Below are 52295 nucleotides of genomic sequence, written 5' to 3'. Positions count from 1 at the left end.
GTTGCGGCGGTTGCGCTCGCGGCGCGGCCGAGGTGCGCCGCGCTCGGTCGTCTGGATGACATTGAGCTTGGCACCGCGCTTCTCGACCATGATCGAGGTCGTGCGGACCGGCTTGGGGGTGAACAGGTTGAGCGAGCCCAGGAACCCCGGAACATAGGGGATGTCCTGGATCGCGGTGGTGAGTTCGATCGCCGAGAAGGCGTCGCCACGGAAGACGTCCATGGTGATCATGGCAATAAGTCCCTTTCTGGAAAATGGGCGAGCCTCCCCGGTCGCGCGGATCGTGGATCCGCGCGTTGCGCCGGTCGGGCGGGCCGGAGGGTTAGCTGCGGAGGATGATGCCCAGCCGCTCGAGGTCGCCGATCGCCTTGTCCTTCTGGGCGGTCGTGATGGCTGCGGGCCAGGTGAGCAGGTTGCCGTTGACCTCGCAGTCGCGGACATGGGCGACGCCGGGTGCGGCGGCCTCGCTGGCGTCGACCCCGGCGTAGAGGATGCCGGCGGCGATCTGGGTCCCGTCGGTCGCCGCCGGGTCCAGCTTCTTGTAGGCGGTGGTGATCTTCGACACGATGACGTCGAAACCGTCGCCGACGGCGAAGGGCGTCGCCCCCTGGGTGAACACGCCCTTCACCTGCTCGCCCAGCGTCACGCTGTTGCCGGTGGTGCCGCCGATCGTGAGATCCGCGATCAGATAGCCGTCGGCATCCTCGATCCGGATGTTGGTGGTCGAGGTGAAGCGCGCCGTGAGCGTGCCGCGCTTCGCGCGCGGCAGGATCGGCGTGGTCGCGTCCAGCACGAACGTGCCGTTGCCGGTGTTGCCGCCAGCCTTCGCGGCGGAAGTTGCGGTGCCGCCGGGGATCGCGCCCAGGACGGTGGTGGCCAGCAGGGCCGCGCTCTCGGCGATAATGATGGCCTCGCGAGACCGGGTGCCCGGCGCCTCGCTGACGATGTGCTCCCCGGTGCGGGGGTTTTCGGTAAGAACACCCATTGGAAATTCCTCTCAGGTTCGAGGGCGTTGAGGTGGTGCCGGGATCAGCGCTGGCGCTGGCCGGCGATCTTGGCGGTGATCTTGCCCCAGCCGCCCTTGGCATTGCCGGAGCCCTGACCGCCGCCGGGGCTCAGGTCGGGGTTGTTGCCCTGCATCTGCTCGAGCATGTCGTCGGCGCCGCCCTTGGCGTTCGCGCCGAGCTTCGGCAGCATGGCGACGATCTTCTCGGCGCTCATGTCGCTGTTCGCGAGCAGCTCGGCTGCGGCGGTCTCGCGCCCGGCGACGTGCTCGGAGGCGAAGACGTCGGCGACGCGCTGCCGCTCCTCGGCACGGATGGCGGCGACGCGGTCGGCGGCGAGGGGGGCGGGCTGATCTTCACGGGCTTCCGAACTCCCTTCCTGGCGGGCCTCCTTCTTCTTCGCCTTGGGCGGCTTGGGCTCATCGTCGTCGTCATCGACGTCGTCGGATCCCTGCTGGCCGACACCAGCCATCGCCAGCGCGGCGGTGGCGCCCGCCGCAGCGGCGAGCGCGAGATCACTCGATTCACTATCCCCGTTTCCGGCACGCGCGCCGGAGCGGAGGCTCGCAAAACGCGAACCAGCCATGGTCATTCTCCTTCGGTGTTGAGCGCTCAGCGCGAGCGCGAGATGGAACGCAGCAGCTTGTCCCAGGCATCTTCCTCGGACATCAGGTCGTCGATCAGACCGAGGCGCTGCGCCTCCCCGGCCTGGAACCAGTCGGCCTCGGTGGCCATGATGCTCTTGAACGTCTGCCGGCGGCCCTGCGCGACCAGGCGCGCGAAGCGCTCGCGGGTGTCGTCGACCCAAGCCTGCAGCTTGGCGAGCGTGGTGTCTTCCAGCGGCTCATAGGCATTGCCGCGCGCCTTCCGCTCGCCGGAGCGGATCATGGTCACCTTGATCCCGGCCTCGTCGAGCGCGGCGGTGAAATCGACATGCATGCAATAGCAGCCGATCGATCCCGCGATCGCATCGACCGGGGCATAGATCTTGTCGCAGACGCTGGCGAGCGCATAGGCGGCGCTGCACGCCTGCTCGTTGACATAGGCCCAGATCGGCTTGCCGCCCTCGCTCTTGGTGTTGAGCGCGATCAGTTCGGCGAGCTGGAAGACCCCGGCGGTCTCGCCGCCGGGCGAATCTATATCGAACCAGATGGCCTTGACGTCGTCGTCCTTCATGGCGGCGCGCAGTTTCTTGGCGATGCCGTCATAGCCGGTCATGCCCGAGATCGGGTCGAGCCAGCCGAACTTGTGGACGAGGGTGCCGTCGACCTCGATGACGGCGACCTGGCCGTCGGTGCGATAGGGTTTCCAGTTGTCGCCCCAACTCCGCCGGGCGTCGCCGGCCAGCGCCTGCATCTCGTTCGCGCCCAGCACCGTCCCGTCGATCCGGCTGACCTGGAAGATGCCGAGCCGCGACTGGAGCGCCGCGGCGATCATCTCCGCCTTGGTCTCCTCGATCATCAGCGGCACGTTGAACACCCGCTGGGCGAGGTGCTCGAAATGGCGCTTCACGCGCGGCTCGATCATGCGTCTTCTCCCGCCCGCTCGCGCTCGTCGCGGCGGTCCTGGTCGTCCGGATTGTCGTCGCCGTTGGCCTGCGCGCCGGCGCCGGGCGGCGTGGGATCGGCGAGCCCCAGCTTCTTCCGCAGCTTCTGCTCGCGGGCGAGCTGGGTGAGGACATCGCGATAGTCGCGGCCCTGCTCGGCGGTTTCGATCGAGAGGTTCGACCGGCCGCCCGCTATCGCGAGGTCGGCGGCCTCCTCCTCCTTCTTCGGATCGATCGTGCCGCGGCCCGGGCCAAGCCAGAGCGCCTCGCAAATCTCGTCCCGCCACTTGTAGAAATTGTACGGGCCGCCGGGAATCTCGACCTCACCGCGGAACACGGCCTCCTCGAGCCAGGCCTCGTACATCAGCGAGCAGACGGTCTGGGTGAACAGGAACCGGTCGACGGTGAAGCCGCGCCAGATCTCGTTCAGCAGCGTGCGGGCGCTGGAATAGTTGATGCCCGACCAGTCCTGGCTGAGCTGCTCGTAGGACAGGCCGAAGGCCGCCGCGATCGAGCGGAGCACGGCGGCCTGGAAGGCCGGATATTGCGGCGCCGGTCGCTCGGCGCCGACCATCTTGAACTCCTCGCCCCCGAAGAGATGGTTCACCTGCACGCCGTTGAGGGTGATCTTGTTGTGCTCGCGGTAGGCGATCCGCGCCTCGTTATAGGCCGAGCCCAGCACGTCCTCGTTCGCCGGCGCGATCGCCGCGGCGACGTCCTCCGGCTGATACGGGCTGGTGATGACCGCCGCCTGGATCGCATTGAGCAGCGCGGCCTCGAGCTCGGCGTCGTCATAGCGGTCCAGCATCTTGAAGCGCTTGAGGACGGAGGCGAGCTTGGAGACGCCGCGCTTCTGCTCCGCGCGGCGCTTGTTGAACATGTGGATCGCGAGCGGCCGTCCGGTCCGGCTTTCGCGCGGCACATAGGTCCATTTGAACTGCTCGCCGGTCGTGCTCGAATCCGACGGGTGCGCGTTGCGGATCCAGTACCCGATCGCCTCGCCGGTTCGCGGGTTGAGCTGCACGCCGGCGCGCAGCGTGTCGTTGTCGTTCTGGCCATGCGGATTGCACAGCCGATCGGTGTCGACGATCTTGAAGCAGGTCCCATAGCGCCCGCCGCGCTTGAGCATATAGGTGACGAGCAGGCATTCGCCGTCCTGCAGATAGGTCTGGTAGGCGAGGCGGACCATGCCGCCGAATTTCAGGTCGCGCTCGACGTCGCACAACTTGCGGTTGCCGTTCGCCCAGCTCCGGAACTTCGCCTCGGTGCGGGTCGCCCAATCGTCGGCGAAATCGGCTTCCCAGTCCATCGCCTCCCAGTTCGGGCGGGCCTCGAGCCGGATGTTCGCGCCGACCACGCCATCGGCGCGGCGGTCGGCGCCGCCGCTCGCCCAGCCGTTGTTGCGATCGAGGTCGCGCGATCGGGCGACCAGCTTGTCGCGGGACGGGTTGATCTCGGCGCTGGCCGACCGCAGGCCAGGGTGCCAGGCGCCGAGTTCGCGCGACGTCGGCGAGGCTCCCTCATAGGGATAGGCGCCGCCGCCCAGCATCGAGCGGCGGGTCAGCGGGACGCCGCTGGTCGACCGCGCGCTCATCAACCCCACCTCACGCCGATCGCGCTGCGGCGCGGCCGACCGCTCGCCTGTCGCTCGGCCGCGGCGATGTCGCGCTGCAGCTCCGCGATATAGCTGGTGAGCGCGGTCAGGTTCTCGCGGCTGAACCGCATGCGCCGATCGCCGCGCTGCACCTCGATCACGGCCCCCGAGGTGGCGATGGCATGGCGCGCGGCTTCGGCTTCGGACAACCAGGTCCGAAGCGTGGTCAGGTCGGTCAAAGGATCAGCCTCCGCTGTTCATCGCCGCCATGCGGGCGGCGAAACTCTTCGATTTGGCGGCAGGGGCTTGCGCCTCCGCCACGGACAGGATCGCCACCGGACGGGCCCAGACGGGCCGCCGGGACGGAACATCCCAATGGATCTCGATGCGGTGCGGCTGGAGCATCAGCCGGGTCGCCTCGTTGTAGCCGAGCAGGTCGAGGCTCTCGTTCGGGCCGCGCCGATCCCACTCGTCGTCAATCAGCACCTCGCCGGCAAACTCGTCGAACGTCGATGCCGGCAGGTCGATCGCGAAGCGGCCATAGCCCGGCCCGTCCTCGGTCACGGCGATCCGCTCGACCGACTGCGTCTTGAGCCGGTGAACACCGAGATCATATTCGAGCACGATCGGCTCGACCTTCTGGCCCTGCTCGTCCTTGCTCACCGTGCGGGGCACGACGGGCAGTTCCGGCGCAGCCGCCGACTTGGCACCCTTGATCAGCCGGACCTTGTGCCAGGGTGCCGCGGCCGACCCCCAATATTGCCCCGCCTTGGCCATGCGCCGCGCGAACTCGCGCGCTTTCCAGGTGACGTTGCCGTCGCCGGTGTCGATCGCCATCGCCGCGACCGGAAGGCGCCGGTTCGGATCGGACTGGAGCGGCAGTTCGCGCTCGAGCACCTGCTCGCGCAGCACGTCCCAATCCTCGATCCGCTCCGAGGGGCGGATGTCGACCATGCGGCCCCGCACCATCCGCTGGCGGATCGTGAAGCGCTCGAGCACCCACCAGCGGCCCTCGAGATCCCAGCCGATGATCATCACGTCGAACTTCGATCCGCCGACATCGACCGCCGACGTGACGAACAGCACGTCATCTGGAACCGTGCCGGCGACGAAGCCCTCGGCCTCGGCCACCGCCTGGGCGCGCTCGCGCAGCAGCTCCGGATTGATCGCCGATCCCGGGCCGCCGGCGCCCTCATAGACCGGGCCCATGGACTTGACGGTCCATTCCTTGAGGCGCTCGGGCTTCTTGGTCCGCTCGAAGTGGACCAGCGCCGCGACATAGCCGCGGGCGAGCTCGGCGTGGCTGACCATCGGCGACATGGTGCCGTGGATCCAGAAGCCCGCGCTCTCGCTCTCGCGCGGGTCACCGATCACCTTGCCGTCCCGGTCGATCACCTGCCCGGCGAACACCCAGTCGCCGGCATCGAGCATCGCCCGCTTGTCGGCCTCGAGGTTGAGCTGCCCGCAATGGGGGCAGCGCATGCCTGCGCTCGCGGAGACGAGGTTGAGCATCTCGTCGTCGCCGAGGCTGTCCTGGCGGTCGTAGATCAGCGGCATATAGAACCCTCGCGCCGCCAGCGGGTGCGGGCTGCTCCAGCCTCCGCACCGCATGCACGGCCAATACCAGAGCCCCCGGGTCGAATCCTTCCACATGCCGGCGATGCCGTTCCAGCCGGCGTCGCAGTGGCTCTCAAGATAGGCCTTGGCCATATTGCCATAGGCGCGCATGCGAACGTGGATCAGGTCCTTCATCGCCGCGCGCAGCTTGTCGCGGTAACCGTCGATCTCGGTCGCGTGGATGAACGGGGCCTGCTTCTGCCGGACGTTGCCGTCATTGGCGGCGAGCAACTGGATCGCGCGGCCGTCGACCCGCTTGAACTTCCGCTTCCGGTCGGTCGATCTCGGCCCCAGCTTCGCAAAGATCTCGGGATGCAGCCTCTCCGAGAAGAAGTCCGCGAACTCCTTGTCGGCGTAGCTGTCAATGTCCCCGCCAGCGGGCAGGAAGCTGATCGCGTCGGTCAGCGGACCGTTGCGCAGCCGCTTGAACAAGTGGTTCTCGCCGCCGATCGACTTGCCGGTCCTGCCCGGGCCGGGGACGATGACGAACCGGTAACGCGGATTATCGAGCGCGTTCTGCGGCGCGATCATATAGGGCGTGAACCCCGGATCGTAGAGCCGCTTGCCGTCGCCCTCCGGGTCCGGGAGGTAGCGGTACTGCCCGGCGCATTCGACCGTCGATATGTTCTCGGGCGGCAGGACCAGCGAGACGAGGCCGCCCGCTATGTCATGTGCGCTGGCGCAATACGCTCCCTGCCCGAGAGCGAGGAACTCGCGCTCGAGGTCGGCCAGAAGCTGGAAGGTCATCGGCGATGAAGGCTCCGAACTTGTCGTGCAGCCGGACCAACAGCCCGCGCATATGGTCCTGCACGGCCGCGCGGACCTCCGCCGGCAGCCGACCAGTGGGGTCGCTCTTCGCCGCGGTGGCTTGCATCTCCGACTGGACCATCGAGAAGAAGCTGGTGAACAGCGTCTGGACCTGAGCCCGTGGCACCCACTCGCCCTGGTCCATCTTGCGCCGCTGCGCGTCCATCTGCAGCAGGTTGATATGCCGAAGATCGGCAATGCTCATGCCGGCGGCGTCTTCGGGCACCGTCACGCCGGCGAGTTCCGCCAGCCGCCGATGCTTCGCGGCGTTGGCTTCGACCTCGGATCGGCAGCGCTTGATCAGGTGATCGAGCACCTTGGCGACCCGGAACTCCCATGCGACGCCCTCGGCGCCGCGGGATTGGATCGGGAAAGCCGGATCCGCGTCGATGATCAGGCGCAGATTGCGCCAAGTCATCTTGAGGATTTTCGCCATATCCTCCGCGTTGGCGACCTCATCGCGCCGGACGATGTCCCGCGCGGCGAGATATACTTTCAAGCGATAGGTCGGATCGGCCGATTTCCGTGCCATTCAGCACCCCCCGGACGGCCGCGATGATAGAAACGAGAAAGGCCCGCCGATCTGGCGAGCCTCGATTGGGTCATCTATCCCCAATTGCACATATATATCCATTCTCGGTTCCCGCGCGTCAACCATGATTTTTCTGCGGGTCGCGGACCGGCAGAAGATGAGCGATCCCGCCATGAAGCAGGAAGGCGCCATGGCGGAACGCCGCGACAGCATTGGCAAATCGGCAACGGGTGGCGCGGGCCGCATCCTTGATGGTCCATTCGCTGAGCACGACGCCATCGAACAGATTGACGATGTCGCCGGGAATGAAGGATCGCGCATAACGGAAATCATGCCGGGCAAGCGCCGCCGCTTCGCTGCGCGGCATGTGTCCGTACACCGGTCCATCGCCGCCCAGCCGCTCGTCGAACGCTGCAGTGGCGGCGGCGACGGCCAAGCCGGCATCCATGAACCGCCGCTGATACCAATGGCAGGCCGCGAAGCAGTCGTCGTCGATCACGCCACGGCGGTTGAGCTGTACGATGCGCGAGACGGTGACGTTCTGCAGGGCCGTGAATTTTCGATCGGTCTGACCCGGCGCCTCGATCTCCACCTCCGCATAAGGGGCCTTGCCCATCTGCTCGGGCGTCGGGCCCAGTCGCGCATCGTCGATATCGGCCTTCCACCATTCGCCTTTCTCGATCGCGTGCACCGCTTCGTCACGATTCCGCTCCGCATCGCGATAGGCCTGGTCGGATTCGAGGAGCTTTGCCTGGCGCTGCCGTTCGCGCTCCACGGTCGTCCAGCCGCGCTCCAGCCGCGCCACCATCTCGTCGGAAATATCCATGTTGCGCGTGCCGCCGTCGGCCGCGCGCTGATCTTTCGAAGCCTTTTCCCCCGTCATCGTCTCACCCTTCCGAGATTTGCAGCAACCGGTCGATCGCGTCGGCTTCCGCGACCAGGCGCCGCATGGGTTCCTCGATCGCAGCGATGACCGTAGGCACGAAGTCGCCGGCGTAGCGGACGCGGCGCCGCGCGTCGGCGATGGCCGTCGCGATCAGGGACCAGGGGAACTGCTCGAGCTCGTCCGCCGCGGCATTCTGCCATTCGTTGATCTGCTCCGGCGTGCGGTTGCCGCCGATCAGCGCAATCGCCCTGGACAGCTCGACCACCAGCAGGTCCGCTTCGTGGTCGCTCGGCGGCGCCAGTTCGCGAGCGATCCCGGCCGCCGCCTCAACCAGGGTTGTGCGAAAGTCGGGGGTGATCAACTCCCGCGCCTCGGCCCGGATATCCTCGTTCTCGGGATTCCGCTCGACGAGCGCGGCGATCGGCGAGGACCGAACGGCTTGCCTGCTCGACAGGGCCGTAGGATCGCCCGCTGTCGGGATCATATTTCTGCGGGCGGCTGCCGGGTCGGTCATCATGGGCTCCTTCGAGGATTTTCAGGAATTCGAGGGGACGGAGGACTTCGTCGATGTCGGTGACATGCGGCTTGGAATAGTTCGGCCCGGGCGGGTTCCGCCCGCAGAGCCAGCCGGATCGGGGGATCGCCTCGAACACCCGCACCCAAACCTCGCGGGGCGAGATACCGAGCTTGGCGCCGGCGCTCGCCGCATCGGCATCGCGGGCATGGATTGTCTTCAACCGGGCTTGGCTCAGCACCGTGATCCCGGGGATCACCGGGACGGCCGCTTTCAGTTCGGCCCAGCGCTCCATGACGAAGTGCTCGATCGGCTGTTCGGGCTCGGGGTCGACGGGATTGCCGAACAGATCGATCATGCCATGGGGGGTGCCCTCCCCGTTAGGGGAGGGTGGGGCTATTTCCTCTTCTTGGTTTCCCTTACTAGGTTCCGTGGTGCGTTTTTGCACCTCTTCACCGTGCAAAATGTCACCCGTTTCCGGGCGTTTTTGCACCTGTTTCGGAAAGGGTGTCGTTTTTGCACCGCTTTTTCTGACAGCCGCTTTAGGGATCGCAGGGATCTCGGGCCGCATATGAAAGAGGTACACCGGGATCTGGTTCGTGGCGCCCTTTCGCTCATCGGTGCGTTCAAGAATGCCAAGCCCGCCATGCTCGATCGGTGTTGCCAGTTCGTCCAAGGCGGCGAGCACCGTGCGCTTCGACAGCCCGGTTGCATCCTGGAGATAGCCGAGGCTGGCGAAGACCTCGCCTGTGACGTGGTTGGCGAGGTCGGCCACGATCATCAGCAAGTTCTTCGTCGAGGATTTTTCGATCCTCGCCCGGATCGCCCAACTCAGCGCTTCGCTGCTCATGCCGGAGATCCTTTCCGGCCTGACCATGCATCCCGGGCGCCCTTGCTCGCATTGCACGGGCCGCACAGTGTTTGGAGGTTATCATCGTGGTCCTCGCCACCGTTCGCGAGGGCCACGATGTGGTCGACCTGCAAATTGGAGCGCGACCCGCATGCCTTGCAGCGATAGCCGTCCCGATCGAATATCTGGAGCGCGCGGGTAACAGTCATCTTTCTCCGGCCCGGTTTCTCGCGCTCTTGGGGCTCGGGCCAGCCGTTATATCCCGGACGCAGCGCCTCACCCGAATGCTTGAAATTGAAGAGGTTGGCCGCCTCATCGGCGCAGTCGATGCAGATCATGATCGGTTGGCGTCCGAGCCTCTCGGACACCAAGCCGAGGTCGGCGATCTCGCACTGAGCAGCGCAATCGTTCCTGCAGCACATCCTGCACGCAACCGGCTGGCCGAACAGACGGAGGTTGATTTTCCGCGCTTCGGCCGCCCAGGCCGCATTCCATACAGCTTCTTTCATCGTCCACCTCCCCAATCGAATGCGAGATCCGCCGGCGGCGTGAACTCGTCGAAGTCGCTGCCGCGCACCGCGGCGTTGGCGCCGAAGAACTTGACCGGCCGGCTCGATGTCTTGCCGTGGCGGTTCTTCCCGCAGATCAGTTCCTGGACCCCGCGCACGGCGCGGAAATCGGTCTCCCAGGCGTCATATTTGCGCTGGTAGTCCTGCGAGCCCTGCTTGGGCTGTTCCTTGATGAGATAGGTCTCCTCGCGGAAAACCAGGATGATCGAATCGGCGTCCTGCTCGAGGTCGCCGGCCTGCTTGAGGTCGCGGACCTCGGGCCGGAAATCCTTGCGGTCCTCGGCGCCGCGGCTGAGCTGCGACAGGGCGAACACCGGCACGCCATGCTTCTGGGCTATATCGAGAAGGCCTTTCGACACGGCGGCAACGCGCGGCGTGTCCTCGGTGATCTCGCGCCCGTTGCGGCTGGCGCCGAGGAGCTGGACATAGTCGACGAAGACCGGGCCGAGCTTCTTGCCCTTGGCCGCCCAGCGAGCCTTCGCGCGCGCCACCATCGATTCGATCCGGCGGATGTCGCAGCGGCCGGTCGCGGTATAGTTCACCGGCAGGCTGGCGGCGACGGCCTCGGCGCGTTCGAGCGCCTGGAGCTGCACCGAGGTGAGGTTGCCCTTCCGGATCGCCTCGTGGGCGACGGGGTTGCCCAAGGCGTGGCAGAGGTCGGCGGCGACATAGATCGCCTGCTGCTCCTCGGTCATCTCGGCATGGAAGAACTCGACCGGGATGCCGTTCATGGCGTAGCCGAGCGCCATCGACCGGGCGAGGGTGGTCTTGCCCTGGCCCGGCCGCCCGCCGATGATATTGTAGGTTCCGGGCTCAACCTCGCCGATCAGGCGGTCGACGTCCTTCACCAGCTTGCACGAATAGCCGTCGACCGTGCCGGCGGTGACGATGCGCTGGTTGCGTTCGATCACCTTGCGGATCATCGACGTGGCGCTGTTCGCAGCGACCGCCGGGCGCGCCGATACGGCCGACCAGAGATCAGCCTCGATCCGGTCGACGATCTCCTCGACGCTGTCCTCGATCGCGGTCGGCAGCAACGTCCTGTGGCGGCCGAGGGCATCATCGACATCCCGCAACGCTGCCAGGTCGGCGAGCATGCGGGCCATGTCCAGGATGCCGATCAGTACTGCGCCCTGACCACCCGATTGGGCGAGGTAGGGGCCGATCGGCTGGTTCGGCAGCAGCTCCGCTACCTCCGGATCGAACTCGAAGAAGGGGCGCAGCGTCACGGCGTTGGCGGCCTGGCCGCGCTCGGTCAGCTTGAGGATGGCGCGGAAGATCTTCCGATGGATGCCATAATAGAACTGGTCCTCGCGCAGGATCTCGGCGACCGCCGGCACCAGCCGGTTGTCGAGCATCATCCCCCCGAGCAGGAAATATTCGGCTTCTTCGTTGACGAGGGCGACAGGCTGGTCCTGGCCGGCGGGGCGAAGCGGCTCTGTCATGCTGCCACCTGCAGCGGATCGATCGAGGCGAACGATCGGCCGAAGATCGGCCCGCAGGCCGGCCCATAGATCCGCCGATGCGAGATCTCGGCATATTCGGGGTTGAGCTCGATCAGGATGGATCGCAGCCCCATCTCGCGCGCGACCAGGCCGACGGTGCCGGCGCCACCGAACGGATCGAGCACGAGGCCGGGGACGCGCTCGAACTGCTCGCAGATCGGCCCGCAGCCCTCAGGCGCGCCGCAGCAGCCGCAGACGGTGGCGGGAGTGCCGGCGGCGATGCAGCGGCGGGCGAGCTCGGGCGGGAAGGTCGCGAAATGCGCCTCGCGGAACGCCTTGGGCGCGATGGTCCAGACGTTGCGAGCATTGCGGGTTTCGCTGACGATGTCGGCAACTGCTGCTGAAAAGCTCTCGTTGTTGCGGATACCGCTGCCCGCTGCGGCCGTCTTCGACGAGCGGCGCCCATTGCGGTGAACATTGCCATGCGTACCGGGATCGGTGTCCCAGCCTGCGGGAACAGGGTTCCTCTTGCTGCTGACAATGCGATCACGCCCGCGATCCCCCTCCTTCGGGTTCACGCGATCCTGATGCCCCCAGCCAACTCCGGTCGATTTCTTCGAGACTGGGACGCGGTCGACGTTCTGACGGCTATTCGGGCCGGGCCGGCGCGCATGCGCACCACCGGCCACCGGCTCCCGGATCGCTTCGTCGTTGTAGAAATAGTCCTCGCTCTTGGTGAGGAGCCAGACCTTCTCATGCGCCGTCGTCGGCCGGTCGTAGACCGATTCCGGCATCGGGTTGGGCTTGTGCCAGATGATTTCGGAACGGACGTACCAGCCGTCGTCCTGCAGGGCGATCGCCAGTCGGTTCGGTATCATGCAGAGGTCCTTGGGCTTGAGATATCCGCCTGGGCGGACGGTGAAGCCGCTGTCCGCGCGATAGGCTTCCTTTGCGCCGTCGCGCTGAGGGCCACGCGCATCCGGTTGAAGGATAGGCCCGGCCTTGGCACGCATATGGTCGTGGAAATCGCGGTCGACGCCGCGGGATCCGCGTTCCGCGCCATAATAGGTCCGGCCCTGGATCGGCCCGACCGTCGAGAATGGCTTGTCGCGAAACGTGCGGTCGTCGGTCCCGTCGGCCTTATAGGCGGCGGCCGATTTCCCGTTGGGCGCCGCGGCGTAGCAATCGCCGTAGTTCAGCCACATGGTGCCGTGGACCTTGAGCACGCGGCGGAGCTCGCGGCAGACGCGGACCATCACGTCGAGATGCTCACCGAGCGTCGGCTCGAGACCGATCTGCCCGGCCACGCCATAATCGCGCAGACCCCAATAAGGCGGCGAGAAAACGATGCAGTCGACCGAATTGGACGGCAGCTTCGCGAGCTGCTCGAACACGTCGCCGAGGCGGATGTCGACGAGATCATCCACGGAGATGCGCCCCCATGAAATTGCGGTCGCGCCAGGGCCGGGGATGGCCGGGGACCAGGGTCAGGAAATAGTCGAGGATGCCGCAGGCCTCGGCGGCGTCGTGCGTCTCGGGATACCAGCCGAACTCGGCGCATTGGCGCAGCGCGAGCTCCTTGGGATTGTCGTTGCCGAAGCCCGACCCTCGACCGAGGAAATGCTTCCGCCATTCCGAGATATGCGCCTTGTAGATCTTGATGCCCTTGTCGTGGGCGAACAGCTCGGTGACGCCGGCGAGCCCGAGCAGCATCTGGATCACGTTCATGTCGATCTTCGACGAGACGTGCTGCGCCTCGAACACGAGATGGGTGAAGCGGTGCATCCGGTGCTGATCGCGCAGGAACTCGCGCAGCCGGTGCGCGCGCCAACCGATGTCGCCGGGTTTCCCTGGCAACTTCAATTGACCGAAGAATGGGCGCTCCATTTCAGGCTTGTGGAGCGCCCACCCCAGGTTCGTCGCGATGTCGAGTGCGAGAACGGAGGCCATGGTCAGTGCGGGCGCGCCTCGCCACCGCCGAGATGCCCGCGGGCGCGCTCTATCGCGGTCGGCGCTTGCTGTGCGGCTGCCTGCTCGGCGTCACCGGATGCCTCGCCGTCATCGTCATCGTCGTCTTCATCGTCGTCGCCGGTCACCGCGCGAGCGTCGGCACCGAGACGCATCTGCAGAACCTTGCCCTCGGCGCTGTCGACCAGGTCGACGACGACGTCCGGCCAATCGGCATGCTGCGCCAGGCCGTTGAACGAGCGCATGAACGACTGCCGCTCCGGCTCTTCCATCTTCTCGAGCTTGGCGAAGAGCTTCGCGGCGGCGCGATCGACGCCATAGCCCTCCACCTTGCCCCACATCTCGCCGATGTCCTTGTCGATGCGGGCCTTGCGCGACTTCTTGTCCTCGAAATCCTTGCGGATCAGGGCGATGGCGCCCTTGAAGTTCGGTTCGCGCAAGTCGGACGCGACCCGTTCCTTCGATGCTTTCTCGGCCATGCTCATCTCCTCGGCTGGCCAGGTGGACACCACGGATCGGCCGCGGCGACAGGGGCGGGGCGCCCATGTTCGTGATGCGCGGGGATCGACGGGCGCGCCCGGATCCGCCGGCGCGGGATCAATCGGTGCGGCGGCGGTCGATCTCGGCCAGCCGGAGGCGCCAGCGATCGAAGGCGGCGCCGCCGGCCTCGACGAAGGCGCGGTCCTCCACCAGTTCCTCGTCGCTGATCTCGTCGTCGTCCTCGAGATTCTCGGACATGGCGGCCTGCGCGCGCATGATGATCGTGAGCGCGCGGCGATCGGCCACGGCACCCTCTGCGGGGGTGTCGATCTCGACCATCTTGAGGCCCATCAACGCCAGGACCGGGTTGGCCAGCCGCCCGCGCCATTTCTGGCAGGCGCGCAGGAAGGTGGTCATCGGCATCTCGGCCGTCGACCGGCAATATTTGCCGGCCTGGTCCGGATGCCGGCCCAGCTCCTGGCCGAGGTCGACATAGGAGAAGTCGTCTTCGCGGCGGATATCTTCCAGGCGGTCGCCGACCGTCTGGAGCAGCTTTGAAGCCGGAACGACCGCGCGGCGGCCGTCGATCGTCGGCCTGCTCATCGGGTAATCCCGCCGCTATGGTAGATACGAGACGAGATATTCCGCGCGTGATGGCCGCAGCCGATGCCCCGATCGGGCTCGCACCGGGCGCCGCAGCGCGGACAGGCGTACCGGTCGATCCGGTCCATGCCGTCGATGTCGACGTTGCGCACCACGGTGCCGCCGACATGGTCACGCCGCATCGAGGAGACGAAGTTCAGGCGCGCCGCCATCAGAAGCGCCCTCGGGGGGCGGGTGAGACTCCCGCTGCCCGCCCCCGTCGGCTACGGTTGGAATGGCAGACACCAACCGAAGGGAAATCCGAATGGACGACGGATCGAAAGCGATCCTGCTCTGGAACCAGGAGTTGCTCGCGACGCTCATCAAGCGAATGGCTGGGGCAGGCGTTCTCAACGAGCATGGCGCTGACGCCCTCGCCGAAGAAGTTCGCCAATACGCGACATCCAAGCACCCGGAGTTCGAAAGGCAGTTCCTGGCCCACGCCGCCTATCTGCAGACCGGCATCCGCGAAGAGTGCGATCGCTCGCGGGCGAAGAGGGGCTGACGCTGGTCCCGGCTGGAGCGCCGTAGGTCGGCCTCAGGTCGAGGATGTTCCCGTCCGAGTAAGCGCCGAGCGCCTCGAATTCGAACCGGAAAGCGGAGCCGCCCGGTCGGCCAAAGAAGTCGAGCAGATCGTCCGCGATCTGGGGGCCAGCCCGCCGTGCCGCGCTCGCCGACTGGAACGGCGCGCGCTTCGCGAACCGCGGCCTGGGGTTTGGATGGAACATCAGCGCTCCCCTCTGGGGGCAGGACGAAGGTTCGGCGTCCTGCCCCCTTCGTTCACGACTGGCTCAGGGGTAGCGGCCGAGCCGGTCGGAACTGGAATTGCGATCGCGCGCCAGGCGAAGAGGTGCACGAACATTCAGGCTGCGGCGCCCTGCGGGGACGGGCACTGTTGCAGAGCGCGGACGATCGGTGCCCAGGTGCCATCCACGCGCGGATCTACCTCGCCCTTCTCGATGCGCATGATCGTCGTCTCATGAACATTCGAGATGGCAGACAACTCAGCGCGAGAGAGCTTCGCATCCTTGCGAGCCTGCTCCAGCGATCGGGGATTTAGAGGGTCGATCATGCAGACCATCGTAACTGCACATGTGCAGCAACGCAAGATGCACATGTGTCCCATGCGAAAGGTGCTCGCCAGCAGCTATTCTGCGCCGGTGGAGAAAGAGAAGATTACGACCGCCAAGCGTGCTGCGATCCGGGCGATCAGCAGATGGCGGGATCGTGTCCTCGCGTCGCCAGATTCCAAGTTCGACAATGCGGCGGCCTGGGCGAAGGCTGCGTCGATCAGTCCGACGACAATTACGCGCGGGATGAGTTCCGATGCCAAGTCAACGGTGAAGATCGAGAACCTCCACCTCCTTGCCGAGGCGGTCGGCACGCGGTCCGTGGTGGATTTTCTTGAAGGCGACGCGCTAAGGATTTCACCCCTTCTTCCTGGCGATGCTACCCTGGCGATAATGTTGAAAGCCTTTGCGCCCGCCTTATCGGCTGCCCATGGCACAGAAGCAGCTCTTCAAGACGCTGCTCGAAGGTTCGGCGTAGCGCTGCGTGCTGTCGCAACGAGTCCCGATCTGGAGCAGAACACGGATCGTCTGCTCGGTTTGATCGAAGGATTGCTTCTCGAAAGCGGGCGTTCGCTGCTCGACAAATCTCTATCTGGATAGAGCACTCGGTAACGCACGGTAGACATTTTCTCGGGCAATCTTTCATGGCCTCCCCTCGTCTTGTAGGGGAACGTCAGGCCAAGCCATTAAAGAGCGGATAATATTCTAGGCTAAGCGGTGCGGGGCTTAGGTCCATTTTGAATGTTGTCTGAATCCGATGGACAGCGTTGAGGGGATACGAAGATGGGGCGTCATCTAAGAGCCTGATCCGAAATTAAGTTGAGTGGTATCAGCAAGTTAGCTTGACGCTAGCGCCAGTCGTTGATTCAGGGGTTTTGCAACAAACTTCCGGAGATCGACGATGTGGACCGATACCACTCGGGCGCAATATGCCCGTACAGAACTGGCTTTGCCAAGCGATTTGACCGATGCCGAATGGGCGGTGCTGGAGCCCTTCTTTCCGCCGCCCTCGTCGGTGGGACGTCCGCGCAAGTGGCCGCTCAGGCGCATTATCGAGGCGATTTTGTATTTGCTGCGCGGCGGGCTGCCGTGGCGGATGCTGCCGCCGTGCTTTCCGCCCGTCTCGACGGTGCGGCGCTGGTTTTATCTGTGGCGCGACAACGGCCTGTGGCTGTCGCTCAATCATGCCCTGCTGTTGATCGGGCGGGAAGCTGTAGGCCGCGAGGCTTCGCCGAGCGCCGGGGTGATCGACAGCCAGAGTGTGAAGACCTCGGAAAGCGGCGGGCCTCGCGGCTATGACGCGGGGAAGAGGATCAAGGGGCGCAAGCGCCACATCCTGACCGACACCGACGGCAATCTGGTCCATGCCGTGATCCATACTGCCGATATCCAGGATCGCGATGGCGCGCCGTTGGTGCTGGCCGAGATCGTCCGTCGCTTCCCGTGGCTGCGCCATGTCTTTGCCGACGGTGGCTATGCGGGCGAAAAGCTCAGGGATGCCCTGCGCCGCATCGGCAAATGGACCGTCGAGATCGTCAAGCGATCGGATACGGCAAAAGGCTTCGTCGTGCTGCCCAGGCGCTGGGTCGTCGAGCGAACGCTGGCTTGGCTCAATCGAAACCGGCGCCTCGCCAAGGACTTCGAACAAACCATCGCTTCCGCAACCGCATGGCTCTTCATCGCTTCAATCCAGCTCTTCACACGAAGAATCGCAAAGCTAGGAAATTACGCCCGATAATTTTGAATCAGGCTCTAAGGGCATGTGCGTTGGCAGTTGCGGCGATCGCGCTCGCTGGTGCGGGCAAGCCGTGGACGCAGGAGCGGTTTTCACAATGCCTGAGTCGCGTCGGAGCAAGTGCGCTTGATCCCGATGAGGGCATCTCCAGCATCAATTGTAGGGAGCGAGATTCTATCAGCAACGATGCCACATCCGTGGCAGACCTGATGATCGATCGCTATGTATTTGTAGGCTGGAACAAGAAGCAGCCACATACCCGGCTGGCTAGTTATATGCTCATTATCGACTATAATCGTATGCAGACAATCTTGGGAGGAGATGCGGCTGCAGGTATCGTCGGCTTCAACAGACTGAGTATTTTATGGCCAGATGGCCTACAAGAATATTATCTAAAAATCGATGACTTTAGAGTAAAGGGCTGCTCAACGATTGGGAGTGGAGTTCTGCGCACATCATCGTGTAGCTATCAGGAGCGCTCATACATGCCCATTTCAGCCGAGGCGCTCGATAAATTTAAGAAAATTGCTCAAGCGAGTACGGAAATTAAGCTTCCCATTAAGCTATTTTCTAAATCTGGTGAAGCCGTTGAAGCTTATATTTGTGTTGATGAGGTTGTAGCTACAGCCGCTGCTGCCGGGATCTAATCCGCGCCGCGAACTGCCGCGAGAAGAGTTAACCGGCCGGCAGTCCCCAATCTAACCGATTCGCATGTCTTAACGCGTGGATGCACATATGCATTTTTAGGGCTTGACCTTAAAACTGCATATGTGCATTTGTAACGGGGTCAGCTCTGGCGGTTTCCCCCTGTTACGCCGGAGCTCTCCGGAGCCGCGCGGCTGGATTGCCCCCCCATAGGTCGCGCGGCTCCACTTGGAAGGAGTCGCACCGTTGCAGCAGCATTGGCCATATGAAGGGGAGCCGCATCCGCGCGGGCCATCGCTCGCCAGCCGGACGGCTTCGATTTTCGGCTCGATCGCCTGGGCGGTGCTGGTCATCCTGGTCGTCGGCCTGATCGATCTCTACCTCCACCTCGGCCTCGATTTCGTCGCGGGTGTCCTCTCGACGATCGCCATCTATCGCTCGCTTGCCCGCGATCGCCGGCGGGGGCGCCTGTGATGCGCCTCGCTCGCGCCGCCTATGCCGCGTTCGCGCGCAGCTTCCGCAACCCGGTCGCCGACGCGGCGCTGCCGCTGGCCCTGTTCCTCGCCGCAGTCCCACCCGTCTGCCTGGTCATCGCGATGGTGACGGCATGAGGCCGGCCGACCGCATCTTCCTCGACGCTGCCGTGGCGATCGACGGTCTGCTCAAGGAGCGGGTCCTGTCGCAGCACGGGCACCTCACCGCCTCCGAGGTCTTCGGCATCTACGAGCGGCTGGCCGTCACCATGGCCTTCAACACGATCGGCATCGCAATGGCCGTCGCCTCCACCGAAGAGGGCGCGCGCCGGGCGATCGACATGTTCCAGACCGCGCTGCCGCACCGGATCAGCGAGGGCCTCGACCGGGCGATCGCCGTCGGTCTCGAAGCCCGCGCCGCCAACCCCAACCTCACGTCGCACTGAAAGGACCGGCATGGCTTCGCCCACGCGCCCCTATCTCGTCACCTTCCTCGGCAAGGAACATCTCGTCCAGGCCATCAGCAAGGAGCAGGCGGTTTCCCTCGTCGTCGCGCCCCACGTCACTGGCGTGAAGGCCGCGTCGGCAGCCGAGGTGATGTCCTTCTACCAGCGCCAGCAGGAGAAGGACGTCACCTCGGTGAACGAAGGCGACCGCGCGTTCGTCATCGACCGCCCGAATGTGATGCTGCTCCAAGCCGGCGGCGTGCAGGGCGCCGATCGCGGCCAGACCGGCGAGGATCTGCTGGACTGATGCTGGTCCAGTTCCCCTATTCGCGCCAGCAGCCCGGCGTCGACGCGGTCGAGGAGGGATATTACCTCCTCCGCCGCGAGGGCCGGGTCGACGTGCCGATCCGCATCTGGTTCGGCTGGCCACTCGACCCCGAGACCAACGAGCTGCTCGACCGCAGTCCCCGCTGGCAGATCGAGATCAACGGCATCCTCGCCGGTGATCCCGATGAGCCCGCCTATATCGATGGACGGCCGGTCCTCACGCTGGAAGGCATCTGGCCCGATTGTCGCAAGCATCCGATCGTCCCGGGCCTCGACGGTCTGGACGAGCACGAGAGGCGCGACCGCGAACGCCGCGAATATGAGTTCCGCGTCGCGCGCGCCGAGCATGCGCGCACCTGGGACGCCAACGATCCATTCGCCACCGCCGGCCGCATCGATCCGATGACGGCCCCGCTTCCCGGAGTCTGACCGTGCCCGACGTCACTGGAATGCGGGTGATCAGCCCGTCGAAGCTCGGCCCTTGGGACGGCGGATATGACGAGGGCGAGCGGTTCAGCCGCCCCCAGCTCTATCGGATGGGCCTGATGGGCATCGACCCCGAGACGGTCGAGACCGTGATGGTCAAGGTGGGCGTCGAAGAGTTCCTCTGCCCGATCGTGCAGCGAGGGCACGTCCTGCCGCGCCTCAAGATCATCGCCACCGGCGGCGAGCGCATGTGGATCGACGCGTGATGGGGATCGAGGTCTCCCCCCTGATCGGCGACAACCGCCACAGCCCGGCCGACGACGCGCGCGCGGCTATGCTCGACGTGATCAGACAGCGGCAGCCGCGGATCGACGAGTTCGTCGCCAACCTGGCGCAGCGGACCGTCATGCGAGACCGGATCGATGCCGCCGCCGCGACCGACGTCATCGGCCTCGCCCAGAAGGTGATGGCCGCGATCGGCGAACAGCGGAAGGCGATCTCGTCGCCCTACGATGCCGCCGCCGGCGCGCCGATCATCGTGATGCGCAATGCCTTGGCCCCGCTCGACGCTGAGATCGCGCGTGTCCTCGCGCTGATCGAGGCGTTCGACGAGGCCGAGAAGACGCGCATCGCCGACCAGAGGGCGGAGCAGGCCGCCGAGGAGCAGCGCCTGCGCGATGCCGCGCGGCAAGCGGAGGCCGGGCAGGGGCGGGCGGAGATCGTCTACGCGCAGGGCGGTCCCGTGCCCGACCCTGCACCGGCCGCGCCCGCCGCCGGCCCCGCGCCGATCCGCGGCGACTACGGCTTCTCCTATCGCAAGCGAGCGAAGATCGAGGTCACCGTCGAGGACGTCACCCTGATCCCGCCCGACATCCTGGAAGAGGACATCGTCCAGGCCGCGATCGCAGCGGCGATCAAGGCGCGCGCCACCAAGAACAGCCGGCTCACCGTCGCCGGCGCGACCATCCACCGCGGCACGCGCGGCAGCGTCAACTAGGAGAATGAGTTTGTCCCAGCAGCAGGCGCGCCAGCAGAACCGGGGCGGTGGCAACTACCAGCGCCGCGACCAGGCGCCGGCACCGCGGACCGAGAACCAGCAGCTCAGCGATCAGGCGCGCTATGCCCAGCGCCTCGGCTGGCTGATGGGCGAGATCGAGCAGCTCAAGCCCGAGATCACCGCCGTGCTGCCAGTCGCGGTCAGCTTCGATCGCTTCCGGGTCATCGTTATGATGGCCGTCCGGACCAAGCCGGAGATCCTTGATTGCCACGGCCCATCGGTCGTCACCGCCTGTCTCAAGGCGGCCTATGACGGTCTGATGCCGGACGGCCGTCAGGCCGCGATCATCCCGTCGAACAACAAGGTGACCGAGGGCGGCCGGACTTTCTGGCGGAAGGAGGCCAGATACGGATCGATGGTCGCGGGCCTCCGGATGCAGATCATCAAGGGCGGCAAGGTCGATGATGTGAAGACCGAGATCGTCTATGCGAACGAGGTCACCTCCGGGCGTTTCAAATACCGCCCCGCCGCTGCCGAGCCGATTGTCCACGACGCGATCGTGATCGATTCCGAGCGTGGTCCCGCGGTCGGCGCATATTCCGTCGCCTTTCTGTCGAACGGCCGGGTGACGGCTGAATACATGACCGAGCAGCAGATCCTCGACGTCAGGGATGAAGCGCAGAGCGGGCCGGTCTGGAAAGGCAAGTTCGACAAGGAGATGTGGCGCAAGACAGTGCTGCGTCGCCACCGGAAGGCTCTGCCGGGCTGCAACGACATCATCGACATGGAAGCGCGCGAGATGTTCCCGCAGTTCGCCCAGGCGGTCCTGCCGGCTCCGTCGGCAGCGCCCACCCGGCCGGACCGGCGTGCGTTCCAGCAGATCGACCATGTCCCCGACCTCGCGATCAACGATTTCGGCCGTCCCGGCTTCGGCGGCGGCGAGATGAGCGACGAGGAGATGGAGATCGAGGAGGCGGCTGTGCGCGGAGAGCAACCTGCCCAGCAGCAGATGCGCGCTGCCGACCCGCCCGGCGAGGACGGGCTCAGCAACCAGCAGCCGATGCCCGAGACGCCAGCGGCCTGGGAGCAGTGGGCCGACCGCGTGAAGACGACGGTGCTCGGCTTCAAGGATCTCGATCAGGTCAACGCGTTTCGGCAGCAGCAGCAGCGCTTCATCGACGCATGCCCCGCGCCGCTGTCGGAGGAGGTGAGCGACGGCTTCTTCGACGCGATCGCGAACCTCACCCAGCCGGGCACGACCGAGCAAGGGGAGCGTCGCTGATGTCCGCCACCGCCTATCCGCTGACCTGGCCAGACGGCCTGCCGCGCACGACCAACAAGGCGTCGTCGCAGTTCCGTACCTCGCTGCCATCGGCGCTCAAGAATGTCCGCGCCTCGATCGAGGCATTCGCCCGCGATAGCGGGAGGCGGGTCGAGGGCATCATCCTATCGTCCAACGTCACCCTCGGATCCGAGAAGCCCGCCGATACCGGCGTGGCGGCCTGGTTCGCCTGGGATGGCGCGACCCGATGCATCGCCGTCGACCGCTATCCCAAGGTCGAGGACAACCTGCAGGCGATCCACCACATTCTCGAGGCGCGCCGAACGGAAATGCGGCACGGTGGCCTGCACATCGTGCGGCAGACCTTCAAGGGTTTCATCGCGCTGCCGGCCCCGGAGGGATGGTGGCAGGTGCTCGGTCTCCCGCAGACGGCGACCGCTGCCGACGTGGACAATGCCTATCGTCGGCTCGCGCGCCAAGCCCATCCGGACCAGGGCGGCAGCGATGACGCCATGGCCCGGCTGAACGCGGCGCGCGACGCTGGGAGGGCAGCTCGTGGCTAGACCCGGCCCATACACCTTCCAGGTCTGGAAGTTCCCGCTGGAAATCCGGGATGGCCGGCAGTCGGTCAGCTTGCCGGGCGGTAGCCGGCCCCTCTCGGTGGCAAACCAGCACGGAAGGCTGGTGCTGTGGGCTGCGGTGCGCATGGCGAGCGCCACAGGCGGCGTCTTTCAGAAGAACCCCTTCTACGAAGAGCGCTTCTTTCATGTCGTTCGGACGGGCGTCGACCTGCCGGAGGAATGTGTCCGACCCGACGAGTTCGCCAGCGGCCCGGTGCGGATCAAGTTCCTCGGCACCGCCATGTTCGCCGAGGGTCGGGCCGTTTTCCATGTTTTCGAGGAGGCTGAGCCCGATGGCTGGTGAGGACGACTTCGAGCTCCGCTACCCGCGCCAGCCGATCGACACCGCCCCGCGCGACGGTTCCGAGGTGATCGGCATCCTAGCCGACGACACAGAGATCTTCATGCTCTGGGTCGCGAACACCGGCTGGTTCCGGTCCCTCGGTGCCGGCGAGATCGGCACGGCCGTCCACCCCGTTTCATGGAGGAAGTGCTGATGAAGATCACCGTTGTCCGGTATCGCCGGCTGCAGTCGCACAAGCACGGCTACGGTCATGATGCGTTCGAAGCCGAGGCGCAGGTCGACGACGGCGAGACCGCCGAGGAGGCCGTCGCGGCGCTGCGCGAGTGGGTCGACGGTCAGCTCGCCGCAGCCGCCAAGGTGCTCGACCTGCGCGATACGGTCGAACTGCTGACCCATGAGGTCGAAGTCCAGACACGGACCCGCGATCGCCTCAAGTCCGAGGCGGAGGAGTACCGCAAGATCACGAAGGCCGGCACGGATCTCTATAATCTGGCGGTCCAGGCCGGGCGAAGCGACCTGGTCGATCTGTTCGCCGACGAGATCCCGTTCTGATGACCGCGCTCCTCGCCATCAGCGCCTATCTGGCGGTTGGCGCCTCCATCATGGGCTGGTTCCTTTATGGCGCGGGCCACCGGGATGCGGTCGACTATCTGCCGGCGCTGGCGGCGTGGCGCGTCGTCGCGCTGGTCTGGGCCGTCATCATTCTGTGGCTGCCGGCGGGCATGACCTGGGTCTGCTTCCACGCCGCACATCGCAACGGGCGCCGGCGCCGTGGCTGAGCTTCGCCCCGTCCCCATTTCCCTCTGCGCGCCGGTCGACCGGTACGCCGCCTGGCTTCGCTGGGCCGCGTCCGAACTGGTCTCCCGCGCGCGCCGCTATTCGGAGATTTCCTTTGGCTGAGCAGCATATCATCGAAGAAGCATGGCGTGGCTTCGTCAAGAAGGTCTACGACGCCGAGCTCCCGCGAGAGCAGCACGACGAAATGCGCCGCGTCTGGTTCGCTGGTGCATTCGCGCTCTGGACGAGCCTGATGTCCAATCTCGACGAAGGCGATGATGCCACCGAGTTCGATCTCGGCCGGATGCAGGCTATCGAGAACGAGTTTGAGCGCTTCCAACTGGAAGCCGAGGCCTTGGCCGCTCGATCCGCGGGCACGGAGGCCAGCCTCAAGCCGACCTGCGGCCGAACCGGCTGCGATCGGGCGCCGACCCACTATCTGGTGCTCAAGATCCCGCCGCACGGCGGATCGATGGCTCAGGCGCTCAAAGCAGCCGTCGGCGTCGTGCTCTGTCGCGATCATGCCGAGGAGGCGACGGCCGTCGAGATACTGGCGAACGGCACCGACCGGATCCGCGACGCCGTCACCGCGACCGGCAAGCTCGCCCCTGATTTCGAGCGCGCCGAGATCGAGGTTCGCCGCGTCGGCGATGCTTTCTGGAACGACGTACAGGCGCGGGTGGCGATATCGCAGGGCGGAGGGCGGGCCTGATGGCTGACCTCGCCACCCTCTCGCTCGCCTGGCTGGAGTCCCCGGCCTATGTCGAGCTCACCACCCGGCAGACCGCGATCCTCGCGATCGTGTGCGACTGGCCGGGCGATCATACCGTTCGCAGCCTCGCCCAACGCCTCGGCGTGTCGAAGCCGGTGGTCACCCGCGCGCTGAACAGCTTCGGCCGGCTCGGCCTGGTCAAGCGCGTCGGCGATCCGGATGATCGGCGCGTCATCTTCGCGGTGCCGACCGACGCCGGTCGCGCCGCGCGCCAGGCGATGCGGGAGCTGGCCCATGGCTGAAAACACCAAGATCGAATGGGCGGACAACACCTGGAATCCCTGGATCGGGTGCATGGAGGTCTCGCCGGCCTGCAATCATTGCTTCGCGCGCGTGCTGATGCAGGATCGCCACCACCGCGCGACCTGGGGCCCCGGTGAAGATCGCGTTCGGACGTCGGAGGCCAACTGGCATCTCCCTCTGCGGTGGCAACGCCGACTGGAGAAGACCGGCGGGATCGAGACGGTCTTCTGCCTGAGCCTGGGCGATATCTGGGACAAGGAGGTCGATCCCTTCTGGCGCCGCGAGGTGTTCACCATCATCGACCACACGCCGAACCTGCTCTGGCTGCTGCTGTCGAAGCGCATCGGCAATGCCGTGCGGATGGTCCAGGAGGGCATGAACCGGCACCGGCTGCCGACGAATGTCATGCTCGGCGCCACCGTCGTGAACCAGGAGGAATGGGACCGCGACGTTCCCAAGCTCGAGGTTGCCGCGCTCGAGCTGAGCGACCCGCGGGATCCGATCAAATCCTTCGTCTCCATGGAGCCGCTGCTCGACGATGTCATCATGCGTGGCAACAGCATCCCCGACTGGATCATCGTCGGTGGCGAGAGCGGGCACGGCTGGCGCGACATGCCGTTCGATCGCGCCCGGAGCATCCGCGACCAGACGCACGCCCATGGCCGGAAGTTCTTCTTCAAGCAGGCCGCCGGCAAGCGCGCGATCCCCGAGGATCTGCTGATCAGGGAGTTCGTCCACAAATGACCGACCGTCCCGCAATATTCTCTCCGGCCATGGTGCAATCTCTGCTTCTGGGCTGGAAGCTGCAGACCCGCCGGTTGGAGGATTCTCCGCTCAGGAATGCCGAGCCCGGCGATCGTCTCTGGGTGCGCGAGAATTTCCATACCGAAGCCTGGTGGGACGCGCTCCGCAAGGAGCACCGCCACGAGCTCGCGCTGAGCGGCCATTGGCCCGGAGCAGTCTGGTATCCTGCCGGCGAACTGTTCCAGTTGGCTGGACAGAAGACTATCACCCACATCAGCGGGCTCGACCTCGACGCACAATGGACCAAGGGCAAGCAGTGGCCCTCGATCCACATGCCCCGCTGGGCCTCCCGCATTACGCTCCTCGTCGAGGCCAAGCGGTTCGAGCCGCTGCAGGATATCAGCGAGGCCGATGCCATTGCGGAGGGGATTGAGCCTGTCGACATCGCCGGCCAACGGGCATGGAAGAGCTACGAGACCTTTCCCGATGGCACCCCTCATCCGCACGCCGTTGTGTCCAACCGCTCGGCGGTCACCAGCTATCGCGAGCTCTGGGACAGCCTCCATCGGAAAGAGGGCGAGCGCTGGGCGGACAACCCCCGTGTCCTCGCGCTGACCTTCCGCGTCATCCACGAGAATATCGATCGGATCGCGGCATGAAGAAGGAGCGCTGGTCTTATTCCTGCGAGGAAATCGCGCTGCTGCGGGAGCTTTGCAGCTCGAAGATCCCGCTGTCGTGGAAGGAGATCGCCGTCCGTTTCCCGGGGCGGTCGATCCACGGTTTGCGCGACAAGGCGAAGCACCTCGGCTTCACCCGTTCAAACGGCCAGGTGGGGCGCCCTCGCAAGCTCGTCACCAACCTCGACGCGGTCGTTGACCGGGACGATGATGCCTGGGCGAGCAAGGCGGAGGTCGCGAGCGTCCGCCTCGGCGTAGCGATCGATGCGATGCTGGCGCGCACCGGCATGAGGCTGGCGGCATGAGCGATCTCAGCCTCCGCGAGATGGTCGAGTTGACCCGCGACGCGCTGATGGCGCGCGAGGAGGTCACCGACATGCACACCGGGCCCCGTTCGAACGAGCTCTGGTTCCACCATCGCGATGGCCGCGAGATCCGCGTCGCCATCCAGGTGTTCGAGAAGCACCCATGAACGGCACCCAGCCCCGGCGCGCGCCGCTGCGCGACGCGAAAAACCCGCTCCTGCAATGGCCGGCGGCCGATGCGCGGCAGCGGATACACATCGAGCCGGTCGGTGCTCGCGTCGCCTGGTCGTTCGGCCCGCGGGATATGAAACGACAAGCGGATACCGCGGGCCAGGCGCTCGACGCCGCGCTCGAGCGCATCGGCCATGAGGATGCGGTCATCATCTACGGTGGGCGGCCGTGACGGCCCCCGCGCGCATCACCCAGGCCGATATGGAACGGGCGACCAAGGCCGTGAAGGCGGCCGGGATCGAGCGCGCGCGGATCGTCATGGATTTGTCGAACGGCCGGATCGAAGTCATCCTCGGCGCACCCGAATCGGTGAGCGCGGAGACGAAGGACGATGGCTGGGACGACGATGAATAGGCCGCTGCCTCCCAATGTGAACGCCGTGCCCGATCGGCATGGCAAGATCCGCTACCGCTACAGGCGCAGCGGCGTGACGGGCGGCTATCTTCCCGGCGCGCCGTGGTCGGTCGAGTGGCTGGAGAAGCTGGCCGAGTTTCAGGGACAGGAGGCTGCGCCGAAAATCCGCGCTGTCAGCCCGGCCAAAAAGCTCGTGCCCTATTCGATGGATCAGCTCGCCTCGCTTCTGCGCGGTACGCTCAGATGGAAGAGCCAGGCGGCGGACACCCAGCGCGTTTATGGCCGGATGATCGACCGCCTGCTGGATGAGACCAACCATAAGGGCATCCGCTTTGGCGCGCGCGACGCGCGGCAGATTACCGTGGCCAGCCTCGAGAAGCTGCTAGCGCGCTATGCCGATCGGCCGGGCGCCGCGAAAAAGATGCGCGACGTTCTGAAAAGGCTGTTCAAGACGGCCGTGAAGCATAGCTGGCGGCGGGATAATCCGGCCGCCGAGACCGACGCGATCCCGCAGAGAGGTGATGGCCACCACACCTGGACCGATGCCGAGATCGAGCAGTATCGGGCCAAGCACGCCTACGGCACGACGGCGCGGCTCGTTCTCGAGCTCGCTCTGAACACGGCTGCTCGTCGCTGCAACCTCGCCACGCTTGAAAGGTCGGCGATCATTGACGGTCACATCGCAGTCGATCACGTGAAGGACGGTGAGCCGACCCTAGTCGAACTAACGGCGGAAGCGCGGCTCGCACTGGAAAAGCGGCCCTCGACGCATATCCGCTACCTGATCGCCAATGCCTATGGGAAACCTTACACAAAGAACGGGTTCGGCAATCGGATGAAGGAATGGGCTGACGCTGCTGGACTTCCTGCGGGGCGCACACTTCATGGATTGCGCAAGGCGAGATCGCGCCAACTCGCCGAAGCGGGCGCCACCAATGCCGAGGGCCGGGCGATCACAGGCCACAAGACTGATGCAATGTTCAATCATTATGCCGCGAAAGCCAATCGGACCCGTCTCGCCGGTCAAGCGATGGCGAAATTGCGTGGTGATATTTCGGGAGGTGCGGAATGATCCTGCCGGCCGGCGTCAACGCGGTTAAGGATCGCCATGGGAAAACCCGCTATCGCTTTCGCCGCGTTCGAATGCCGTCGAGATACCTGCCTGGTGAGCCCGGATCAGACGTGTTCATGGCAGCATACGATGAATGCCTTTCCGCCATCGAACGACCGAAGCCGCCAAGACCGCCGAGGCGGAAGCCGAAAGTCTTATCCGGTCAACCCTATGTGTATTTCATTGGAGAGCGTCGCGGACCGGTGAAGATTGGAACGTCCAACGACGTCATGCGCAGGCTATGCGACATGCAGGTGAGTTACCCTCGACGCCTCTCTGTGCTGGCCGTCACTCCCGGCGGAGCGGACATCGAGCGGATGTATCATCAGCACTTCGCCGGCGATCGGATGAGCGGAGAATGGTTCCGCCGGACCCCGGCACTGATGGCTGAAATGAAGCGCCTGCGAGACGCGAACTTGTCCAACCGAAAAAGCGGATCGAAATGATCGCCTTGTCCAACCTCAATAAGGAATTGAAAATGCGTGATTCTCGGCGCGACGTGGTGGAGCTGAGGGGAATCGAACCCCTGACCTCTGCAGTGCGATTGCAGCGCTCTCCCATCTGAGCTACAGCCCCGCACGTCGGGCGCTCCCTCTAGCGGCACGTCGCCCGCGATGCAACAGCCCAAAATCATGCGGCGGCGGAAAGTGTCGCGAAGCGTTTCGGTCGCGACGAACCGTCCGTCGCCAAACCCCGCCCATTGGCCCCACCGGATGGGAACGGCGCCTCAGCGCAAGGCGTTTCCGCACCATTCCGAACCGACGCCGCCACCGCCGACGACGCCGGCCTTTCTTGGTCTGAGCAGGAGGATGCCATGGGTTATGAACGCAGCACCGGTCGCTATTATCGCGACGAGGGCGACCGGCGATACGGCCTGCCCGATCGCGGCGACGATCGCGATCGGGCGTATCGCGACTATCGGGCGCGGTCCTGGGACCACGGCCAGCCGCGCGACTATGACGAGGATCGCGGCTTCCTCGATCGGGCCGGCGACGAACTGCGCTCCTGGTTCGGCGACGAGGAGGCCGAGCGCCGTCGCCGCTGGGACGAACGGCTCCGCCAGCGCGACCATGATCGCCGCTATGGCGACGCCGACGCCTATGACGGTGGCCGTTACGCCGGCGCCCGGGCGGGCGACCTGCGCGGCCCCGACGCGGGCGGGGGCTTCTACAATCCCTCGGGCGCCGACTATGGCGTCGGCCGAGGCGCGGGCGCGACCAGCACCTGGGGCCTGGGCGGCGGCGCGGCGCACGACGGCTGGGGCCTCGATCCCAATTATCGCGCCTGGCGCCGCCGCCAGCTTGCCGAGCTCGATCGCGACTATGAGGATTATCGCCGCGAGAACGAGGCCCGCTTCCACAATGACTTCGGAAGCTGGCGCAGCAATCGCCAGTCGCAGCGCGCCTCGCTCGGCCATGTCCAGGAGCATCAGGAGGTGGTCGGCGCCGATGGCGCCCATATCGGCACGGTCGATCATGTCCGCGGCGACCGCATCCTGCTGACCAAGGGCGACCGCGACGCCGGCGGCCATCATCATTCGGTGCCCTGCGCTTGGATCGCCGAGGTCAGCGACAAGGTGACGCTCAACCGCACCGCCGCCCAGGCCCAGGCGGCCTGGAAGGACGAGGAGCGCAGCGAGGGCCCGCATTATCTCAACCGGGCCTTCCCGGGCACCTACTGACCGTCTCCTCGCTGGAGGGAAGGGCCGGTCCTCGCAAGAGGATCGGCCCTTTTTCTTCGCGCCTCCGGAGTCGCGCCCTTGATGCGGTGCAGCATGACGCCCAATATGGGGGGCATGGCAGACGCCGAACCCAGCAAGCGCGCCGCCGCCCGGCAACGCCGGGCGGGCCTGCCGTTGCCGGATCAGGTCGCCCTGGTGCTGCAGGGCGGCGGCGCGCTCGGCGCCTATCAGCTCGGCGTGTTCGAGGCGCTCGACGCGGCGCGGATCGAGATCGACTGGGTCGCCGGCATCTCGATCGGCGCGATCAACGCCGCGATCATCGCCGGCAACCCCTGCGAGCGGCGGCTCGAACGGCTCCACGCCTTCTGGGACAAGGTCACCGAGGCGCTTCCCGCGCTCGCCTTGTTCGACGGCGACTATGGCCGCGAGGCGCTGCACCAGGGCGCGGCGGCGCTGGTCGCGACCTTCGGGGTGCCCGGCTTCTTCCGGCCCCGCCTGCTCCCCCCGTTCGTCGCGCCGCCGGGCAGCGCCTCGGCGCTCAGCTTCTACGACAGCGCCCCGCTCGCCGACACGCTCGACGAACTGATCGACTGGGACCTGCTCAACGACGGGCCGATGCGGCTGTCGGTCGGCGCGGTCGAGCTGGAGAGCGGCAATTTCCGCTTCTTCGACAACCGCACCGACCGGATCGACGCGCGCCACGTCATGGCGTCGGGGGCGCTGCCGCCGGGCCTGCCGCCGGTCGAGATCGACGGCAAGCTGTGGTGGGACGGCGGCCTCGTCTCGAACACCCCGCTCAGCCATGTCGTCGAGCATCAGGACGGCGACCTGCTCGTCTTCCAGGTCGATCTCTTCCCCTCGACGGCGGAGCGGCCGCGCACGATGCTCGACGTCCTCGCGCGGGAGAAGGAGATCCGCTATTCGAGCCGCACCCGCCAGATATCCGACCAGCTGATCCGCATGCGCCGCGACCAGGAACAGGTCGCCCGCCTGCTCGACAAGCTGCCGCCGGGCATGGCCGACGATCCCGACGTCCAGGCGCTGCGCGCCCGTACGCGCGCATCGAGCCTCAGCCTCGTCCAGCTTATCTATCGCGCCAATGCCTGGGAGGGCGGGTCGCGCGACTATGAATTCTCGCAGCGGTCGATGCGCGACCATATCGCCGCCGGCCGCGCCGCGATCGCCGAGACCATGACCCGGTCCGAGCTGATCGCCCGCAACATCTATGACGGCCGCACCGCCGCCTTCGACCTGACCCACCGCTAGACGATACGGAGATTTCCCCCATGTTCCTGAAGGGCAAGACCGCGCTGATCACCGGCTCCACCTCCGGCATCGGCCTCGCTTATGCCAAGGCGCTCGCCGCCGAGGGCGCCAATGTCGTGATCAACGGCTTCGGCGACGCCGACGCGATCGAGGCCGAGCGCAAGGCGCTCGAGGCGGCGAGCGGCGCGCGCGCCCTCTACAGCGGCCACGACCTGACGAAGGTCGATCAGATCGAGGCGATGATGGCGGAGGCCGCCGCCGCGTTCGGCGGGGTCGACATCCTGATCAACAATGCCGGCGTCCAGCATGTCGCCCCGGTCGAGGAATTCCCGGTCGACAAGTGGAACCTGATCATCGCGCTCAACCTCACCAGCGCCTTCCACACCACCCGGCTGGCGCTGCCGGGCATGAAGGCGAAGCGCTGGGGCCGGATCATCCAGACCGCCTCCGCCCATTCGCTCGTCGCCTCGCCGTTCAAGGCGGCCTATGTCACCGCCAAGCACGGCCTCGCCGGCTTCACCAAGACGGTCGCGCTCGAGGCGGCGACCTTCGGCGTCACCGCCAACTGCATCAGCCCCGGCTATGTCTGGACCCCGCTGGTCGAGAACCAGATCCCCGACACGATGAAGGCGCGCGGCATGACCCGCGAGCAGGTGATGAACGACGTGCTGCTCGCCGGCCAGCCGACCAAGCAGTTCGTCACGGTCGAGCAGGTCGCGGCGATGGCGCTCTACCTCTGCCGCGACGAGGCCTCCGCGATCACAGGCGCCAACATGTCGATCGACGGCGGCTGGACCGCGCAATGATGCCGTCGTGCCCGGTCTTCGACCGGTCACGAGCGGGCGCCGCTCAAGCGCCGCGCGGGCTTTGCCGGGGAAGGGCGGGCCGGGCTCGCCCTTCCCCGGCATAAGCGGCGGAAATCGTTCGACTTGCCAAGCAGGGGCGGGCCGGGCAGGCTGGGCTTTTCGAAGGGCGAGAGGAGACGATCGCTTTGCCGCATGTCCGAATCGGCCTCGCCGGTGCCCTGCTGCTGACGGTGGCGGCCTGCGGATCGAAGTCGATCGATCGCGAGGCGCCCAGGCCGCGCCCGAACGACTGGCGGCAGATCGTCACCGCGCCCGATCGCGACCGGCTGGCGCGCTGGCGCGCCGCCTGGATCGCCGGGCTCGACAAGGCGACGGCGGCGGGCAACGCGGCGCAGGTCGCGGCGCAGGGGCCGCTGCTCAAGCCCGACGCCGCGCTCGACGATCCGCTGCCGCCGCAGGGCGACTATAGCTGCCGGGTGATCAAGATGGGGGCCCAGACCAAGGGCCTGATGGACTATGTCGCCTATCCCTATTTCAACTGCCGGATATCGATGCTCGACGGGCGGCTGCACCTCGCCAAGCTCAACGGGTCGCAGCGCCCGGTCGGCGACATCTTCCCCGACGAGGGGCGGCGGATGATCTTCCTGGGCGCGATGACGCTGGGCGACGAGGCGCGGCCGCTGCCCTATGGCCGCGACGGCGAGCGCGACATGGTCGGCGTGGTCGAGCGGGTCGCGCCGCAGCGCTGGCGGATCGCCTTTCCCTATCCGCGCTGGGAATCCACGATCGACATCTTCGAACTGATACCGAAGGGGTGAGAATGAAAAAGCTGACGTCCCTCCTGGCCCTCTCCGCGGCCTGCATCGCGGCGCCGTCGCAGGCCGATCCGCTCCAGGATGCGGTGAAGGCCGACCTGCCCAGCCTCACCGCCATCTATCGCGACCTGCACGCCCATCCGGAGCTCAGCTTCAAGGAAGGGCGCAGCGCCGGGATCATGGCGGCCGAGGCGAAGAAGGCCGGGTTCGAGGTGACGACCGGCGTCGGCGGCACCGGCGTCGTCGCGGTGCTGCGGAACGGGCCGGGCCCGGTGCTGCTGCTGCGCGCCGACATGGACGCGCTGCCGGTCGCCGAGCAGACCGGGCTGCCCTATGCCAGCCAGACCCCCGGGGTGATGCACGCCTGCGGCCACGACACGCACATGGCGAGCTGGATCGGCACCGCGCGGCGGATGGCGGCGATGAAGGGCGACTGGTCGGGCACGCTGGTGATGATCGGCCAGCCCGCCGAGGAGATTGGATCGGGCGCGCGGGCGATGCTCAAGGACGGGCTCTACATCCGCTTCCCCAAGCCCTCGACGGTGATCGCCTTCCATGATTCGGCGGCGCTTCCCGCCGGGACGATCGGCATCGTCGACGGCTATGCGATGGCCAATGTCGATTCGGTCGACATCGTCGTGAAGGGGGAGGGCGGCCACGGCGCCTATCCGCACCTCGCCAAGGACCCGATCGTCATCGCCTCGCGGATCGTCTCGACCCTGCAGACGCTGATCTCGCGCGAGATCGATCCGCTCGAATCGGGGGTGGTCACGGTCGGCAGCTTCCAGGCCGGCACCAAGCACAACATCATCCCGCCCGAGGCGCACCTCCAGATCACCGTGCGCTCCTACAAGCCGGAGGTGCGCCAGCACCTGCTCGACGGTATCGCGCGGATCGCGAAGGGGGAGGCGATCGCGGGCGGCATGCCCGACGACAAGCTGCCGGTCGTCACCCTCGCCGACCAGCGCACCCCCGCCACCTTCAACACCCATGAGATCACCGCGCGGATGACCGACGTCTTCACCGCGCGCTTCGGCAAGGACCGGGTCGTGCCGGCGCGCGCGCAGATGGGCGGCGAGGACTTCAGCGAATATTATCTCGCCGACACCTCGGCCCAGGCGCTGCTGCTCTGGGTCGGCGGCGTCCGCAAGGACAAGTGGGACGCCGCCGGGGGCGACATCACCAGGCTGCCGTCGATCCACAGCCCCTTCTGGGCCCCCGACGCCGACGCCGTCATCTCGACCGCGGTCGAGGCGATGACCACCGCGGCGCTGACCGTGCTGAAGAAATAGGTTCGATCCCTCTTTTCCGTCATCCCGGCGAAAGCCGGGATCTCCCTGCCTTTCCACGCTGCGGCAGGAGAAACGAAGAGAAGGGGGATCCTGGCTTTCGCCAGGATGACGGTTTCCGGACCTCAGTCCGACAGCGTCTGCGCGATCACCGTGGCGAGCTGCTCGATCCGGTAGGGCTTGGAGATCACCGGCGCGTCGGCGAAGCCGCTGTCGGCGGGCAGCCCGTCATAGCCGGTCGCGAAGATGAAGCGCTTGCCGGCGTCGCGCAGGTGCTGCGCGACCGGCAGGCTGTTCTCGTCCTTCAGGTTGAGGTCGAGCAGCGCGATGTCGAAATCGGTGTCGGCCGCGCGGGCCAGCGCCTCGGCGACCGAGACGGCGATCGCCGCCGTCTTGCAACCACATTCGTCGAGCATGTCTTCGGCGGTCATCGCGATGATCGTATCGTCTTCGACGATCAGGACCCTCGTCCCCACGGGGGGCTGGCTCACAGTCACATATCCTCGTCAACGCCCCAGGACGGCCTTGATGGCGGATATTTGCGGGGGACGCAATTGCCGTTCGCTGACGCCGTGTCTTTACGGATACAATTTACGGGTACAGCCGCGCCGCCCTGAAAGGATGACGCCCGCCGGACGCTGGTGGATCGTATCCAACAAAAGCGATCGCTTTTGTTGGAGGTCCGATCCACCTAGCCTAAGCTGGTGGTCTGTTTTTCCGAAACGGATGCGGATGCATCCGTTTCGGACAGACCACCGCGTCCGGCGGGCGTTTCTCTTCCTCCCCAGGAAAAGAGCGGGGCGCCGTGCTTACAAGCTGGAGGCCTTGCCAAGCCCGGCGCTGTTCGAATCTCCTCCATTCTCCTGCCCGATCGATCGGCCGGCCGCCATCGCGACGACGACGATTTTGATGTCCGGATGTCGCCCGAACTGCTAATCGGAGTGTAATCTTGTAAGAACCTTACTCATTCCTTCGCGGAGGGCGATCGGCATGGCCAAGCAGGGCATATTGGCGGGGCCGCGGATCAAGCGGCTGCGGCGCGACCATGGCCATACCCAGCAGGCGATGGCCGAGATGCTCGGCATCTCCGACAGCTATCTCGCGCTGATCGAGGGCAATCGCCGGCCGCTGACCGCCGGGCTGATCCTCAAGCTCGCCGAGCTGTTCGACTTCGACATCCGCAGCCTCAGCCAGGAGGAGCCGGGCGGCGGATCGGCGGCGATGCGGCGGCGGCTGTCCGATCCGCTGTTCGCCGACCTGTCGATCGACCGCGCTGAGCTGGAGGCGTGGATCGACAACGCGCCCGGCGGGATCGAGGCCTTCGCCCGGCTGTTCGACCGCTGGCGGGAGGGCGGCGGCGCCGGCATGGCGGGCGAGGGGCCCAATCCGGTGATGGCGGCGCGGCGCGAGATCGAGCGGTGGCGCAACCATTTCGCCGATCTCGACGCCCAGGCCGAGGAACTGGCCGACGAGCTGCGCATCGGCGCGGGCGACCTCTACGGCGCGATCGCCGAACGGCTGCGGGTCAAGCATCAGCTCACCATCCGCATCCTGCCGTTCGACGTGATGCCCGACCGGTTGCGCCGGCTCGACCTCCACGCCCGCCAGCTCCAGCTCTCCGAGCTGCTCGACCCCGCCGCGCGCACCTTCCAGGCGGCGTTCCAGCTCGCCCAGATCGAGGCGCGGGCGGGGATCGACGCGCTGGTCGCCGGCGCGGCGTTCGGCGATCGCCCGGCCGAGCGGCTCTACCGCCGCCACGTCACCTCCTATTTCGCCGCCGCGCTGATGATGCCCTATGGCCGCTTCCTGCGCGCCTGCGAGACGACCGGCTACGACATCCAGCTCCTCCAGCGCCGCTTCGGCGCGGGGTTCGAGCAGGTCGCGCACCGGCTGACCACCTTGCAGCGGGTCGGCGCGCGCGGGCTGCCCTTCTTCATGCTGCGGATCGACCGGGCGGGGCAATTGTCGAAGGGCTATGCCGGGGCCAGCGGCTCGGCGCTGATCGATGCGGTCCACCGCTGCCCGCTCTGGGCGATCCACCAGGCTTTCGACCAGCCGGGCCGGCTGATCCGCCAGCTTGCCGAACTCGAGGACGGATCGCGCTGGTTCACCGTCGCGCGCAGCGTCCGCCACCATGGCGGCGCGGCGGGGGTGCCGGCGGCCGAGCATGTCGTCGCGCTCGGCCTCGCCGCCGACCATGCGGCGGCGCTGGCGATCGCGCGCGGGATCGATCTCGGCGGCCCGGCCGATCCGATCGGCCTCGGCTGCACCCATTGCCAGCGCGCCGATTGCGTCCAGCGCGCCGCCCCCCCGCTCGGCCGCGCGCTCACCATCAACGAACGCGAACGCGGGCTGGCGCCCTTCTCCTTCGTCGGGGATTGAGGGGCCTCCTTTCGGTCATCCCGGCGGAGGCCGGGATCTCAGGCGTCTCCTGCCTCGACCTTTTCTCCTCTCTCCCGAGATCCCGGCCTCCGCCGGGATGACGGTGGGGGAATCACACCGCCGTCGCCGCAGCAGCATCGAGCGCCGCCTTCTGCCCGCCCGACAGCGTCAGCGTCAGCGCCGGTAGCAGGCTCTCGACCTGCGCGACGCTGGTCGCGCTGGCGATCGGCGCGGTGATGCCGGGGGTGGCGAGGATCCAGGCGATCGCGACCTGCGCCACGGTCGCGCCGGTCTCGGCCGCCACCTGGTCGAGCGCGGCGAGCACGGCGTCGCCGCGCGGGCTGAAATAGTCGCCCAGCCACTGCGCGCGGGCGCCGCCCTTCATGTCCTCGGGCTTGCGATATTTGCCGGTCAGGAAACCGCCGGCCAGCGCATAATAGGACAGCACGCCGATCCCCCGGTCGAGGCAGAATTGCCGATAGGCGGCGGGGAAGCGGTCGGCGGTCATCAGGTTGAAATTGGGCTGGATCGCGCCATAGCCGACGAAGCCCTCTCGCGCGGCGACGTCGAGCGCGGAGGCGAGCCGCTCCTGCGGGAAGTTCGATGCGCCGATCGCGCGGACCTTGCCCGCCTTCACCAGCCGGTCGAACGCCTCGGCGACCGCTTCCTGCGGCACCGTCTCATCGTCGACATGGGCATATTCGAGGTCGATATAGTCGGTCTGCAGCCGGCGCAGCGACGCCTCCACCCCGGCCGCGATCACCGCCGGGTCGAGCCCCTTCCTGCCGTCGATCGGCAGCAGCCCGACCTTGGTCGCGACCTGGATGCGGTCGCGGTTGCCGCGCGCCTTCATCCAGGCGCCGATCACCGTCTCGGACTCGCCGCCCGCCTTGCCGGCGAAGGCGGAATAGACGTCGGCGGTGTCGATCGTGGTGATGCCCGCCGCCGCGAAGGCGTCGAGGATCGCGAAGCTCGTCGCCTCGTCGGCGGTCCATCCGAACACATTGCCGCCGACGACCAGCGGCGACACCGACAGGCCGGTGGCGCCCAGCGCGCGTTTCTCGATCATGATGGGCTTCTCCTCACGGTTCGGGACATTTCCGGATTCGATCGAATCCTACCGTTTTCCGTCATTCCCGCGAAAGCGGGAATCCACGGTCACGGAGCATTCGATCTCTCGCGGGCCGCCGTCCATGGATTCCCGCTTTCGCGGGAATGACGGAGGGGGCTGGAGAAACCCGACCGCGGTCAGAAGGGGGCGTCGAGCGTCTCGTGCCCCCTGGCCTTGAGCGCCTCGACGATCGTCTTGACCTCCTGGCTGCTGCCGCGCGGCAGGATCATCACCGCGTCGCGCGTCGCCACCACGATCAGGTCGTGGATGCCGGCGGTGGTGACGACCGGCCCTTCGCTGCGGATCAGGCAGCCGCTGGTGTCGAGCGCCACGACGTCGCCCTGGACGACGTTGCCCTGCTCGTCGGGAAGGCCGAGCAGGTGCAGCGCGTCCCAGCTCCCGACGTCGGACCAGCCCATCTCGACCGGCACCACGGCGACCCGGTCGGCCTTCTCCATCACCGCATAGTCGATCGATTCGGACCGCACCGACAGGAAGGCCTCGGCGGCCGGGATGACCATGCTGCCGTCGCGCGCGGCGCCGTCGAGCGAGGCGCGCACCGCCGCCAGCATCTCCGGCTCGAACCGGTCGAGCGCGGCGAGATAGGCGTCGGCGCGGAACAGGAAGATGCCGCCGTTCCAGCTGTAGTTGCCCTCGGCCAGATAGGCGCGGGCGCGGTCGAGGTCGGGCTTCTCGACGAAGGCGTCGACCTTCTGCACGCCCGGCGCGATGTCCGCGCCGCGGCGGATATAGCCATAGCCGGTCTCGGGCGTGTCGGGGGTGATGCCGAAGGTGACCAGCCATCCGTCGCGGACCAGCGGCATCGCCGCCGCGATCGCGGCGTGGAAGGCGGCGACGTCGTCGATCACATGGTCGCTCGGCATCACCAGCAGCGGCGCGTCGGGCGCCGATTCGAGCGCGGCCAGCGCGATCGCGGGGGCGGTGTTGCGCCCCGCCGGCTCCAGGATGATCGCCGCCGGCCGGTCGTGCTGGAGCTGGGTCGCGATCTCGGCGGCGTGAAGCGCGTTGGTGACGATGATCGACGGGCCGAAGCGCGCCCGGTCGGCGCAGCGCCCGGCGGTCATCTGCAACATCGTCCGTTCGCCGGTCAGCGCCAGCAGCTGCTTCGGCCGGCGCGACCGCGACAGCGGCCACAATCGGGTTCCGGACCCGCCCGACAGGATGACGGGGGTTATCAAGGTGGTGGAAATGGCGGGCTCCATGGTCCAGAAGGGGCGGGCCGTTATCGGATAGCAACCGGTCGAGCGGCAAGGGGGTTTCATGACGTGGGGGATGGAACCGGTGGCGCGGTTTAGGCGATGCTGAGGATCTTCAAACATTATATCGCCTATCCGGTGCTGCTTCTCTGCGTGGTCGACTTCGCGGTGCTGCTGCTCGTCGCCGAGGCGGGCTGGGTGCTGCGCCTGCGGCAGATCGGTGCCGATCCGGGATCGGTGTGGGGCCGGCTGCCCCAGCTGCTGACCTTCGCGCTGGCGATCCAGGCGCCGATGATCGGCGTCGGCGTCTATGCCGCGGAATCGATGCAGACCTTCCGCTTCGCGGCGGCGCGGCTGCTGGTCGCGATCTCGCTCGGCGTCATCCTGATCTCGGTGCTGCACTTCGTCTCGCCCGGCATCACCCTGTGGCGGTCCAACTCGCTCTACTCGATGGTGCTCGCGGTCGTGCTGCTGCTGATGGTGCGCGTCCTGCTCGGCGGCTTCGTCAGCGGCGACAGGTTCAAGCGCCGCATCCTGCTGCTCGGCGCCGGCCAGCGCGCCAGGCGGGTGGCCAATCTCGAGAATCGGGTCGGCTCCAGCTTCCTGATCGCCGGCTGCGTCGACATGAAGGACGCGCCGCCGCAGATCGAGACGGCGATCTCGCGGACCGAGGTCGAAAGCCTGTCCGAGCTGGTCGAGACGACCCAGGCGAACGAGGTCGTCCTCGCGCTCGACGAACGCCGCAACACCGTGCCGGTCGACGCGCTGCTCCGGCTCAAGACCACCGGCGTCCACGTCACCGACATCTCCGACTTCCTCGAACGCGAGACCGGGCGGATCGACCTCGACACGGTGCGGCCGTCCTCGCTGATCTTCTCCGACGGCTTCTCCTCGGGCCGCGAGCTGTCGATGGTGCTCAAGCGCGGCTTCGATCTGCTGCTCAGCGCCTTCCTGCTGATCCTCGCTGCGCCGATCATCCTCGTCACCGCGCTGCTGGTGAAGCTCGACAGCCCCGGCCCGGCCTTCTACCGGCAGGTCCGCGTCGGCCGCTTCGGCGCGACCTTCGAGATCCTCAAGCTCCGCTCGATGCGGCAGGATGCGGAGGCCGGCGGCGCCGCGATCTGGGCGCAGCAGGGCGACCCGCGCGTCACCCGCATCGGCAAGATCATCCGCCTGATCCGGGTCGACGAGCTGCCCCAGCTCTGGACCGTGCTGAAAGGGCAGATGAGCTTCGTCGGGCCGCGCCCCGAACGCCCCGAATTCGTCGCCGAGCTCGAACGGCAGATCCCCTTCTATGCCGAGCGGCACATGGTGAAGCCCGGCATCACCGGCTGGGCGCAGATCAACTATCCCTATGGCGCCAGCCTCGACGATGCGCGGCACAAGCTCGAATATGACCTCTACTACACCAAGAACTACAGCCCCTTCCTCGACCTGCTGATCATCCTCCAGACGATGCGCGTCCTGCTCTGGGCCGAAGGCGCCCGGTAAGACCGATGGCGCGGGGGCTGGAAGCCGCGATGCTGGCGCAGCAGACGGAGCTTCCGCCCGTCTACGCCGCCACCTTGCCCGAGCCGGTGATCCTCGCCGCGACCCAATGGGGGCACGGCCTCGCCGCCTTCATGTTCGCGGCGCTGGTCTGCTGGCAGGCGACGGTGCGCAGCGGCGGGCCGCGCCGGATCGCGCTGACCCTCGCCTGCGCGCTGACCGCGCTCTGGTGCATGCTCGTCGCGCGCTACGGCGCGGGCGGCATATCGTCGAGCGTGGCGAAGAGCCTCGCCGACATCGCCTGGCTCGGCTTCCTCTTCGCGCTCCAGCCGCCGGTCGCGGCCGGGCGGCGGCGGCCGGCGATCATCGCCATCTACGCGCTGCTCGGGGCGCTGCTGCTGGCGGCGATCGTCATCAAGCTGCTGCCGCTCGCCTTCACCGGCAGCCCGCGCATCCAGGCCGGCCTGTTCCTGACCGGCCAGTCGCTGCGCGTCGCCAGCGCGATCGGCGGCCTCTGCCTGCTCCACAATCTCTATACCGCCGCCTCGCCGGAGGCGCGCTTCGGGCTCGGCTCGCCGATGCTGGCGCTGGCGGTGATGTGGACCTTCGATCTCAACCTCGCGACCGTCGCCTATCTGATCAACGGCTGGCCGACCGGGCTGTTCGGGCTGCGCGGGGTGGTGATGGTGCTGATCGCGCCGCTGCTGGTGACGGTCAGCCGCCTCGCCACGCTCGATCGGATGCGGGTGTCGCGCGCCACCGGCTTCCAGACGCTGACGCTGGTGCTGAGCGGCGCCTATCTGGCGGCGATGGTGCTTACCGCGCGGCTGCTCGCGGTGGTCGGCAACCTCGCTTTGCTGCCGCGGCTCACCGTCGCCGCCTTCTTCGTCGCCTTCGCGCTCTCGCTCTTCCCGTCGACCCGCTATCGCCAGCGGCTCAAGAAGACGCTCGGCCGCCAGCTCTTCCAGCATCGCTACGACTATCGCCTCGAATGGCGCCGCTTCACCGAGACGGTCGGCCAGCCCGGCGAGGATGCGCCGCCGCTCGCCGAACGGACGGTGAAGGCGATCGCAGACATCTTCGATTGCCCGGGCGGCCTGCTGATGCTGTGCGGCCCCGACGGCGGGCTGGAGGCGTCGGCGCGCTGGAACTGGCCGTCGCTCGATCCGCCGCTCGCCGCCGCCGGCACCGGCCTCGCCCAGCATCTCCAGGCCGATGGCGTCGTCGAGGTCGAGCGGCTGCGCCGGGGCGAGGAACCCGAGGCGGCGGCGCTGGTTCCCGCCTGGATGGTCGAGGAGGAGGAGGCCTGGGCGCTGGTGCCGCTGATCCATTTCGACCGGCTGGTCGGCGCGGTGCTGCTCGAACGCCCGCGCGAGCCGCGCCTGCTCGACGACGAGGACCACGACCTGCTCCGCGTGGCGGGGCGGCAGGTCGCCAGCTACCTCGCCGAGGCGCGCGGGCAGGAGGCGCTGTCCGACGCGCGCCGCTTCGACGAGTTCAACCGGCGCTTCGCCTTCATCATGCACGACATCAAGAATCTGGTGAGCCAGCTCAGCCTGCTCGCCCGCAACGCCGAACGCCACGCCGACAAGCCCGAGTTCCGCGCCGACATGATCGACACGCTGCAGAATTCGGTCGGCAAGATGAACGACCTGCTCGCGCGCCTGTCGCAGCATCATCGCGCCCGGCCCGACGAGCCCGCGCCCCATTCGCTGCGCACGCTGGTCGAGGAGGTGGTGCGCGATCGCTCGGGCGGCCATGGCATCCGCATCGTTGGCCGCGACGACGTGATGGCGACGGTCGATCCCGACCGCTTCCAGCAGGCGCTCGGCCACCTCGTCCAGAACGCGATCGACGCGAGCGATCCGGCCGCGCCGGTCGAGGTCGCGATCGGCCGGCGCGGGCTGGAGGCGGTGGTCGAGGTCGTCGATCGCGGCTGCGGCATGTCGGCCGAGTTCGTCCGCACCCGCCTGTTCCATCCCTTCTCCTCGACCAAGGACGGCGGCTTCGGCATCGGCGCCTATGAGGCGCGCGCGCTCGTCACCGGCATGGGCGGCCGGCTGGAGGTGCAGAGCCGTCCCGGGGAGGGAAGCCGTTTCACCATCGTCCTGCCGCTGACCGCGCTGCTCGGCGGCGACCTGTCGAAGGGAGCCGCATGAGCACCGCCAAGCCCCGCCTGCTGATCGTCGAGGACGACGAGGGGCTGCAGAAGCAGCTCCGCTGGGCCTATGAGGATTATGAGGTGGTCTCCGCCACCAACCGCCAGGCGGCGATCGACGCGCTGCGCCATTACGAGCCGGCGGTCGTCACCCTCGATCTCGGCCTGCCGCCCGATCCCGACGGCACGAGCGAGGGCTTCGCCACGCTCGACGCGATCCTGTCGCTCAAGCCGGACACCAAGGTGATCGTCGCCTCGGGCCATGGCGCGCGCGAAGGCGCCCTCCGGGCCGTCGCGGCGGGCGCCTACGACTATTACCACAAGCCCGTCGACATCGACGAGCTCGGCCTGATCGTCGCCCGCGCCTTCCACCTCCACGGGCTGGAGCAGGAGAATGCCCGGCTCCAGGCGCAGGGCGACGGCGATGCCGAGGACGGCCTGCTCACCAACGACCCCGCGATGCTCAAGGTCGTCCGCACGATCGAGCGCGTCGCCAACACCGACGTCTCGGTGATGCTGCTGGGGGCGAGCGGCACCGGCAAGGAGGTGCTCGCCCGGCTGCTCCACAAGGCGAGCAAGCGGAGCGGCGGCGCCTTCGTCGCGATCAACTGCGCCGCCATTCCCGAGAATCTGCTCGAGGCCGAGCTGTTCGGCTATGAGAAGGGCGCCTTCACCGGCGCGATCAAGACCACCGAGGGCAAGATCGAGCAGGCGCAGGGCGGCACCCTGTTCCTCGACGAGGTCGGCGACATCCCGCTGCCGCTCCAGGTCAAGCTGCTGCGCTTCCTCCAGGAACGGGTGATCGAGCGGATCGGCAGCCGCAAGCCGATCGCGGTCGACACGCGGATCGTCTGCGCGACCCATCAGGACCTCGACGCGATGATCGCCGAGGCGCGCTTCCGCGAGGACCTCTATTACCGCCTCGCCGAGATCGTCGTCCGCATCCCGCCGCTCGCGCAGCGGCCCGGCGACGCGCTGCTGATCGCCCGCGCGCTGCTCAGGAAGCTGGCGCGCGAGATGGACTCGCCGGTCAAGGGCTTCGCCCCCGACGCGCTCGCCGCGATCGACGGCTGGCGCTGGCCCGGCAACGTCCGCGAGCTGGAGAACAAGCTCAAGCGCGCGGTGATCATGGCCGACGGCAAGCTGGTGACCGCCGACGACCTCGACCTCACCCCGGATCGGGAGGACGGCGGCTACCTCAACCTGAAGGCCGTCCGCGAAACCGCCGACCGCGCCGCCATCACCCGCGCCCTCGCCCGCAGCGAAGGCAATATCTCCAGCGCCGCCAAGATGCTCGGCATCAGCCGGCCGACCCTCTACGACCTGCTGCGCCAATACGGGATCGAAGCCTAGCCCCCACAAACGTCACCCCAGCGAAGGCTGGGGTCCATGTCTCTCACCAGCCAGATGCCCTCCGGGGAGACAACAGACATGGATGCCAGCCTCCGCTGGCATGACGGCGGTTGTTGTTCTATCCCCCGCCGCCATGACCGACCCCGCCATCCTCGCCCGCATCGCCGACGCCCTTGAGCGGATCGCGCCGCCGCCCGCGCCGCATGCCGATCCGGCGGCGCATCCCGCCTATGTCTGGCGCGACCATGGCCTTGCCGCGGCCCGCGTCTTTTCGCCGCTGCCGCTCGACCTGCTGACCGGGGTCGACACGCAGAAGGCGGCGCTGCTCGACAATGCCCGGCGGTTGGCGACCGGCGCCGCCGCGCACGACGTGCTGCTGTGGGGCGCGCGCGGCGCGGGCAAGTCGGCGCTGGTCAAGGCGACCGTCGGCGAGCTGCGCGGGCAGGGCCATGACGTCGCGCTGATCGAGATCGCCGGCGAGCGGATCGAGGAGCTGCCGCGCCTGTTCGCGCTGATCGCCGACGTGCCGCGCGCCTTCGTCCTGTTCCTCGACGATCTCGGCTTTGACGAAGGCGCTTCCGGGGCCGCGGGCGGACAGGGCCCGCGCCTGCTGCGCTCGATGCTCGAAGGCGGGGCCGAGGCGCGCCCGGCCAATGCCCGGCTCCACGTCACCGCCAACCGCCGCCACATCGTCTCGCGCGACCTGCGCGAGCAGGACAGCCCGATCAACCCGCGCGACGTGGTCGACGACAAGCTCGCGCTCGCCGACCGCTTCGGCCTGTCGCTCGGCTTCCACGTCTGCGACCAGGACACCTATGTCGCGATGGTGCAGGGCTATGCCGACCGCTACGGCCTCGCCTTCGAACCGCTCGACGCGATCGCCTGGGCCACCCAGCGCGGCAGCCGCTCGGGCCGCGTCGCCTGGCAATATGTCGTCGAACTGGCGGGGCGGGCCGGTAAAAGAATCTAAAAAATAAGCCCCTCCCTGCAAGGGAGGGGGAAGGGGTGGGTGGCGAGCGTAGCGAGCCTGCTTCGTCGGTCCCGCAGAACTCCGTAGAGGGGCATCGAGCCCCTCTACTCCGTACCCCACCCTTACATCCCTCCCCTGAAGGGGAGGGAGATTCCTTCTTTCTAAACAGCCGCCGGCAACCGCACCCGAATCTGCAATCCCCCCAGGTCCTCGCTCTCCTCCAGCGCGATCGTGCCGCCATAGATGCCGATCACGTCGCGGACGATGGCGAGGCCGAGGCCGGTGCCGGGCTTGCCCGTGTCGAGCCGCGCGCCGCGTTCGAACAGCTTGCCGCGCTCGGCCTCGGGGATGCCGGGGCCGTCGTCCTCGATCAGCAGCTCGACCCAGTCGGCCTTGCGCCCGTTGGGCAGGTCGGTCGCGACCCGCGAGACGGTGACGAAGACGCGGCCCTGGCCATATTTGGCGGCGTTCTCGATCAGGTTGCCGAGAATCTCGTCGAGGTCCTGCCGCTCGACATGGGCGACCGCCTTCTGGTCGCCGGCCAGGTCGACGGTGACGTGGCGGTGCATCCGCGCCATCGCCCGCTCGACCGCCTTGAGCGACGGCCAGATCTCGGAGCGCGCCTGGGCGTTGGCGCGCCGGCCGACGGCGCGGGCGCGGGCGAGGTGATGGTCGACCTGGCGGCGCATCGTCATCGTCGTCCGCACCACCGTCTCGGCCAGCTCGGGGCTGTTCGCGGTCGCCTCGTTCATCAGCACGGTCAGCGGGGTCTTGAGCGCATGGGCGAGGTTGCCGGCGTGGCGGCGCGCCTCCTCGGCCTGCCGCTCGTTATGGGCGAGCAGCTCGTTGAGCTCCTCGACGAGCGGGCGGACCTCGTTGGGGAATTTCGCGTCGATCCGCGCGCTGATGCCGGAGCTTACCGCCGACACCGCCCGGCGCAGCGTCCTGAGCGGCCACAGCCCGTAGGTCGCCTGGAGCGCGGCGAGGATCAGCAGGCCGAGGCCGAGGATCGCGAAGGACCGCACCAGCGTCCGCCGCAGCACCGCGATCTGGTCGTTGAGCCCGGCGCGGCTGGCGGCGACCTGGAAGCGCCATTCGGTCGCCGATCCCGGCAGCCGCACCTCGCGGTCGAGCACGCGCAGCGGCTCGCCGTCGAACTCGTCGCTGTCGGCGACGTGGAGGGTGCGGCCATGGTGCGGATCGCCCTGGCGCAGCGCCCGGTCCCACAGCGATCGCGATCGGAACGGCTCATGGGCATGGCCCGACACCTGCCAGTAGAGCCCCGAATAGGGTTCGAGGAAGCGCTGGTCGCCGAGCGGCCGGTTGAAGCGGACCTCGCCGTCGGGCCCGATCTCGGCCGAGGCGATCATCGCGTTGAGCACATATTCGAGCTGCGCGTCGAAATTGCGGGTGATCGCCTCGCTCAGCACCCGGTCGAGCGCGAAGCCGCCGCCGACCAGCAGCACGCCGATCCACAGCGCCGCGATCGAGATCATGCGCCGGGTCAGCGATCCGGTCGAGGCCCTGCTTTCGAGGGCCCGAGCCCGCGCTGCCGCGAAGATGCGTCTTGGACCTTTAAGGATGGGATCGAGTCTCACCGATGTCTCTATCCTGCCGTCATTCCCGCGAAAGCGGGAATCCATGGACGGCGGCCCGCAAGAGATCGGACGTTCCGTGACCGTGGATTCCCGCTTTCGCGGGAATGACGGGAGAGGCCGGCGCGGCGCGCAGGCCGGCATGGGCCGACTGTCGGCACGCCCTAAGCAGGGTCATCCAGCGAATAGCCGAGACCGCGGATTGTGGTGATGACGTCCTGGCCCAGCTTCTTGCGGATGCGGGTCACGAACACCTCGATCGTGTTCGAATCGCGATCGAAATCCTGGTCGTAGATATGCTCGATCAGCTCGGTGCGGCTGACCACCTTGCCCTTGTGGTGGAGCAGGTAGCTGAGCAGCTTGTACTCCTGCGCGGTCAGCTTCACCGGCTCGCCGGCCAGCGTCACCTTGCCGCTGCGGGTGTCGAGCCGGACGTCGCCGGCGATCAGCTCGGACGAGGCGTTGCCCGAGGCGCGGCGGATCAGCGCGCGCAGCCGGGCGATCAGCTCCTCGGTCTGGAACGGCTTGGCGAGATAGTCGTCGGCGCCCGCGTCGAGCCCGGCGACCTTGTCCGACCAGCTGTCGCGCGCGGTCAGCACCAGCACCGGCGTGTCCTTGCCCTCGCGCCGCCAGCGGTCGAGCACGGTCAGCCCGTCGACCTCGGGCAGGCCCAGGTCGAGGATGATCGCGTCGTAGCTCTCGGTCGATCCGAGGAAATGGCCGTCCTCGCCGTCGGTGGCCAGGTCGACCGCATAGCCGGCGCCTTCGAGCGTGGCGCGGAGCTGGCGGCCAAGATTGGGTTCATCCTCGACGATCAGGACGCGCATGCATTTCCCTCTTCCGGCCCCTGTGCGGGGGGTTATTGTCCGACGCGGCCCAGTTCACGCCCGGTGCGGCCGTCCATGTCCATCCATATCACCGAACCGCCACGCTGAAACTTGAATCGATAGCGTCCGGTTCCCGGATCGAATTCCGATCCGATCATCTGGCCGTCGACCCGGCCCTGCGCGCGGGCGCGCATTTCCTGATAGGGAAGATATTGGCCGGACCGGACGCCGGCGCGCAGCGCGTCCTGCTCGGGCACGCGATTCCGGTCCGCCGTGGCGGGGGAAGCGGCAACGACGAGCAACGCCAGCGACAGGGCGGCAAGAGGTTTACGCATTGACATGGGCTATTGGCATAGGGTCAGGGGCTTGAATAGGGCATGAATGTTCGTGTCTCCACGGAATCTCCACACCTGTTGCATTGCGAAGACACATGTCCGCTCCGATCCTCAGCTATCAGAACCTCGGTCTCGTCCAGGGCAGCGGCTGGCTGTTCCGCGGCCTCGACATCAATATCGCCCCCCGCGACCGGCTGGCGCTGATCGGCCGCAACGGCGCGGGCAAGACGACGCTGCTCAAGCTGCTCGCCGGCCGGATCGATTCGGACGAGGGGCTGCGCACCATCGTCCCCGGCACCCGCGTCGTCCTGCTCGAACAGGAGCCGTCGATGGCGGGCCACGCCACGCTGCGCGATTTCGCGCTGGCCGGGTCGGACGCCCCGCCCGCGCATGAAGTGGAGGCGATCGCCAGCCAGATCGGCATCGACCTGTCGCGCGACGCGGCGAGCGCGAGCGGCGGCGAGCGGCGCCGCGCCGCGATCGCCCGCGCGCTGGCGATGGAGCCCGAGGTGCTGCTGCTCGACGAGCCGACCAACCATCTCGACCTCGCCGCGATCGAGTGGCTCGAATCCTGGCTCGGCCGCTATGCCGGCGCCTTCATCGCGATCAGCCACGACCGCACCTTCCTGACCCGGCTGACCCGGCAGACGCTGTGGCTCGACCGGGGCGGCATCCGCCGGGCCGAGGTCGGCTTCGGCGGGTTCGAGGCCTGGACCGAGAAGGTCCATGAGGAGGAGGCCCGCAACGCCGAGCGGCTCGACGCGAAGCTGAAGATCGAGGAGCACTGGATGCTGCGCGGCGTCACCGCGCGGCGGCGGCGCAACCAGGGCCGCCTCGCCAAGCTCCACGAGATGCGGGCGCAGCGCAAGGCGATGCTCGGGCCGCAGGGCACCGCCCGGCTCGCCGTCGCCGCCGACGACGTCAAGACCAAGGTGGTGATCGACGCCGAGCACGTCACCAAGGCGTTCGGGGCCGGAGAGACCTCGCGCACCATCATCCGGGACTTCACCTTCCGGGTGACGCGCGGCGACCGGATCGGCGTGGTCGGCGCCAACGGCGCGGGCAAGTCGACCCTGCTCAAGCTGCTGACCGGCGAGATCGCGCCCGATTCGGGCAGGGTCAAGCTGGCCAAGACCCTCGACGGCATCGTCATCGACCAGCAGCGCAAGCTGATGGCGCCCGAGAAGCGGGTGCGCGACGTGCTCGCCGACGGCGGCGACTGGATCGAGGTGCAGGGCGTCAAGAAGCATGTCCACGGCTATCTCAAGGAGTTCCTGTTCGAGCCGGCGATCGCCGACGCCCGGATCGGAACGCTGTCGGGTGGCGAGCGGTCCCGCGTCCTGCTGGCGCGCGAGTTCGCCCGGCCCTCGAACCTGCTGGTGCTCGACGAGCCGACCAACGACCTCGACCTCGAGACGCTCGACCTCTTGCAGGAGGTGATCGCCGACTATGAGGGCACCGTCCTGATCGTCAGCCACGACCGCGACTTCCTCGACCGCACCGTGACGGTGACGCTCGGCCTCGACGGGTCGGGCAAGGTCGACATCGTCGCGGGCGGCTATGAGGATTGGGAAAGGCAGCGCACCGTCCGCGTCGAGACGAAGCGACCCGCCGCGCCCAGGGCCGAACCTGCCGCCGCGCCCAAGGCCAGGACCAAGCTCAGCTACAAGGACCAGCGCGACCTCGACCTGCTCCCGGTCGAGATCGAGAAGCTCGAAGCCGCGATCGCCCGTGACGAGGCGGCGCTGGCCGACCCCGACCTCTATGCCCGCGACCCGAAGCGGTTCGACGCGCTGATGAAGGGCATCGAGGCGGCGAAGGCGAAGAAGGAGGAAGCCGAGCTGCGCTGGCTCGAACTCGCCGAAATGGCCGAAAGCCTCTCTTAATTCCTCCCCGGCGAAGCCGGGGAGGGGGACCATCCGAAGGATGGTGGAGGGGTAGGGGTCGCAGACCCCTCCACCGCCTTCGGCGGTCCCCCTCCCCATGCGGTGCATGGGGAGGAATGAAGTGACGCATCCCGACGCCGAGCTGATCGCCGGAGCCCGTCAGGGCTCCGCAAGCGCGCACGCGCGCCCGAGCTTATGCGAGGATAGCCAAGCGGGCGGATGCCCGCGCCGGCGCCTGAGGCCAAACAAAATCAACCATCAGCGCCGGCACGGCGATGATGGTGGATGACTTCGTCAATAACGAAGCGCAGGAATTTCTCGGAGAAGTCGGGATCGAGATTCGCGCTCTTCGCCAGCGAGCGGAGGCGGTCGATCTGGATCTGCTCGCGGCCCGGATCGGCGGGGGGCAGGCCGGTGGCGGCCTTGTGCTCGCCCACCGCCTGGGTGATCTTGAAGCGCTCCGCCAGCATGAAGATCAGCGCGGCATCGATATTGTCGATGCTCTCGCGGTAGCGGCTCAGGATCTCATCGGCCATGCGGCGGCGTTCCCTTCTTTCTTGGCGGCATCGCCTATCGGGGATCGACTCCGCGCTTGGCAAGCGCCGAGTACGCCCGAAGCGGCAGCTTCCGGTCTTGCCTTTCGCGGCGGTGCGGCCCATGGGCTCGCCCATGACAGCGACCGTCACCCCGATCCGCCGCGAGGCGCAGCCTTCGCTCGATCCGATCATGGCGCTCGTCGCCGCCGACATGAATGCGGTCAACAGCGTGATCCTGGCGCGGATGCAGTCGGACGTGCCGCTGATTCCCGAGCTGGCCGGCCATCTGATCGCCGGCGGCGGCAAGCGGATGCGGCCGATGCTGACGCTCGCCTGCGCCAAGCTGCTCGACTATGCCGGGGAACGGCACCACAAGCTTGCCGCCACGGTCGAGTTCATCCACACCGCGACGCTGCTCCACGACGACGTCGTCGACCAGTCGGGCCTGCGTCGCGGCCGCAGCACCGCCAACATGATCTGGGGCAATGCCGCCAGCGTGCTGGTCGGCGATTTCCTGTTCAGCCGCTCGTTCGAGCTGATGGTCGAGGACGGCTCGCTGCGGGTGCTACGCATCCTGTCGAACGCCTCGGCGGTGATCGCGGAGGGCGAGGTCAACCAGCTCACCGCGCAGCGCCGGATCGAGACCAGCGAGGAACGCTATCTGGAGATCATCGCCGCCAAGACGGCGGTGCTGTTCGCCGCCGCCTGCCGCATCGCCGCCGTCGTCGCCGAGCGCGAGCCGGCGGTCGAGGAGGCGCTCGACCAATATGGCCGCTATCTCGGCATCGCCTTCCAGCTCGTCGACGATGTGATCGACTATGTCTCGGACGGCGCGACGATGGGCAAGGACGCGGGCGACGACTTCCGCGACGGCAAGGTCACCCTGCCGGTGATCCTGGCCTATGCCCGCGCCGAAGCCGCCGACCGCGATTTCCTGCGCGAGGCGATCGAGGGACTGCGCAACGAGGACGAGGACCTCGTCCGTGCGACCGGCATCCTGCGCGGCACCGGCGCCCTCGCCGACACCGCCGCCCGCGCCCGCCACTACGCCCAGCGCGCGATCGACGCGCTCGCCAGCTTCCCGGCCGGCCAGGCCAGGTCCGCCCTGATCGAAGCCGCCCAGTTCGCGGTGTCCCGGGCCTATTGACCGCCTTCCCCCCTCCCTTTCAAGGGAGGGGCCGGGGGTGGGTGCGAGCGTAGCGAGCTTGCGCCGATCGTCGCGTAGAACTCCGCCAAGGGGCGTCGAGCCCCTCGGCTCCGTTACCCACCCCTACGCCCCTCCCTTGAAAGGGAGGGGGAGATAAGGGCAAACCCTTCCCCATGCTGCCGATCGACGCCGTCCTGCCCGACCTGATCGCCGCGCTTCGCGACGGGCCGAACGCCGTGCTCGTCGCCCCGCCGGGCGCGGGCAAGACGACGGCGGTGGCGCCGGCGCTGCTCGGGCAAGAGTGGTGCGAGGGACAAATCCTGTTGCTCTCCCCCCGCCGCCTCGCCGCCCGCGCCGCGGCCGAGCGGATGGCCGAGCTGGCCGGCGAGCCGGTCGGCCGGACGATCGGCTATGCCACCCGGCTCGACGCCAGGCAGTCGGCCGCCACCCGCATCCTCGTCGTCACCGAGGGCATCTTCGTCAACCGCATCCAGGCCGATCCCGACCTGCCCGGCGTCTCGGCCGTGCTGTTCGACGAGGTCCATGAGCGCAGCCTCGACAGCGATTTCGGCCTTGCCCTCGCGCTCGACGCGCAGGCGGCGCTGCGGCCCGACCTGCGCCTCGTCGCGATGTCGGCGACGCTCGACGGCGGGCGCTTCGCAGCTCTCATGGGCGCCGCGCCGCTGGTCGAAAGCGAGGGGCGCAGCCACCCGATCGAGATCCGCCATGCCCCGCGATCGGCCGAGAAGCGGATCGAGGACGACATGGCCGCGACGATCCGCCGCGCGCTGGCGGAGGAGAGCGGCAGCCTGCTCGCCTTCCTCCCCGGCGTCGCCGAGATCGAGCGCACCGCCGAGCGGCTCGAAGCGGGGTTGCCCGGCGACGTCGTCCTCCACCGGCTGCACGGCTCGCTCGAACCCGCCGAGCAGCGCGCCGCGATCGCGCCCGCGCCGCCGGGCAAGCGCAAGCTGGTGCTCGCCACGTCGATCGCGGAGACCAGCATCACCATCGACGGGCTGCGCATCGTCGTCGATTCGGGGCTCGCCCGCCGGCCGCGCTACGACCGCGCGGCGGGGATGACCCGGCTCGTCACCGAACGGGCCAGCCAGGCGGCGGCCACCCAGCGCGCCGGCCGCGCCGGGCGCCAGCAGCCGGGCGTGGTCTATCGCCTGTGGGAGGCGGCGGCGACCGCCGGCCTGCCCAAATATGACCCGCCCGAGATATTGGAGACCGACCTGTCGGCGCTGACGCTCGACTGCGCGCTGTGGGGCGTCGCCGATCCGGGCACGCTGCGCTGGCTCGATCCCCCGCCCGAGGCCGCGATCGGCGAGGCGCGCCAGCGGCTGGCGCGGCTGGAGGCGATCGACGAGGACGGCCGCCCGACCGCGCATGGCCGGGCGATCGCCGCGCTGCCGCTGCCGCCGCGCCTCGGCCATATGC

Annotated in this window: 66 protein-coding genes, 1 tRNA gene and 1 pseudogene (2 of these 68 cut by a window edge); 41 read left to right on the top strand and 27 right to left on the bottom strand. The window is 67.5% G+C overall.

The window, feature by feature from the left end:
* The 18 genes from HRJ34_RS14875 to HRJ34_RS14790 form a co-directional block, all read right to left on the bottom strand.
* Positions 1-222: the start of a major capsid protein gene (locus HRJ34_RS14875; protein ID WP_208631638.1), read on the bottom strand. The gene continues 789 nt to the left of window position 1, outside the view; only the first 222 of its 1011 coding nucleotides appear in the window; it begins with the start codon at positions 220-222; the stop codon falls past the left edge of the window.
* Between the two features lie 100 nt (positions 223-322).
* Positions 323-985 carry a head decoration protein gene (locus tag HRJ34_RS14870; RefSeq protein ID WP_208631637.1) on the bottom strand — a complete coding sequence of 221 codons (663 nt, stop codon included), beginning with the start codon at positions 983-985 and terminating at the stop codon, positions 323-325.
* Between the two features lie 44 nt (positions 986-1029).
* The gene (locus tag HRJ34_RS14865) at positions 1030-1590 is read right to left on the bottom strand and encodes a hypothetical protein (RefSeq protein ID WP_208631636.1); all 561 of its coding nucleotides are present in this window, start codon (positions 1588-1590) and stop codon (positions 1030-1032) included.
* A 26-nt stretch (positions 1591-1616) separates the two neighbouring features.
* Entirely contained in the window at positions 1617-2531 is a 915-nt protein-coding gene (locus tag HRJ34_RS14860; RefSeq protein WP_208631635.1) for a S49 family peptidase, read from the bottom strand.
* Positions 2528-4144 carry a phage portal protein gene (locus HRJ34_RS14855; RefSeq protein WP_208631634.1) on the bottom strand — a complete coding sequence of 539 codons (1617 nt, stop codon included), beginning with the start codon at positions 4142-4144 and terminating at the stop codon, positions 2528-2530. The genes HRJ34_RS14860 and HRJ34_RS14855 overlap by 4 nt, the downstream gene beginning before the upstream one ends.
* On the bottom strand, positions 4144-4383 hold the full coding sequence (gene gpW, locus HRJ34_RS14850) for a gpW family head-tail joining protein (RefSeq protein WP_208631633.1): 240 nt from the start codon (positions 4381-4383) through the stop codon (positions 4144-4146). Before gpW ends, HRJ34_RS14855 begins: the two co-directional genes overlap by 1 nt.
* A 4-nt stretch (positions 4384-4387) precedes the next feature.
* Positions 4388-6508 (bottom strand): terminase gpA endonuclease subunit, encoded by a 2121-nt coding sequence (locus HRJ34_RS14845; protein ID WP_208631632.1) that lies wholly within the window; start codon positions 6506-6508, stop codon positions 4388-4390.
* Complete coding sequence (locus HRJ34_RS14840) at positions 6429-7100, bottom strand: hypothetical protein (protein WP_208631631.1); 672 nt, start codon at positions 7098-7100, stop codon at positions 6429-6431. The genes HRJ34_RS14845 and HRJ34_RS14840 overlap by 80 nt, the downstream gene beginning before the upstream one ends.
* Before the next feature lie 118 nt (positions 7101-7218).
* Complete coding sequence (locus tag HRJ34_RS14835) at positions 7219-7983, bottom strand: hypothetical protein (RefSeq protein ID WP_208631630.1); 765 nt, start codon at positions 7981-7983, stop codon at positions 7219-7221.
* 4 nt (positions 7984-7987) lie between these two features.
* Complete coding sequence (locus HRJ34_RS14830) at positions 7988-8347, bottom strand: hypothetical protein (protein ID WP_208631629.1); 360 nt, start codon at positions 8345-8347, stop codon at positions 7988-7990.
* Complete coding sequence (locus HRJ34_RS14825; RefSeq protein ID WP_208631628.1) at positions 8313-9350, bottom strand: helix-turn-helix domain-containing protein; 1038 nt, start codon at positions 9348-9350, stop codon at positions 8313-8315. Before HRJ34_RS14825 ends, HRJ34_RS14830 begins: the two co-directional genes overlap by 35 nt.
* On the bottom strand, positions 9347-9859 hold the full coding sequence (locus HRJ34_RS14820) for an HNH endonuclease (RefSeq protein ID WP_208631627.1): 513 nt from the start codon (positions 9857-9859) through the stop codon (positions 9347-9349). The genes HRJ34_RS14825 and HRJ34_RS14820 overlap by 4 nt, the downstream gene beginning before the upstream one ends.
* Positions 9856-11364, bottom strand: coding sequence for a DnaB-like helicase C-terminal domain-containing protein (locus HRJ34_RS14815; protein WP_208631626.1), 1509 nt, complete (start codon positions 11362-11364; stop codon positions 9856-9858). The genes HRJ34_RS14820 and HRJ34_RS14815 overlap by 4 nt, the downstream gene beginning before the upstream one ends.
* A complete protein-coding gene (locus HRJ34_RS14810) occupies positions 11361-12791 on the bottom strand; it encodes a DNA-methyltransferase (protein WP_226948797.1) in 1431 nt (476 codons plus the stop codon). The genes HRJ34_RS14815 and HRJ34_RS14810 overlap by 4 nt, the downstream gene beginning before the upstream one ends.
* Positions 12784-13221 (bottom strand): hypothetical protein, encoded by a 438-nt coding sequence (locus tag HRJ34_RS14805; protein WP_208631625.1) that lies wholly within the window; start codon positions 13219-13221, stop codon positions 12784-12786. The genes HRJ34_RS14810 and HRJ34_RS14805 overlap by 8 nt, the downstream gene beginning before the upstream one ends.
* A 95-nt stretch (positions 13222-13316) precedes the next feature.
* Positions 13317-13811 (bottom strand): hypothetical protein, encoded by a 495-nt coding sequence (locus HRJ34_RS14800; RefSeq protein WP_208631624.1) that lies wholly within the window; start codon positions 13809-13811, stop codon positions 13317-13319.
* 118 nt (positions 13812-13929) lie between these two features.
* Complete coding sequence (locus HRJ34_RS14795) at positions 13930-14415, bottom strand: hypothetical protein (protein ID WP_208631623.1); 486 nt, start codon at positions 14413-14415, stop codon at positions 13930-13932.
* Positions 14412-14627, bottom strand: coding sequence for a hypothetical protein (locus HRJ34_RS14790; RefSeq protein ID WP_208631622.1), 216 nt, complete (start codon positions 14625-14627; stop codon positions 14412-14414). The genes HRJ34_RS14795 and HRJ34_RS14790 overlap by 4 nt, the downstream gene beginning before the upstream one ends.
* Before the next feature lie 92 nt (positions 14628-14719).
* Here HRJ34_RS14790 and HRJ34_RS14785 point away from each other — a divergent pair, with 92 nt between their 5' ends.
* Positions 14720-14959 (top strand): hypothetical protein, encoded by a 240-nt coding sequence (locus tag HRJ34_RS14785; RefSeq protein WP_208631621.1) that lies wholly within the window; start codon positions 14720-14722, stop codon positions 14957-14959.
* 357 nt (positions 14960-15316) lie between these two features.
* Here HRJ34_RS14785 and HRJ34_RS14780 read toward each other — a convergent pair whose 3' ends face one another.
* Positions 15317-15526 (bottom strand): helix-turn-helix transcriptional regulator, encoded by a 210-nt coding sequence (locus HRJ34_RS14780; RefSeq protein WP_208631620.1) that lies wholly within the window; start codon positions 15524-15526, stop codon positions 15317-15319.
* Here HRJ34_RS14780 and HRJ34_RS14775 point away from each other — a divergent pair.
* The 27 genes from HRJ34_RS14775 to HRJ34_RS14650 all read left to right on the top strand — a co-directional run bounded on the left by HRJ34_RS14775 (position 15525) and on the right by HRJ34_RS14650 (position 28439).
* The gene (locus HRJ34_RS14775; protein ID WP_208631619.1) at positions 15525-16124 is read left to right on the top strand and encodes a hypothetical protein; all 600 of its coding nucleotides are present in this window, start codon (positions 15525-15527) and stop codon (positions 16122-16124) included. The genes HRJ34_RS14780 and HRJ34_RS14775 overlap by 2 nt on opposite strands.
* 301 nt (positions 16125-16425) lie before the next feature.
* On the top strand, positions 16426-17262 hold the full coding sequence (locus HRJ34_RS14770; RefSeq protein ID WP_208631555.1) for an IS5 family transposase: 837 nt from the start codon (positions 16426-16428) through the stop codon (positions 17260-17262).
* A 29-nt stretch (positions 17263-17291) separates the two neighbouring features.
* Complete coding sequence (locus HRJ34_RS14765) at positions 17292-17906, top strand: hypothetical protein (protein ID WP_208631618.1); 615 nt, start codon at positions 17292-17294, stop codon at positions 17904-17906.
* A 244-nt stretch (positions 17907-18150) separates the two neighbouring features.
* Complete coding sequence (locus HRJ34_RS14760) at positions 18151-18378, top strand: hypothetical protein (protein WP_208631617.1); 228 nt, start codon at positions 18151-18153, stop codon at positions 18376-18378.
* Entirely contained in the window at positions 18378-18515 is a 138-nt protein-coding gene (locus HRJ34_RS14755; protein ID WP_208631616.1) for a hypothetical protein, read from the top strand. The genes HRJ34_RS14760 and HRJ34_RS14755 overlap by 1 nt, the downstream gene beginning before the upstream one ends.
* On the top strand, positions 18512-18823 hold the full coding sequence (locus HRJ34_RS14750; RefSeq protein ID WP_208631615.1) for a hypothetical protein: 312 nt from the start codon (positions 18512-18514) through the stop codon (positions 18821-18823). Before HRJ34_RS14755 ends, HRJ34_RS14750 begins: the two co-directional genes overlap by 4 nt.
* Before the next feature lie 10 nt (positions 18824-18833).
* Positions 18834-19130, top strand: coding sequence for a hypothetical protein (locus tag HRJ34_RS14745; RefSeq protein WP_208631614.1), 297 nt, complete (start codon positions 18834-18836; stop codon positions 19128-19130).
* Positions 19130-19579, top strand: a complete 450-nt coding sequence (locus HRJ34_RS14740; RefSeq protein WP_208631613.1) for a hypothetical protein — start codon at positions 19130-19132, stop codon at positions 19577-19579. Before HRJ34_RS14745 ends, HRJ34_RS14740 begins: the two co-directional genes overlap by 1 nt.
* Positions 19580-19581: 2 nt before the next feature.
* A complete protein-coding gene (locus HRJ34_RS14735) occupies positions 19582-19842 on the top strand; it encodes a hypothetical protein (RefSeq protein WP_208631612.1) in 261 nt (86 codons plus the stop codon).
* Complete coding sequence (locus HRJ34_RS14730) at positions 19839-20573, top strand: hypothetical protein (RefSeq protein WP_208631611.1); 735 nt, start codon at positions 19839-19841, stop codon at positions 20571-20573. Before HRJ34_RS14735 ends, HRJ34_RS14730 begins: the two co-directional genes overlap by 4 nt.
* Before the next feature lie 4 nt (positions 20574-20577).
* The gene (locus tag HRJ34_RS14725; RefSeq protein WP_226948796.1) at positions 20578-21855 is read left to right on the top strand and encodes a recombinase RecT; all 1278 of its coding nucleotides are present in this window, start codon (positions 20578-20580) and stop codon (positions 21853-21855) included.
* Entirely contained in the window at positions 21855-22418 is a 564-nt protein-coding gene (locus tag HRJ34_RS14720; RefSeq protein ID WP_208631609.1) for a J domain-containing protein, read from the top strand. Before HRJ34_RS14725 ends, HRJ34_RS14720 begins: the two co-directional genes overlap by 1 nt.
* Positions 22411-22779 carry a DUF7352 domain-containing protein gene (locus HRJ34_RS14715; RefSeq protein ID WP_208631608.1) on the top strand — a complete coding sequence of 123 codons (369 nt, stop codon included), beginning with the start codon at positions 22411-22413 and terminating at the stop codon, positions 22777-22779. Before HRJ34_RS14720 ends, HRJ34_RS14715 begins: the two co-directional genes overlap by 8 nt.
* Entirely contained in the window at positions 22769-22972 is a 204-nt protein-coding gene (locus HRJ34_RS14710; protein WP_208631607.1) for a hypothetical protein, read from the top strand. Before HRJ34_RS14715 ends, HRJ34_RS14710 begins: the two co-directional genes overlap by 11 nt.
* The gene (locus tag HRJ34_RS14705; protein ID WP_208631606.1) at positions 22972-23331 is read left to right on the top strand and encodes a hypothetical protein; all 360 of its coding nucleotides are present in this window, start codon (positions 22972-22974) and stop codon (positions 23329-23331) included. The genes HRJ34_RS14710 and HRJ34_RS14705 overlap by 1 nt, the downstream gene beginning before the upstream one ends.
* Positions 23331-23558, top strand: coding sequence for a hypothetical protein (locus tag HRJ34_RS14700; RefSeq protein WP_208631605.1), 228 nt, complete (start codon positions 23331-23333; stop codon positions 23556-23558). Before HRJ34_RS14705 ends, HRJ34_RS14700 begins: the two co-directional genes overlap by 1 nt.
* The gene (locus HRJ34_RS29475) at positions 23551-23679 is read left to right on the top strand and encodes a hypothetical protein (RefSeq protein ID WP_264319400.1); all 129 of its coding nucleotides are present in this window, start codon (positions 23551-23553) and stop codon (positions 23677-23679) included. Before HRJ34_RS14700 ends, HRJ34_RS29475 begins: the two co-directional genes overlap by 8 nt.
* Entirely contained in the window at positions 23672-24268 is a 597-nt protein-coding gene (locus HRJ34_RS14695; RefSeq protein WP_208631604.1) for a hypothetical protein, read from the top strand. The genes HRJ34_RS29475 and HRJ34_RS14695 overlap by 8 nt, the downstream gene beginning before the upstream one ends.
* Positions 24268-24570: a MarR family winged helix-turn-helix transcriptional regulator gene (locus HRJ34_RS14690; RefSeq protein WP_208631603.1), complete on the top strand. Its 303-nt coding sequence runs from the start codon at positions 24268-24270 to the stop codon at positions 24568-24570. The genes HRJ34_RS14695 and HRJ34_RS14690 overlap by 1 nt, the downstream gene beginning before the upstream one ends.
* A complete protein-coding gene (locus tag HRJ34_RS14685; protein WP_208631602.1) occupies positions 24563-25315 on the top strand; it encodes a DUF5131 family protein in 753 nt (250 codons plus the stop codon). The genes HRJ34_RS14690 and HRJ34_RS14685 overlap by 8 nt, the downstream gene beginning before the upstream one ends.
* The gene (locus HRJ34_RS14680; RefSeq protein ID WP_208631601.1) at positions 25312-25974 is read left to right on the top strand and encodes a hypothetical protein; all 663 of its coding nucleotides are present in this window, start codon (positions 25312-25314) and stop codon (positions 25972-25974) included. The genes HRJ34_RS14685 and HRJ34_RS14680 overlap by 4 nt, the downstream gene beginning before the upstream one ends.
* The gene (locus HRJ34_RS14675) at positions 25971-26297 is read left to right on the top strand and encodes a hypothetical protein (RefSeq protein ID WP_208631600.1); all 327 of its coding nucleotides are present in this window, start codon (positions 25971-25973) and stop codon (positions 26295-26297) included. The genes HRJ34_RS14680 and HRJ34_RS14675 overlap by 4 nt, the downstream gene beginning before the upstream one ends.
* Positions 26294-26464 carry a hypothetical protein gene (locus HRJ34_RS14670; RefSeq protein ID WP_208631599.1) on the top strand — a complete coding sequence of 57 codons (171 nt, stop codon included), beginning with the start codon at positions 26294-26296 and terminating at the stop codon, positions 26462-26464. The genes HRJ34_RS14675 and HRJ34_RS14670 overlap by 4 nt, the downstream gene beginning before the upstream one ends.
* The gene (locus HRJ34_RS14665) at positions 26461-26700 is read left to right on the top strand and encodes a hypothetical protein (protein ID WP_208631598.1); all 240 of its coding nucleotides are present in this window, start codon (positions 26461-26463) and stop codon (positions 26698-26700) included. The genes HRJ34_RS14670 and HRJ34_RS14665 overlap by 4 nt, the downstream gene beginning before the upstream one ends.
* On the top strand, positions 26697-26882 hold the full coding sequence (locus tag HRJ34_RS14660; RefSeq protein WP_208631597.1) for a hypothetical protein: 186 nt from the start codon (positions 26697-26699) through the stop codon (positions 26880-26882). Before HRJ34_RS14665 ends, HRJ34_RS14660 begins: the two co-directional genes overlap by 4 nt.
* Positions 26860-27954, top strand: coding sequence for a tyrosine-type recombinase/integrase (locus HRJ34_RS14655; RefSeq protein WP_208631596.1), 1095 nt, complete (start codon positions 26860-26862; stop codon positions 27952-27954). Before HRJ34_RS14660 ends, HRJ34_RS14655 begins: the two co-directional genes overlap by 23 nt.
* Entirely contained in the window at positions 27951-28439 is a 489-nt protein-coding gene (locus HRJ34_RS14650) for a GIY-YIG nuclease family protein (protein ID WP_208631595.1), read from the top strand. The genes HRJ34_RS14655 and HRJ34_RS14650 overlap by 4 nt, the downstream gene beginning before the upstream one ends.
* A 54-nt stretch (positions 28440-28493) precedes the next feature.
* On the opposite strand, the gene HRJ34_RS14645 is transcribed toward HRJ34_RS14650, so the two are convergent.
* A tRNA-Ala gene (locus HRJ34_RS14645) sits at positions 28494-28569 on the bottom strand.
* A gap of 238 nt (positions 28570-28807) precedes the next feature.
* Here HRJ34_RS14645 and HRJ34_RS14640 point away from each other — a divergent pair.
* From HRJ34_RS14640 to HRJ34_RS14620, 5 genes are all read left to right on the top strand, one after another.
* A complete protein-coding gene (locus HRJ34_RS14640; protein ID WP_208631594.1) occupies positions 28808-29674 on the top strand; it encodes a DUF2171 domain-containing protein in 867 nt (288 codons plus the stop codon).
* 114 nt (positions 29675-29788) lie between these two features.
* The gene (locus HRJ34_RS14635) at positions 29789-30940 is read left to right on the top strand and encodes a patatin-like phospholipase family protein (protein WP_029548594.1); all 1152 of its coding nucleotides are present in this window, start codon (positions 29789-29791) and stop codon (positions 30938-30940) included.
* 20 nt (positions 30941-30960) lie between these two features.
* Positions 30961-31746, top strand: coding sequence for a 3-hydroxybutyrate dehydrogenase (locus HRJ34_RS14630; RefSeq protein ID WP_208631593.1), 786 nt, complete (start codon positions 30961-30963; stop codon positions 31744-31746).
* Between the two features lie 185 nt (positions 31747-31931).
* Entirely contained in the window at positions 31932-32564 is a 633-nt protein-coding gene (locus HRJ34_RS14625) for a DUF4893 domain-containing protein (RefSeq protein WP_030091773.1), read from the top strand.
* Between the two features lie 2 nt (positions 32565-32566).
* A complete protein-coding gene (locus HRJ34_RS14620; protein WP_208631592.1) occupies positions 32567-33853 on the top strand; it encodes a M20 metallopeptidase family protein in 1287 nt (428 codons plus the stop codon).
* Positions 33854-33975: 122 nt separating this feature from the next.
* Here HRJ34_RS14620 and HRJ34_RS14615 read toward each other — a convergent pair whose 3' ends face one another.
* Positions 33976-34341 (bottom strand): response regulator, encoded by a 366-nt coding sequence (locus tag HRJ34_RS14615; RefSeq protein ID WP_012049622.1) that lies wholly within the window; start codon positions 34339-34341, stop codon positions 33976-33978.
* Between the two features lie 499 nt (positions 34342-34840).
* On the opposite strand from HRJ34_RS14615, the gene HRJ34_RS14610 reads away from it, so the two are divergent.
* A complete protein-coding gene (locus HRJ34_RS14610) occupies positions 34841-36232 on the top strand; it encodes a helix-turn-helix domain-containing protein (RefSeq protein WP_012049623.1) in 1392 nt (463 codons plus the stop codon).
* A 112-nt stretch (positions 36233-36344) separates the two neighbouring features.
* Here the strand turns inward: HRJ34_RS14610 and HRJ34_RS14605 are convergent, their stop codons facing one another.
* Both HRJ34_RS14605 and HRJ34_RS14600 read right to left on the bottom strand, forming a co-directional pair.
* A complete protein-coding gene (locus HRJ34_RS14605) occupies positions 36345-37301 on the bottom strand; it encodes an aldo/keto reductase (RefSeq protein WP_208631591.1) in 957 nt (318 codons plus the stop codon).
* 179 nt (positions 37302-37480) lie between these two features.
* Positions 37481-38566 (bottom strand): mannose-1-phosphate guanylyltransferase/mannose-6-phosphate isomerase, encoded by a 1086-nt coding sequence (locus tag HRJ34_RS14600; protein WP_208631590.1) that lies wholly within the window; start codon positions 38564-38566, stop codon positions 37481-37483.
* Between the two features lie 96 nt (positions 38567-38662).
* Here HRJ34_RS14600 and HRJ34_RS14595 point away from each other — a divergent pair, with 96 nt between their 5' ends.
* The 4 genes from HRJ34_RS14595 (at position 38663) to HRJ34_RS14580 (ending at position 44529) form a co-directional block, all read left to right on the top strand.
* Positions 38663-40051, top strand: coding sequence for a TIGR03013 family XrtA/PEP-CTERM system glycosyltransferase (locus HRJ34_RS14595; RefSeq protein ID WP_016744836.1), 1389 nt, complete (start codon positions 38663-38665; stop codon positions 40049-40051).
* A 5-nt stretch (positions 40052-40056) separates the two neighbouring features.
* Positions 40057-42207: an XrtA/PEP-CTERM system histidine kinase PrsK gene (prsK, locus tag HRJ34_RS14590; RefSeq protein WP_226948795.1), complete on the top strand. Its 2151-nt coding sequence runs from the start codon at positions 40057-40059 to the stop codon at positions 42205-42207.
* Complete coding sequence (gene prsR, locus HRJ34_RS14585; protein ID WP_030091779.1) at positions 42204-43559, top strand: PEP-CTERM-box response regulator transcription factor; 1356 nt, start codon at positions 42204-42206, stop codon at positions 43557-43559. Before prsK ends, prsR begins: the two co-directional genes overlap by 4 nt.
* A gap of 133 nt (positions 43560-43692) precedes the next feature.
* A complete protein-coding gene (locus tag HRJ34_RS14580; protein ID WP_208631589.1) occupies positions 43693-44529 on the top strand; it encodes an ATP-binding protein in 837 nt (278 codons plus the stop codon).
* Positions 44530-44690: 161 nt separating this feature from the next.
* On the opposite strand, the gene HRJ34_RS14575 is transcribed toward HRJ34_RS14580, so the two are convergent.
* From HRJ34_RS14575 to HRJ34_RS14565, 3 genes are all read right to left on the bottom strand, one after another.
* On the bottom strand, positions 44691-46127 hold the full coding sequence (locus tag HRJ34_RS14575) for a sensor histidine kinase (protein WP_208631588.1): 1437 nt from the start codon (positions 46125-46127) through the stop codon (positions 44691-44693).
* 161 nt (positions 46128-46288) lie between these two features.
* Entirely contained in the window at positions 46289-46951 is a 663-nt protein-coding gene (locus HRJ34_RS14570) for a response regulator transcription factor (protein ID WP_012049631.1), read from the bottom strand.
* Between the two features lie 32 nt (positions 46952-46983).
* Positions 46984-47286: a PepSY domain-containing protein gene (locus tag HRJ34_RS14565; RefSeq protein ID WP_208631587.1), complete on the bottom strand. Its 303-nt coding sequence runs from the start codon at positions 47284-47286 to the stop codon at positions 46984-46986.
* A gap of 95 nt (positions 47287-47381) precedes the next feature.
* Here HRJ34_RS14565 and HRJ34_RS14560 point away from each other — a divergent pair, with 95 nt between their 5' ends.
* Positions 47382-49172, top strand: a complete 1791-nt coding sequence (locus HRJ34_RS14560) for an ABC-F family ATP-binding cassette domain-containing protein (protein ID WP_029993046.1) — start codon at positions 47382-47384, stop codon at positions 49170-49172.
* A gap of 251 nt (positions 49173-49423) precedes the next feature.
* Here the strand turns inward: HRJ34_RS14560 and HRJ34_RS14555 are convergent, their stop codons facing one another.
* Positions 49424-49708, bottom strand: a complete 285-nt coding sequence (locus HRJ34_RS14555; protein ID WP_012049634.1) for a chorismate mutase — start codon at positions 49706-49708, stop codon at positions 49424-49426.
* Positions 49709-49829: 121 nt separating this feature from the next.
* On the opposite strand from HRJ34_RS14555, the gene HRJ34_RS14550 reads away from it, so the two are divergent.
* Both HRJ34_RS14550 and hrpB read left to right on the top strand, forming a co-directional pair.
* Entirely contained in the window at positions 49830-50855 is a 1026-nt protein-coding gene (locus HRJ34_RS14550) for a polyprenyl synthetase family protein (RefSeq protein WP_012049635.1), read from the top strand.
* A gap of 173 nt (positions 50856-51028) precedes the next feature.
* A pseudogene (hrpB, locus tag HRJ34_RS14545) lies at positions 51029-52295 on the top strand (ATP-dependent helicase HrpB) (it continues 1173 nt past the right edge of the window).

The sequence above is a fragment of the Rhizorhabdus wittichii genome (assembly GCF_017607425.1).
Taxonomy (GTDB): Bacteria; Pseudomonadota; Alphaproteobacteria; order Sphingomonadales; family Sphingomonadaceae; genus Rhizorhabdus; species Rhizorhabdus wittichii.
The sequence above is the reverse complement of the archived record's forward strand: the minus strand, read 5'-3'. Positions and strand labels throughout refer to the sequence as shown.

Bases quoted from the DNA above. Each gene is read 5' to 3' on its own strand.
- HRJ34_RS14870 (WP_208631637.1), bottom strand. From the start codon at position 985: ATGGGTGTTCTTACCGAAAACCCCCGCACCGGGGAGCACATCGTCAGC.
- HRJ34_RS14865 (WP_208631636.1), bottom strand. From the start codon at position 1,590: ATGGCTGGTTCGCGTTTTGCGAGCCTCCGCTCCGGCGCGCGTGCCGGA.
- HRJ34_RS14860 (WP_208631635.1), bottom strand. From the start codon at position 2,531: ATGATCGAGCCGCGCGTGAAGCGCCATTTCGAGCACCTCGCCCAGCGG.
- HRJ34_RS14855 (WP_208631634.1), bottom strand. From the start codon at position 4,144: ATGAGCGCGCGGTCGACCAGCGGCGTCCCGCTGACCCGCCGCTCGATG.
- HRJ34_RS14845 (WP_208631632.1), bottom strand. From the start codon at position 6,508: ATGACCTTCCAGCTTCTGGCCGACCTCGAGCGCGAGTTCCTCGCTCTC.
- HRJ34_RS14840 (WP_208631631.1), bottom strand. From the start codon at position 7,100: ATGGCACGGAAATCGGCCGATCCGACCTATCGCTTGAAAGTATATCTC.
- HRJ34_RS14835 (WP_208631630.1), bottom strand. From the start codon at position 7,983: ATGACGGGGGAAAAGGCTTCGAAAGATCAGCGCGCGGCCGACGGCGGC.
- HRJ34_RS14825 (WP_208631628.1), bottom strand. From the start codon at position 9,350: ATGAGCAGCGAAGCGCTGAGTTGGGCGATCCGGGCGAGGATCGAAAAA.
- HRJ34_RS14820 (WP_208631627.1), bottom strand. From the start codon at position 9,859: ATGAAAGAAGCTGTATGGAATGCGGCCTGGGCGGCCGAAGCGCGGAAA.
- HRJ34_RS14815 (WP_208631626.1), bottom strand. From the start codon at position 11,364: ATGACAGAGCCGCTTCGCCCCGCCGGCCAGGACCAGCCTGTCGCCCTC.
- HRJ34_RS14800 (WP_208631624.1), bottom strand. From the start codon at position 13,811: ATGGCCGAGAAAGCATCGAAGGAACGGGTCGCGTCCGACTTGCGCGAA.
- HRJ34_RS14795 (WP_208631623.1), bottom strand. From the start codon at position 14,415: ATGAGCAGGCCGACGATCGACGGCCGCCGCGCGGTCGTTCCGGCTTCA.
- HRJ34_RS14790 (WP_208631622.1), bottom strand. From the start codon at position 14,627: ATGGCGGCGCGCCTGAACTTCGTCTCCTCGATGCGGCGTGACCATGTC.
- HRJ34_RS14785 (WP_208631621.1), top strand. From the start codon at position 14,720: ATGGACGACGGATCGAAAGCGATCCTGCTCTGGAACCAGGAGTTGCTC.
- HRJ34_RS14775 (WP_208631619.1), top strand. From the start codon at position 15,525: ATGCAGACCATCGTAACTGCACATGTGCAGCAACGCAAGATGCACATG.
- HRJ34_RS14780 (WP_208631620.1), bottom strand. From the start codon at position 15,526: ATGATCGACCCTCTAAATCCCCGATCGCTGGAGCAGGCTCGCAAGGAT.
- HRJ34_RS14770 (WP_208631555.1), top strand. From the start codon at position 16,426: ATGTGGACCGATACCACTCGGGCGCAATATGCCCGTACAGAACTGGCT.
- HRJ34_RS14755 (WP_208631616.1), top strand. From the start codon at position 18,378: ATGCGCCTCGCTCGCGCCGCCTATGCCGCGTTCGCGCGCAGCTTCCGC.
- HRJ34_RS14750 (WP_208631615.1), top strand. From the start codon at position 18,512: ATGAGGCCGGCCGACCGCATCTTCCTCGACGCTGCCGTGGCGATCGAC.
- HRJ34_RS14745 (WP_208631614.1), top strand. From the start codon at position 18,834: ATGGCTTCGCCCACGCGCCCCTATCTCGTCACCTTCCTCGGCAAGGAA.
- HRJ34_RS14740 (WP_208631613.1), top strand. From the start codon at position 19,130: ATGCTGGTCCAGTTCCCCTATTCGCGCCAGCAGCCCGGCGTCGACGCG.
- HRJ34_RS14725 (WP_226948796.1), top strand. From the start codon at position 20,578: ATGAGTTTGTCCCAGCAGCAGGCGCGCCAGCAGAACCGGGGCGGTGGC.
- HRJ34_RS14720 (WP_208631609.1), top strand. From the start codon at position 21,855: ATGTCCGCCACCGCCTATCCGCTGACCTGGCCAGACGGCCTGCCGCGC.
- HRJ34_RS14710 (WP_208631607.1), top strand. From the start codon at position 22,769: ATGGCTGGTGAGGACGACTTCGAGCTCCGCTACCCGCGCCAGCCGATC.
- HRJ34_RS14705 (WP_208631606.1), top strand. From the start codon at position 22,972: ATGAAGATCACCGTTGTCCGGTATCGCCGGCTGCAGTCGCACAAGCAC.
- HRJ34_RS14700 (WP_208631605.1), top strand. From the start codon at position 23,331: ATGACCGCGCTCCTCGCCATCAGCGCCTATCTGGCGGTTGGCGCCTCC.
- HRJ34_RS14690 (WP_208631603.1), top strand. From the start codon at position 24,268: ATGGCTGACCTCGCCACCCTCTCGCTCGCCTGGCTGGAGTCCCCGGCC.
- HRJ34_RS14685 (WP_208631602.1), top strand. From the start codon at position 24,563: ATGGCTGAAAACACCAAGATCGAATGGGCGGACAACACCTGGAATCCC.
- HRJ34_RS14680 (WP_208631601.1), top strand. From the start codon at position 25,312: ATGACCGACCGTCCCGCAATATTCTCTCCGGCCATGGTGCAATCTCTG.
- HRJ34_RS14675 (WP_208631600.1), top strand. From the start codon at position 25,971: ATGAAGAAGGAGCGCTGGTCTTATTCCTGCGAGGAAATCGCGCTGCTG.
- HRJ34_RS14670 (WP_208631599.1), top strand. From the start codon at position 26,294: ATGAGCGATCTCAGCCTCCGCGAGATGGTCGAGTTGACCCGCGACGCG.
- HRJ34_RS14665 (WP_208631598.1), top strand. From the start codon at position 26,461: ATGAACGGCACCCAGCCCCGGCGCGCGCCGCTGCGCGACGCGAAAAAC.
- HRJ34_RS14655 (WP_208631596.1), top strand. From the start codon at position 26,860: ATGGCTGGGACGACGATGAATAGGCCGCTGCCTCCCAATGTGAACGCC.
- HRJ34_RS14650 (WP_208631595.1), top strand. From the start codon at position 27,951: ATGATCCTGCCGGCCGGCGTCAACGCGGTTAAGGATCGCCATGGGAAA.
- HRJ34_RS14640 (WP_208631594.1), top strand. From the start codon at position 28,808: ATGGGTTATGAACGCAGCACCGGTCGCTATTATCGCGACGAGGGCGAC.
- HRJ34_RS14635 (WP_029548594.1), top strand. From the start codon at position 29,789: ATGGCAGACGCCGAACCCAGCAAGCGCGCCGCCGCCCGGCAACGCCGG.
- HRJ34_RS14630 (WP_208631593.1), top strand. From the start codon at position 30,961: ATGTTCCTGAAGGGCAAGACCGCGCTGATCACCGGCTCCACCTCCGGC.
- HRJ34_RS14620 (WP_208631592.1), top strand. From the start codon at position 32,567: ATGAAAAAGCTGACGTCCCTCCTGGCCCTCTCCGCGGCCTGCATCGCG.
- HRJ34_RS14610 (WP_012049623.1), top strand. From the start codon at position 34,841: ATGGCCAAGCAGGGCATATTGGCGGGGCCGCGGATCAAGCGGCTGCGG.
- HRJ34_RS14605 (WP_208631591.1), bottom strand. From the start codon at position 37,301: ATGATCGAGAAACGCGCGCTGGGCGCCACCGGCCTGTCGGTGTCGCCG.
- HRJ34_RS14600 (WP_208631590.1), bottom strand. From the start codon at position 38,566: ATGGAGCCCGCCATTTCCACCACCTTGATAACCCCCGTCATCCTGTCG.
- HRJ34_RS14595 (WP_016744836.1), top strand. From the start codon at position 38,663: ATGCTGAGGATCTTCAAACATTATATCGCCTATCCGGTGCTGCTTCTC.
- prsK (WP_226948795.1), top strand. From the start codon at position 40,057: ATGGCGCGGGGGCTGGAAGCCGCGATGCTGGCGCAGCAGACGGAGCTT.
- prsR (WP_030091779.1), top strand. From the start codon at position 42,204: ATGAGCACCGCCAAGCCCCGCCTGCTGATCGTCGAGGACGACGAGGGG.
- HRJ34_RS14580 (WP_208631589.1), top strand. From the start codon at position 43,693: ATGACCGACCCCGCCATCCTCGCCCGCATCGCCGACGCCCTTGAGCGG.
- HRJ34_RS14570 (WP_012049631.1), bottom strand. From the start codon at position 46,951: ATGCGCGTCCTGATCGTCGAGGATGAACCCAATCTTGGCCGCCAGCTC.
- HRJ34_RS14565 (WP_208631587.1), bottom strand. From the start codon at position 47,286: ATGCGTAAACCTCTTGCCGCCCTGTCGCTGGCGTTGCTCGTCGTTGCC.
- HRJ34_RS14560 (WP_029993046.1), top strand. From the start codon at position 47,382: ATGTCCGCTCCGATCCTCAGCTATCAGAACCTCGGTCTCGTCCAGGGC.
- HRJ34_RS14555 (WP_012049634.1), bottom strand. From the start codon at position 49,708: ATGGCCGATGAGATCCTGAGCCGCTACCGCGAGAGCATCGACAATATC.
- HRJ34_RS14550 (WP_012049635.1), top strand. From the start codon at position 49,830: ATGGGCTCGCCCATGACAGCGACCGTCACCCCGATCCGCCGCGAGGCG.